This is a genomic window from Pseudoalteromonas citrea, assembly GCF_000238375.3.
GTDB classification, from domain to species: domain Bacteria; phylum Pseudomonadota; class Gammaproteobacteria; order Enterobacterales; family Alteromonadaceae; genus Pseudoalteromonas; species Pseudoalteromonas citrea.
In genome coordinates, this window is the sequence record NZ_AHBZ03000016.1 from 115,344 (window position 1) to 173,014 (window position 57,671).

Below are 57,671 nucleotides of genomic sequence, written 5' to 3' on the forward strand. Positions count from 1 at the left end.
AGTGAATGACGATGCTTTGAGCTTGATGGAATGCGCATCAACACATGCCAAGTATGAGCAAGTTAATCCGTTTTGCTTTGAGCCTCCAATTGCCCCCCATATTGCAGCAAAACGGGTGGGTGTTGAAGTAACGGTAGAACAATTGCAGCATCATTATCATGCATTGGCTGAACTAGGCGCTGAGTTTACGTTAGTTGAAGGTGCGGGTGGTTGGGCGCTGCCCATTAACGACACTCAATATATGTATGATTGGGTTCAGACGGAGCAATTGCCCGTTATATTGGTCGTGGGGATGAAATTAGGCTGTTTAAATCATGCCTTCTTAACGATGCAAGTACTAAAAATGCAAGGGATTAAATGTGTTGGGTGGGTGGCCAATCAAATTGATAAAGACATGGCAGAGTTTGATGAGAACTTAGCGTCGCTCAGACGACGTATTGATGCGCCATTACTCGCTGTGGCACCATACACCGAAGACACGCCAAAACTGCAAATTCACGCAGCGTTAACTGATTTGTTCGGTATTAAACTGTAAAAATATAAAAAGCCAAAGTGTTCCGTTTACTTTGGCTTTGCTTGCTACATGTCGGAGATAGGCTTACAGCTAATTAATTACATCCTTTTTGTACTGTTTGAGTCGTTACACGTACAGCAAAATCATTGTAGTCACTGTCATTTTCATCTTCCCAGTATTGTACATTGCCGCTTTGTCTCATATTGGTCGTCAGCTGATTACTATTTCCTTTAATAGCTAATACATAGGTGATAGAACTTGATTGCAATACATCGTAACTACCACTGGCACCATATTCGTCAAGTAACTTCACATAGCTGCCATTAACTTTAACACCCCAATCATTATCATGAAGTGAGCTCTCAGAGACAAATTGATAGTTAATTCGAGTGTAGTTCTGTGGAGTACAGGCTTCATCATCATTTATAATCGTACCGCCTGCGCTACTCTGACCCGTAACGCCCGTTTGTGCTGTCGCATTAACGGTGAGTGTTTTGTCTGCGCTATGTACATCATTATCGATGGTTTGAATGGTGACTGTCGCGTTTGTTTGACCCGCAGGAATGGTTACCGAGCTCGTAGTTAGCGTGTAATCATTGGGCGACGTTGTGCCATCTGTAACCGATAAAGCCACCGTGATATCTTCATTAAACGTCGCACTGATGGTCGCACTGTATGTGAGTGTACCCCCTTCAACAACCGAGTCTGTCACTGGTTGTAACGAGAATGTCGGCTTTGGCACTGTGCCACATTGTACGTTGGTGTAACAGGCAACGGGTTGGTTGGTATTGGTTGCTAAATCGTTTAACCTAACAGGCACGGTTGCGACAAGGCATGTCGAGCCTGTGCTGGGCTCTAACACGTACAGCTGTGATTTATTAGCGTGGCCGTGGTCGTTAATTAGAGTACGGCTGATCATCACATCGCCGGCTTGATTCAGGGTTGCGCCTGTCACTGAAGTTAGCCCATGGCTAGAAAGCAGGCTCAAAGAATAGTTACTGCGATTTATTTCATAGGTTGAACTAGAAGTTACTAGCAGCAACTTGGAGTCTTTGATAACCAAATCGCCACGATACTTCCCTGATGCACTCAGTGAGGCAAGTTCTGTCGCTTCTCCAGTCTGTTTATCAATTTGATATAATTTGCTATAGCTATTGGCGAGTAAAACATCATTTTGGCTATCATAAACCATCCCAATGACTGATTTTGTTGTTCCCACGGTGGTATGACTTTGACTGGTAAAGTCATAATAAGCGAGTTTGGTTGTTCTATACTTTTTACCTTTAATTGGTAAATGCGCTAGTTCATCAGCACTGATAGCAAGCCCACTGATATCGACTTCATATTCTATGGGGCGGGGTGAGGCCACATAGTACATTCGATTACTTGAGCTGTCGAAGGCTAAAGCGCTAGAACTAAATTTAGCAACAGAGTTGGCTTGTGCAGTTTGAGCTTCTTCATTTAAGCTAAATAATAAGCCTAAATCGCCACGACCAGCATTAATGCCATAGAGCTCACCCTGACATTCGTTTGCATACCCAGAGGTAGAAATACCAATCGCGATCAATGAAAGTACAGGTAAGGTTAGTGAAGTTTTTAGCATGGTGTAATACCTAAGGTAGTTCATCCTGAACAGCTAATACAACACAAAGTAATGTCACATCCGTTCCGTATAGCAGATGTGATTTCTTAATCCTTTGAGGCGAGTGCTTCCGTTATTGACTTTGTAATCTTTGGCTATTATCTACACTAAAAAACATTTTATCAACATTTATTTGGTACTAAAGGGTTGGTTTTTGTGGCGGGTTACTCTTTGTTGTGCATTTTTAGGTAGTTAGGAAGTAGCTCTTCAACGATTTTTTTTGCCGTAATGGTATAACGCACACCATTAAACATAACTGATGTCTGTTCGTCGATCCCCGTGATCCCCGTTAATGTCCAACCTTCGCCTTTCTCAGGGCAAAACACTTTTGTGGTAGGTTGGATCACTTTAAATTCTTCAGGCATTTGGTTTCCTATATAGACTGACTTTGCGCGGTTAGTTTATACTAATTTTAAAAATTTCCAATCTGTACAGTACAAAATGGACCTTGAATCAACGCGTTTATTACTACGGCCAATTTCATATCGCGATACAGATGTGCTGATGACGGTTCTGAATGACCCTCTTGTTGCACAATATAATGACTATGGAATGTGTTTATCCCGAGATGAAATTAAAGCCTTGATCCAGTGGGACTTAGAGCAAATGTATCGCGGTGTTGGAATGCGTTACGCGATGTTACTTAAGCCATGTAATACGTTTGTAGGTACGCTTGGCATCTACGACCATGATACATTAAATAACACATGTCATATTGGCTTTGAGCTGTCCAGTATGTACTGGGGAAGGGGGCTTATGTATGAAGCATTAGACTGTCTTGTGCAAAACATGCGGTACGGCAACACTCTATTTCATGGCAACTTGGTTATATCAGCCAAGGTGGCACGCAATAATACCCGGTGTGCGCAGCTACTGAAGCGTCTTCAGTTTCATCTTATTGATTCAAAAACTGCAGATAAGTCAGAGCACCATCATTATCAATTAACACTAACGTGCAACAATCTAACGTTCGCGTAGGCCCTTTCTTTATTTTTGAATTAAATGTAATTTGTTACTCAGTACACGGACCATCTCATCAGCTGTTTGTACTTCGTTACAGAGGCCTTGCAACAACGTCATAAAATAACAATCCATCATGATATTTGCTTGCGCTGCATCATATTGCGTCTCTGAATAAAGAGTCAGTTTAAACGCATCCAATTGATCCAAAAAGTAAGCTTGTTGCCAAAGAATGCAGACAACCAGTTCTTTACTAAACTCTCGATTTTCTAAGTAAAAAGCATATAGGTGCTTGGCGTAGTGGCGCAGCTTTAATCTTGGCGTATGGTGTGTATCGGACAAAGCCGCGTTTTTAATGACGTCTTCAATTTTTCGGTACATAGCCACTTTAAGTATTTCTGCTTTCGATGGAAAGTGACTAAAAACGGTGCCTGTTGCAACGCCTGCACGTTGTGAAATTTGCCGTGTTGTGGTCTCGTTGTAACCATACTCATTAAACAAACTCCAGCTAGCATCAAGAATAGCCAAATAAGTTTTTTCTCTTTTATTCATAAAATTACCCATATATGCCTGCGAATATACTAGCACTATTTTTTGTACAAGCACATATTTCACTTGATTGTGAGCGCGCTCATTTAATATAATGAGCGCGCTCAATTTATAAGGAAGTGTTATGTATAAAATATTAGGTTATTTATTGTTTTTACCCTTTATAGGCTTTTATTCATTTGTACTCGGGCCCGTTTTAAAACTTGTATTGCTACCAGGTGGCATGTTGCTGTTTTTCGTTATATTGGGACCTAAATCGTTCATGGAGCATCTAAGAGCGGCTTACCCTCAACTTAAAAATACAGATAAAGGGGATAAAGCAATAACTTCTTCCTGAACTTTCGTAGTTTTACGCGCGGGTTTAGTTTAAAATCAGGCTCTGATGAAATATAAATTCAGATAAATCTGAGGAGCCTGTTATTTTAAGCGCAGCTAACGTCACCATGCAGTTTGGTGCAAAACCATTATTCGAAAATATCTCTGTAAAATTTGGAGATGGCAACCGCTATGGCCTGATCGGCGCTAACGGTTGTGGCAAGTCTACGTTAATGAAGATCCTTGGTGGCGAACTTGAAGCCAGCGCTGGTAACGTGAGTGTGTCACCTAACACCCGTCTAGCTAAATTAAACCAGGATCAGTTTGCGTACGAAGAATATTCTGTTGTTGACACCGTTATTATGGGTCATAAGGAACTTTGGAGCGTAAAAGCGGAACGTGATCGTATTTACTCATTGCCAGAAATGAGTGAAGAAGATGGTATGAAAGTCGCTGACCTTGAAACTGAATTTGCTGAAATGGATGGCTACTCTGCCGATGCAAAAGCCGGTGAATTATTACTCGGTGTTGGTATTCCTACAGAGCAGCACTATGGATTGATGTCTGAGGTGGCGCCAGGTTTTAAATTACGAGTGCTGTTAGCGCAGGTGTTGTTTGCCGATCCTGACATTATGTTACTTGATGAACCAACCAACAACTTGGATATCTACACAATCAAGTGGCTAGAAGATATTCTGAATCAGCGTGATTGCACCATGCTAATTATTTCTCACGATCGTCATTTCTTAAACTCAGTCTGTACACATATGGCAGATATTGACTACGGTGAGCTGCGTGTTTATCCGGGTAATTATGATGAGTATATGTTTGCGGCAACGCAGGCTCGCGAAAAGTTACTCAGTGAAAATGCCAAGAAGAAAGCACAAATTGCTGAGCTGCAACAGTTTGTATCGCGTTTCTCTGCTAATGCTTCTAAAGCAAAGCAAGCAACATCGCGTGCTAAACAGATTGATAAAATTCAACTTGATGATGTAAAAGCGTCGTCTCGTCAATCTCCATTTATTCGTTTTGAGCAGTCAAAGCAATTATTCAGAAATGCGCTTGAACTTAATAAAGTCGGCCAAGGTTATGATGAAATATTATTCTCGGGCCTAGAAGGTTTAGTAGAAGTCGGCGAGCGCATTGCCATTATTGGTGAGAACGGTGTAGGTAAATCAACGTTATTACATTCTTTAGCAGGTCGATTAGACCTTAAAGAAGGTGATTTTAAATGGTCTGAAAACTCAAACATTGGTTATTACGCTCAGGATCATGCTGACGAGTTTGATAAAGATATTACGGTTTTTGAGTGGATGGAACAATGGCAACAAGAAGGCGACGATGAGCAAGTTATTCGTAGCTACTTAGGCCGTATGTTGTTCTCTCAAAATGATATTAAAAAATCAGTAAAAGTGCTCTCTGGTGGTGAACAAGGTCGAATGCTGTTTGGTAAGCTAATGATGTTTAAACACAACATGCTACTAATGGATGAGCCGACTAACCACATGGATATGGAGTCTATCGAAGCGCTTAACTTAGCCCTAGAGCAGTATGAAGGCACATTGTTCTTCGTGTCTCACGACAGACAGTTTGTATCATCGCTCGCGACGCGTATTTGGGAAATCAAAGACGGGAAAGTGATCGACTTTAGAGGCAGCTACGAAGAGTACCTTGCTTCACAAGAGCAAGCATAACTAAAATAACCGCGCTTTTGAGCGCGGTTTTTGGTTGGGTCGCGGTTAATTTTATTGCTTTTTATACGACGTACCATATTTCATAAAGCAGTAATAACAATGGTATTAGCCTTATAGTTAGGTATAATACCGCGCAAAAATTAGCATGGTTTTGAATACCCCAAAGTACATTCAAAACTGTGATTTATATCGTATCGTTCAATTTACTACTACCGAGGATTTACTATGACGGTTGGCATTATTATGGGTTCAAAATCAGATTGGCCTACCATGCAACATGCAGCAGATATGTTAGATAAGTTTGGCATTGAGTATGAAACAAAAGTTGTTTCAGCGCACCGTACTCCTCAACTTTTGGCTGATTACGCATCAACCGCAGCAGAACGTGGCATTAAAGTTATTATTGCCGGTGCTGGTGGTGCTGCGCATCTTCCTGGTATGGCTGCTGCTTTTACGAGCCTGCCAGTATTGGGTGTACCAGTTAAATCAAAAACCTTAAACGGTGTTGATTCATTGCTGTCAATTTGCCAAATGCCAAAAGGTGTTGCTGTAGGAACATTGGCTATAGGTGATGCTGGTGCTGCAAATGCTGGGTTACTCGCTGCACAAATACTGGGCTGTCAGCAACCAGAAATATTTGACAAGGTTGAAGCGTTCCGTAAAGCGCAAACGGAAACTATTCTAGCTAACCCAAATCCAGCTGAATAATATGAATATTTTAGTTTTAGGGTCAGGGCAATTAGCGCGCATGATGAGTTTATCGGCGACAAATTTAGATTTACATGTGTTGGCGTATGATGTGGCGAGTCAACATATAGTAAACCCGGTTACAGGCCAAGTACATGAACAAACTTTAGCGCAAGCAATAGCAGCAAGTTGTGCAATTACTGCTGAGTTTGAGCATATACCTGCTGATGTGCTTGAATTATGTTCGCGCAGTGGTAAGTTTTATCCGGGTGCTGAAGCCATCGCAACTGGGGGTGACAGAGGCAAAGAAAAAGCGCTACTAGATAATGCGTCAGTGCACTGTGCACCTTATAAGCTGATCACGCAGAAGCAACACTTTTTGGATGCGATTGAGCAGTTAGCGTTACCTATGGTTGTTAAAACATGTCAAGCAGGGTACGACGGGAAAGGTCAATGGCGAGTAAAGTCATTGGACGATGTTGACACTATTTGGGCTGAAATGGCAGAGTTTTTAGCCGCAGGAAGTGAATTAACACCGCACTCTATTATTGCTGAAAAGATGATCCCGTTTGACCGTGAGGTATCGATAATCGGTGTTAGAGATAGAGCGGGTAACTGCAAGATATATCCGCTTACAGAGAATCAGCACACCAATGGGGTATTAACACTGTCGATTGCAGGCAAAGAAAAAGGGGCTATTCAAGCGCAAGCTGAAGACGCTTTCAACGCGATTGCAACGGGTCTTGATTATGTTGGTGTATTGGCCATTGAGTTCTTTGATGTGCAAGGCGAGTTGCTGGTCAATGAAATTGCACCTCGCGTGCATAACTCAGGACATTGGACTCAGCAAGGTTGTCATACTAGCCAGTTTGAAAATCATATGCGCGCCATTGCAGGTATGCCATTGGGTTCGACACAGCTACTAAGGCCAACAGCCATGATCAATGTGTTAGGTCAGTCTAATATACCGCACTCAGTATTATCAATTAGTGACACAACCAGTCATTGGTATGGCAAAGAAGCCAAAGCGGGGCGCAAAATGGGTCATATTAATGTCTCAGCAAACTCGTTACATGGCCTTGGTGAAAAGCTAGGAGAGCTAGCAGATATTTTACCAGAAGAAAGCTATCCAGGCGTACTCGCCACAGGGCAGCAGCTCATTCTAAATTAAATGCTACAGCCGGATTTAATATCCGGCTTTTTTGTGCTTAAAAATAGAGTTTCAAATTATGGTGCCATTACATACAGCTGGTTTCTTCCTCCTGTTTCTTTTGTCTTTTACTCCCCTTGTTGGTCCTGCTTTAGCGCTATTTATGGGGATCGCTTTTACGTGGTTTTTTGGTAACCCGATGGTGGTATTGACATCAAAAACCAGTAAGTGGATGTTAAAAGTAGCGGTGATTGGGCTGGGCTTCAACGTCAATATTTATGATGTGCTGGAAGTGGGTCGAAGCTCAATCGTGCTAACGATTGTCAGTATTACCGCCATTATCGGCTTGGGAGAGATCCTCACACAATTGTTCAGGTTGAATAAAAATACCGGTGTGTTGATTTCATTTGGTACTGCGATTTGCGGTGGCAGTGCTATTGCTGCGATGGCACCGGTAATAAAAGCGAAAGAACATGAAATAGCAGTGGCATTGACGGTGGTATTTTTATTGAATGCGATAGGGCTGATGACTTTTCCCAGTATTGGAATGTACTTAGGACTATCGGATCAGCAGTTTGCTGTATGGGCTGCGTTGGCAATCCACGATACGAGCAGTGTAGTTGCTGCTGCTGCGACATTTAGCCCTTTAGCTGTTGGCATTGCTACCACCATAAAATTAACGCGTGCAATGTGGATCATACCGTATACCGCTTTGGCTGGTGTTTTTTGGAAAAGTGAAGAGAAGGCAAGCATTCCGCTGTTTATCGTTGGCTTTTTAATGGCTGCACTGTGTAATACCTGGTTTGAGCAAGGCAATTTTGTGTGGCAAACCCTGTATGCTGGTGCAAAACATGTGTTAGTTGCAACCTTGTTTTTAATTGGAGCGGGTGTTTCAAGAAAAATTTTAGTTGAAACTGGCTGGCGGCCTTTTGCTATGGCTATGATTTTGTGGATCATAGTAAGTAGTACACTGCTACTGCTGATAAAAGATGGTTACATTTCGTAATATATTTTAAATTATATGGAACTCTTTTTAAGGTTGTACGGTCTTATTTTATGAGGCGTGGATAGGCCTCACTTCATATTCGTTGTTTGGCAACGAATATGTGAGCGCAGAGAGTATTTGGCCAGTATCCCATACTGGCCTTTTTTTCGTCTTAAAACTCGGCGGTTAGTCTAAAATAAGTCGAAATATTGCAATGAATTTGCTTAAATAAGGTAATTTTCATAACAATAGAAGCGCAATGATCAAACAATCTCTTATCTCAGCCGCTATCGCATCAAGTTTATTTTTAACGGGTTGTCAAACAACGCATACTTCAACAGCTCAGGCTAAAGAACAAATTACACCTGCGTCTGTTGTTGCAACACCAGTCGATTTTGGTGGAGAACAAATAACATTAGAGCAAGCAATGGCTCACCCTGATTGGCTTGGCCGTAAACCGCAAAACGAGTTTTGGGCTGCTGATAGCAAAACCGTTGTGTTTAATCAAAAGCAGGCTGGTAGTGATTTAAAAGACACATTTATTGTTGCAAATAACACAGCACCAACGAAAGTGTTGCTCTCAAAATTGCACTCTGTTGGTGCCAAAAATGCAGTGTATTCTGCCGATGGCCAATTTCAAGTTTACACGTTCAAAGGCAATGTGTTTGCTAAAACGATAAGCAGTGGCGACATTAAACAGTTAACATTTTCGTCAGAAAGTGCATTTCAATTACAATTTTTAAACTCGGGTGATATTGCTTACCGAGTTGGAAATACTTTTTATACTGTGAATGTTCGTACCGGTCAGTCAAAAGAATTAACCAAACTTCATTTATCTGATGCGCCAAAAGGCTTAGCGGCCCCAAGTGGCTTTATTGCCGAAGAGCAGCATAAGCTGATTGAATATGTTGCTTTAACGCATAAAAATAGCTTAGACCGTGAACAACGTACTAAGGCCATTAAGGAGCAGAATACCACAATAGCAAATAGCCATTTTTACCTTGGTAAAGGCAAAGCGTTAGTTTCTGTTAGCTTGTCTCCAGCAGGGGATAAACTGATTGCGGTAGTGACTGATAAAGCTCGCTGGAATGCCGAAACCGATATTATGCCAAACTATGTGAGTCAAAACGGTGATATCGACCCTGTACAAGCTCGCCGTCGTGTAGCACAAGCAAAAGCGGTTAATTCGGATGTTGTGTTGCTTGATTTAGCCACTAAAGCGCAAACCAGTCTAAGCTATGAGACTTTGCCGGGTTATGATGAAGATGTTCTGGCTGATGTTAAAAAAGAGAATGCAGAAGCAGTAGGTAAAACTTATACATCAGAGAAGTCGCCGCGTGCAATCAACTTAATACGAGATTGGGGCTGGAGCCAAAGTGCCATTCAATGGAATAGCACAGGCTCTGAAGTGGCCGTTATGCTAGAAGCATGGGATAACAAAGACCGTTGGTTAGCAACGGTAGATTTTGAACAGCAAGAATTTGTGTCACAGCACCGTTTACATGATGAAGCGTGGGTAAACTATGTTTACAACGATTTTGGTTGGTTAAATAATACAAATACCTTGTATTATTTATCTGAAGAATCAGGATATAGCCATATATACACCAAATCACTCGATGGGCGTGCAAAGCAGCTTACATCAGGTAATTACGTTGTATCGAACTTAACGCTTAGCAAAGACAACAGCGCTATTTACTACAAAGCAAATGTTGAGCACCCTGGTTTATACGAGATCTATAGAGTCGACCCAAAGACGGGTAAGACAGAAACGCTGACCGATTTAAACGGCATGACAGATTATAGTTTAAGCCCAGATGAAACTAAGCTATTACTGAATCATTCAAAAATAATGATGCCAAATGAGTTGTACGTCGCTGATGCAAAGCCTGGGTCTACCGCAACACGTCTAACAAATACAGTATCAGACACGTTTTTAAATAAAAAACTGATTGCACCAAAGATAGTCGCAGTGCCTTCAAGTCATACTGATCAGCCTGTTTATGCCAAAGTATACTATCCGGCAGATTATGTTGAAGGTGAGGTTGGTAAAAAGCGTAAAGCCGTGATTTTCAATCACGGTGCTGGTTACTTGCAAAATTCACACATGGGTTGGTCTGTTTATTTTCGTGAGTTTATGTTCCATTCCTTGTTAGCCAGTGAAGGCTATGTGGTAATGGATATGGATTATCGGGCTTCAAAAGGTTATGGCCGAGATTGGCGAACTGCTATTTACCGTCAAATGGGTAAACCTGAAGTTGAGGATTTAGCGGATGGTGTGAAGTGGATGGCTGAATACGCCAATGTAGACACCAATGCGGTGGGTACATATGGTGGCTCTTATGGCGGCTTTATGACGTTTATGGCACTGTTTACCCAACCAGATTTATTCCAAGCGGGTGCTGCACTTCGACCGGTAACTGACTGGGCATATTACAATACAGGATACACGTCGAACATATTGAATCACCCAGATGTTGACCCAATTGCTTATCGTAGAAGCTCGCCAATTTATCATGCGCAAGGGTTGAAAAATGATTTATTAATCAATGCGCCGATGATTGATGACAACGTGTTTTTCCAAGATGTTGTGCGTTTAGTGCAACGATTAATTGAATTGGAAAAAGAAGACTTTGAAACGGCTATTTATCCAGTTGAACCGCACGGTTTTGTTCAGCCTTCAAGCTGGTTAGATGAATATCGCCGTATTTATAAGTTATTCCAAGAAAACTTATAAACGGTAATTTAAATAGTAAAACGCCAACGTATTGTTGGCGTTTTTTTACTCTAAGCTTTTTTACCCGTAAAAAGGTGACTTTTTGATAGGTGATAAAGCAAATTTAGACTTAATACTAGCCCGCCAATTGCACCGATCAAATGTGCTTCAATAGCGACGCGTGAGTCAATTAGATTACCCACATCAACACTTGGCCCTTGCCATTGCTCCCAACCAAGTTTGACCCAGATACCCAAAAATAATAGCCACCCTGTGCGCATGCCTACCGTGATGTCTTTTACTGCGCCCCATACGATCACTCCATGTAGCAGGCCGCTCAAGCCTGTGTATATATTAATACTGGGGCAAAATAACCATATTCCAGCACCAGTCCAACTCGCGAGGAAGAGTGTGTGTATTGTGTAAGCTTTTGCAGTGCGGTGCTCTGCATGTAACAGCCATATAAATACAATACCCAGTATATTGAGTCCAAGATGAGTCCAATTAGCATGTACAAACTGACTAGTCACAATTCGCCACCACTGGTGTTGTTCAACCAGCGCACGGTTAAACTCAAGGAATGTATTACTGTTAACCGCCATGAGTAAAGTACTGAGCAATATTAAACACAGGGGCGGTAAAATATATTTTCGGTTTATTGGTAAGTCAAACATAATAATTTGGTTATAAGCATCTTTATTTTTTGCATATTGTGCCTCTTTACTTTTATTATGCCAATGCTAAGAACAACACAAAAGTGAATAACATGATTAAGCCTCAGCCATTACTCGTCGCACTTACCACAAGTTTGCTGATTTCCGGGTGTAACATAAACGAAAAAGAACAAAGAGAAACGCGTGAACCTGAAGCTGCAACCGGGCTACAAAAAAAGCAGCAAGTGATAGCGAATGACTATATGGTTGTTGCTGCTAACCCCTACGCGAGTGAAGCCGGAAAAACAATGTTAGCAAAGGGGGGGAATGCGATAGATGCTGCAATAGCCACACAATTGGTATTGACCTTGGTTGAACCTCAGTCATCAGGTATTGGCGGTGGTGCTTTTTTGATGTACTTCGATGGTGAAACACAAAACTTACTGACGTATGATGGCAGAGAAACCGCCCCCTCTGGCGCTGATCATACGTTGTTTTTAGACGATACAGGTAAACCTGTTAGATGGATAGAGGCGGTTGTTGGTGGTCGCTCGGTGGGTGTCCCTGGTATTTTGCATGCCTTCAGTCGTGCACATAAAGCGCATGGTAAGTTAGACTGGCAAACTTTGTTTGCCCCCGCAATTGCTTTAGCAGAAAAGGGCTTTATTGTATCGCCGCGGTTAAATATGCTGCTTGAAAAGAACTTCAATCCGGGTTTGTCACAGCTCTCACCTGCAAAGGAATACTTTTACCCGAATGGCAAAGCACTCACAGTTGGGACTGTGAAAAAGAATCCTGAATTAGCAGAGCTGTATAAGCAAGTTGCGCGTCATGGTATTCGAGCGTTTTACCAAGGTGAGCATGCAAAACGTATAGTAAATGCGGTGCAAACATCTGCGATTGCTCCGGGGACGTTAACTGAGTCTGATTTAGCTAACTATACCAGTAAAACGCGAGATGCAATTTGCACTGAATATCATCAATATAAAGTGTGCTCGATGGCTCCGCCAAGTAGTGGCGGTGTGGCAGTATTACAAATCTTGAAGTTGTTAGAGGGCAAGAAACTATCTCAATATTCAGCGAATGATGCATATGCACTGCATTTGTTTACGCAAGCTTCGCGGTTAGCGTTTGCGGACAGAAATCATTATATTGCCGATCCTGACTTTGTGAGCGTACCAACCAGCGCATTGCTTAACGCAGATTACTTGGCTGAACGCGCTAAACTTATTTCAGATGAGGATAACCATCATGTACCAGTAGGCCTGCCACTTGGGAAGCTTGCTTATGCCAAAGATGATGGTTTTGAATTACCTTCAACAACGCATGTGTCTGTTGTTGACGCTCAAGGTAACGCTGTCTCTATGACCAGCTCCATCGAAATGGGGTTTGGTTCTACAGTGATGGTTGACGGGTACCTATTAAATAATCAGTTAACTGACTTTTCATTAAGCCCAAAGAAAAACGGAAAATGGATGGCGAACCGCGTTGAGGCGAACAAACGACCAAGAAGTTCGATGTCTCCGGTGATGGTCTTTAATGCCGACGGTTCGCTGAAACTTGTGGTTGGATCACCTGGCGGAAGCCGGATCATTAATTATGTGGCACACACGGTGATTGGCGTATTAGATTGGGGGTTAACCCCACAGCAAGCAGTAAGTTTGCCAAAAATTACCAACCGTAATCGTTACACCACGTTAGAAAAGGGTACAAATCTGGCGTCGATAAAAGCGACTTTTGAAAAGCGTGGGCATAAAGTTCAAGTAAGAGATTTAAATTCTGGGTTGCATGTCATTGAATTGAATAACGGCGAACTACTCGGTGGCGCAGATCCTCGTAGAGAGGGGGTTGCGCTGGGTGAAAGTAACGAATAGTCATAGGTTTGCACAATAAACTACGTTATAATAATTGGCTCTGTAAGGCATTTAACAGTGTATTTACAGAGTCGATTGTATTGGTCTGATGTGAACGAATTTCATTGAAATTTAGCCACTTTCAGCAATAATGAACTCTTAGCCTTTTAAAATGTGTCTAGCTTGCAAATATGACTAAAAAAACAGATCCAAATTATCTATATATTCCTTTTTCTGGCCCTAACCTTCTTGAAACGCCATTGTTAAACAAAGGCAGTGCATTTAGCCAAAATGAGCGAGAGAATTTTAATTTAACCGGACTTGTGCCTCCGCGCTTTGAAACAATCGAAGAACAAGTTGAACGTTGTTATCAGCAGTATTCAAGCTTTAATGACAATTTAAACAAGCATATTTACTTGCGTGCAATTCAAGACAATAACGAAACGTTATATTACCGTTTGGTGCGCGATCATTTAGAAGAAATGATGCCGATTATCTACACCCCAACGGTGGGTGATGCATGTGAGAAGTTTTCTGATATCTACCGTAGCTCACGTGGTCTATTTATTTCATATGAAGACCGTTATCAAATCGATGACATTTTGCGCAATGCCACCAAAGGTAAAGTAAAGGTTATTGTTGTCACTGACGGCGAGCGTATTCTTGGACTTGGCGATCAGGGCATTGGTGGTATGGGGATCCCTATTGGTAAACTGTCGCTATACACTGCGTGTGGTGGTATTAGCCCAGCTTATACATTACCCGTCATGCTCGATGTAGGTACAAATAACGAGAAGTTACTTAACGACCCTATGTATATGGGCGCGCGTCACAAACGAATTGGTCAAGAGGAATATGACGAGTTCTTAGGTTTGTTTATTGAGGCCGTGAAACGTCGTTGGCCAAGTGTGTTATTGCAATTTGAAGATTTTGCACAGCCTAATGCAATGCCACTGCTTAAACGTTACAGAGATGAAATCTGTAGCTTTAACGATGATATTCAAGGTACAGCGTCTGTGACGGTGGGTTCATTGTTAGCGGCATGTCGTGTTAAAGGTGCCAAGCTGTCAGAACAAAAAGTGGTCTTTGTTGGTGCAGGGTCTGCTGGCTGTGGAATTGCAGAGCAGATCATTAGCCAAATGGTTGCGGAAGGGGCATCGAGTGAACAGGCTCGAAGCCAAATTTATATGGTTGATCGATTTGGCCTACTAAGCGAAGGTATGGGCGAATTACGCGACTTCCAAGCGGCGCTAGTTCAGTCAAAAGAGGCGTTGAGTGATTGGAGTTACAGTGGTGACTTTGCATCATTACTTGATGTTATGCACTGTGCAAAGCCTGATATTCTAATTGGTGTGTCGGGTCAACCTGGCTTATTCACTGAGCAAGTGATCCGTGCGATGCATACCGGGTGCGAGCGACCAATTATATTTCCATTGAGTAACCCTTCACGTCAAGTAGAAGCGCATCCAAAAGATGTGATCGAATGGACGCAAGGTAACGCAATTGTTGCTACGGGTAGCCCATTTGAACCGGTTGAGTTTGAAGGCAATACATACCCAATTCCACAATGTAACAACAGTTATATTTTCCCTGGCATAGGGCTTGGCGTTATCGCTGCTAAAGCAACACGTATTACTGATAATATGTTAATGGTATCGAGTAAAACGCTGGCAGAGTCTTCACCATTGGCTAATACAGGAAAAGGCAGTTTATTACCTGCGTTGGTTGATATTGAAGCGCTTAGCAAACGTATTGCTTTTGCCGTTGCAAAATCTGCGATGGAAGAAGGCGTTGCGCTTGAAATGGATGATGACGCTATTTGGGCAGCAATAGATAGAAACTATTGGTTACCCAAGTATAGAAACTACAAACGCTGTAGTATTTAAAAAACTATATTAAGCCAGCATTTGCTGGCTTTTTTGTGTTCAAAATGTTCTATACTGAATAGGTCTAGGCTAAGGAAATAAGCTTTTTACTCACCCAACTGGAGGTAAGAATGCTGAAAACCTGTTTGCTATTATTGACACTTGTTTCGTCAGTAGTGGCTGCAAAACCGTTAGAAATTCAAATTGCATCTGATTATAACCCCAGCTTATCAGAAGAGCCTGCCGACTTAGCGACGATCCTTTTACTCAAAGTACGTAGTCAGTTAAAGGGGCGCTTAAGTTTAAACTTTATCCCTGCAAGTCGCTTAAGAGAGTGGAGGGAGCTAGAAACATACCCTAACATATGCCTATATAACAAAGTTAAAACCCCTGAGCGAGAGGCTATGGCAGTATTTGTTGAATACCCATTAATGGCTTTTCCTGCCAACAGGCTAATTCTAAGGGGGCAGCAGTTACCTTCTAATGTGTCTCTTAAAGATGTGATTGTTTCTAAAGGTTTGAGGATTGGAGTGACAAAGGGTCGCTCATATGGAAAGGTTATTGATGACTTTATCGAGAAGTATGCTGAAAGTCTCAAGATAGGGGAAGGCGCAAATAGTGCGTTTCGATTACGTGAGATGCTGGTGCAGGGGAAATTAGATGGCATCATTGAATATACTTCTGTGTTTTTAAATCATCACCTCAAACCAGAACAGCGTGAAGGGGTAACGTTTCATAAAATAGACGATGCAAAGGCGACCATATTTGGCTATATCGCGTGTGCAAACTCAACACAGGGGCGTAAGGCGGTGAGTTTGTTCGAGCTGGCTTTAGAAAATAAACAGCTACAAAAAAATATAATTGATGCTCACAAGGATTTGTTTTTTGAGCAAGAAATTGCTTTCATAGAACAAGGTTTGAGTGAAGCATATAACATTCAGCCATGATTAAGGGCAATGTGCTTCAATAGGTAACGGAATCAAATTAAAGGATCAGCACCGTGAAAATACGTTCAGTTTTATTAACCGCAGCACTGCTTAGTGCGCAAAGCTTTGCCAGTTCACTCCCGTCAGAGCCACATTTGTACGTGCAGGGCAATGCTCATATGCAAGTCCAGCCTGATCGTGCAGTGATTAGAGTGGCGATTACTGAAAAGAGTAAGTCATTATCAGAGGCAAAAAAGCGTCTTGATGATATTATGGCAAATGCCATATCGATTGCAAAAAACCACAAAATTAAATCAGATAACATCCATGCAGAGCAATTAAATGTATATCGACAAACTCGGTATAATCGTACGACCAATCAGGATGAATTTGAGGGATTTCGAGTAAGTCGTTCGCTAACATTAAAGCTTGAGCAAATAGAAAGTTACCCTGTTTTGCTGCAAAAACTCGTGGATGCAGGCATTAATGAATTCAACAATACGCAATTTGAAGTGAGTAACAAAAGTGCATTGATGAAAAGTTTGAATAAAGTTGCGATCAAAGATGCCAAGCTGGCTGCCAAAGAGTTGGCGTCTGATTTTGATGTGAAACTAGATGGGCTATATTCTGTCTCATTTTCTCCCATGGAAACCCCTCGAGCCCCTTACGCTCGCGCTGAATCAATGAAAGTTATGAGTAGTGATTCCGGTAGCGTTGAAAACGCATACAATACCGGGGCATTAACACTTAAGGCTCATGTTTACGCAGTCTATACGATTAGTAATTAATGAGGTTGAAGTAATTAAGTTATTTAGGCTGAGTTCCTTTATGCAATAAACTTGTTTATATTGGTTACTTCGTAATTAAAAGGAGTAGCCAATGATAACGGGCTTATATGGGTCGCTATTAGCGTTATTTTATATAAAGTTAAGTTTTGAAATTATTACCGTCCGCAAGCGTGAAAAGATAGGCTTGGGTGATGGGGGAAATAGCCAACTCACCAAGGCAATTCGAGCCCATGCTAATTTTATAGAATATACTCCTTTCGCTGTTCTGTTGCTGTTCATTTTAGAGACGCAAAATTTTAATGACATCGCAATTCACATCGCTGGTCTGAGCTTTTTTTTAGCGCGGGGGATCCACTGGCAAGCACTTAAAAGAGAAAACTTACGACTTAGAGTTATAGGCATGGCATTAACCTTTTTGGTATTATTAGTCTTGAGTATTGCCAATATAGTGTTGTATCTAATTAAATGAGCAAAGTTTTTATTGTTGGTCTGCCTAGAACAGGCACGACGAGTGTTTGCGTTGCATGTCTAAGTTTGGGCTATAAAACAGCCCACACGGCATATACTCGCAATACCTTTCGTGAAGCGCAAGTCATTGCAGATACGCCTATTTTTAATGATTACAAGCAGCTATCTGTTTTATACCCTGATGCGAAATATATTTATTTAGACAGAGAACTTTCGTTGTGGCTACCTTCTATTGCTCAGTTGCTAACGCGTATGTCGAGTAACTTATTCAGTGAAAAAGGCGGGTTCAACGATACCATTAAACGCTGTTACTTAGAGACATTCTCTGGGTTGACCGCAGATAATACTGATGACTATGCATTTTTAACTCAGTGCTATGAAGCGCATAAACATACAGCGTTAGATTTTTTTAAAGCGCAGAGATTGTCACACTTAGTACTCAATTTAACAAAGCCAGATGCCATGCAACAGCTTGCCGCATTTTTGGGTGTAAATAGCGGGGCTAAAATGCCATTTTTAAATAAAAAAGGCAAGGTAACAGCATGGAATGCCATTCGAGATCCACTTAAAATAGCCTCAACCCGTCAAGGTAAAGTAGACAAAGATGAATTGCTTTTAGTTAACGTTTAGTCTTTGCCATCGCTTTTATGTGCGCTAAAATGCACGCAAATTTTTAGAAGTGCTTTTTATTAGGTACATTGAGTAAGAGAAGTAAGCATGTTTGAATTGAAATATCACACGCCATTTGAATGGACGCATAAGGTACTCGAAGACTTTGGCACGTTCTTACAAGATCACGCAGCAGCTGAAAAAAAAGCCTCAGGCATGGCTATGTCTATGCTGAGTCATTACCCAGATAGAATTAAGCTGGTTAAAGCGATGGCTGATTTGGCGATTGAAGAAATGATCCACTTTAAGCAAGTGCTCAAACTACTTAATGAACGAGACATTATTTTAGGTAACGATCAGAAAGATCCTTACATCAAAAAAATCCGTGCCATCTTTAGAAATGGTAAAGATGAGTTTTTGATTGACCGTTTACTCGTGGCAGCCGTAATTGAAGCCAGAGGACACGAGCGCTTTTCTTTAGTCGCAGAGGCACTTCCTGCGGGTAAAGAGAAAGACTTTTATGTTGCGATTGCGAAATCAGAAGAAAAGCATAAGAACTTATTTGTTGAGTTAGCTTATGAGTACTTCGATAAAGCGCTTATTGATGAACGTTTAGAAGAAATTTTAATTGCTGAAGCTGAAATTTGCGAGAGTATCCCATTTACAGCTGCGCTGCATTAAGCGACTAATATACTTAATAAAAAAGCCAAACAACTGTTTGGCTTTTTTATTGTCTTAAGGTTTAAGCCGTCAATTAAAAAGTCATAGAGACTTTGGCGTAAACAAAGCGCCCATCGGTGTTATAGGCAGAAAATGCTGAATAAGGGAATATCTGATTAAAGTTACTGAACCCGATATTACCCACAGTGTCTTGTGGATACTGATCAAACACATTGTTTGCCCCAATGGCTAAGCGCCACTGTTCATTCACACGATAGGCAACATCTAAGTCAGTGATCCATTTTGCTGCGAGCACTTCGTCATTATCAATATTACTAGATGGGTCTTGAACCTCTCCATAGCGGGTTGCCTTGAGTGTGGTAGTCCACTGTTCAAAGCGCCAGGTTGCGACAAGGTTCCATTTATCTTTTGGTGTTGCGTCTTTAAAGCGAGCAATTTCGCGTCGTGCAAAATATTGATAATCTTCACCTAACGCCGACAGCTCAGTTGGGTTCGCTTTTACATTTGTCACGTCTGTGTCATTGAAGTTGACTGCTGCGCTTAAATTAAGTGTACCAAGTGTTTCTAGGTCAAAGCCATAGGTTGCGACGATATCGACACCTTTAGTACTAGAGTCGATAGCATTAGTGAAGTAGCGCACGCGTTGAACGTTATTTTCACCCGCAGTTTTGAGTATTTGTGCAACCGCTGGGCCGCTGAGGTTTTCTGATAGGACGATGCGGTCATCAATATCAATTTGGTAGGCGTCTAACGTCAAGCTGAAGTTATTATATTCATAGACAAAACCAGCTGTAATATTAACCGACTCTTCCGCTTCAAGTGGCTTAGCACCGAGTGCTTTTGCAGCAGCAGTATCAACAGGGAATAAACCCACTTCATTAGGTTGGCCGTCTTCGAATACCGTCGCAATCGACTTATATGATGTTTGGGCGAGAGAAGGGGCTCTAAATCCAGTGCTAAGCGCGCCTCTAAATGAAAGGTTCTCACTAAATACATAGCGGCTAGCAAGTTTACCTGTGAGTGTTGAACCAAAATCACTGTAGTCTTCAAAGCGGGTGGCGAATACCAAGTTCCAGTTCTCGCTTAGGTATGTATCAAACTCGGCGAACAATGCAATGTTATTTCTGGTCTCATCAACCGCACTAGCGGGAGAAAAGCCAGCTAGAACTTGCGCACCACCGGCTGCGACAGGCACACCTTGCGAGTCTAGTACTGTTAGGTATGAGGCTTGTTCACCAGCTTTGATTTTATAGTTTTCTTTTCGGTATTCAGCACCTATTGTGAAAAATACGTCATCATATAAACCAAAATCAAAATCAGTCTTAGCTTGGGCATTCACTAACCACTGCCCATATATCAATGAGCCGTTATCGAATTGAGTCGGGCTTTGTATGCCCATAGAGGTGTTGATACTATTGACGACTGAAAAAGCAAAGTCATTTTGGCCATAATTGGTACTTACGTCATAATCCCAGTTATTATGCGTACCTGATAGACCAAGGGCAAACGAATAGTCTGTTACATCCGATTCAATTTGCGGTAAAAATCCATCGGGATAAACGTCACTCACATTACGACTGTCTTTTGGGCGCCTAAAAAATCCGCCAGAATTCCCTTCACGTTGTGAATAACTGCCAAATGAGTATAGAGATAAATCATCGTCTAACGTGTAACCTGCGTTATAAAACAGAGCGTAGTCTTTGAGATCTGGTTTACCAAAACGGTGATTGTAGCGTTGGGCATCAAATTCACGCGGGTCTAATGTACCGTTCTCGTCTCGCGAGTATTGTTCACGCTGGTCGATACCAGAGCGATTGGTGGCGTTTTTGTCTCGTAGTTCACCAGAGAGGTTGATAAACCCTTGCTCAAAGAGTGACAAACCTATGTTTGCGCTTACGGTGGTTGTCTCACCATCTTTAACGCGTCGATCATTCCCTTTGTTAAATGCCAGATTACCCTGTTCATCACTATAGGTTTCAAGCAGTTGTGCTGCGCCCGCCATTTGTGTGTCGTTTTGACCGTAAGTCAGTGCAACACTGCCGCCTTGCTCAGCATCTTTTAGTATAATGTTTATTACGCCAGCAATGGCATCAGAACCGTATTGTGCAGCAGCCCCATCACGGAGTACTTCAATGCGTTTGATTGCTGCTGTTGGGATGGTATTTAAATCTACGGCAGAAGAACCTCGGCCAACAGTCCCGTTTAGGTTAAGTAGGGCACCCGCGTGACGACGCTTACCGTTAATAAGCACTAATGTGTGATCTGGCGCTAAGCCACGTAAAACAGCCGGTCTTGCATGGTCAGTTCCGTCAGCCAGTTGCGAGTTAGGAAAGTTAAAACTAGGGATCAAGGTGGTAAGCACTTGGCTCAATTCCATTTGTCCTGAACTTTGCATTTCGTCAATACCAATAATATCAACAGGGACAGTACTTTCAGAAATACTACGTAAGCTTCTTCGAGTACCCGTCACTTCGATTACTTCAGTCGTTACTTGTGCTTGTTGGTCTGCCGACTGCGCTACCGCAGTAAATGAAGAGAATGCCACACCAATTGATGTAGCTAATAAGGTCAGTTTGGACATGGTCTTTCCTTGATTTAGTAAATGGGAAAAACTATTCATAGATTTATGAAAAGTCGTAATAATATAAAAGGGGCTGGATGGTAATATTATCGTATTAGTAAGCGAAATGACATTTTGTTATAAGGTATAACCGTAATTATTATTTCATGAATGGCTTACAAATAGCGTACTTATAGCATGCATCTTGTTTACGAGGTTGTACCTGAAACGTGTGTTTCGGGCTTAATTAATGTATTACTTAACAGTTAAATAGACGCTATAAAATAGTAAAAGGAATTATTAGTTATGCGTTTTTTCAAAGTAAAGTGCTGCCCACATTGTGAAAAGCCGTTTAGGTTATTAACAAGGTTGTATATTAATTGCCGACCTAGTCGTGTTTGCCGTACGTGCGGTGGTGAGTTTACCTTCGCATTTAGTAAAAAATGCCCTAGTTTATCGCGTGGCAATTGCATTTGCGCTATTTTTTCAAACCTTGCTCACAATAAGCGAGGTACAAGTTTGGGCTTAATGGCAGTCTGCGCCTTTTGTTGTAGCTATGTATTAGGCAAATATGAGCGCTATTAACCACTATTAACCACTATCGGCGTTATAACGCTCAGCCTTTTATGCGCCTTCTTTGATTGAAATGCTATCGAGCGAGTCATGAGTCTGAACCTTCGGCTCTTCGTCAGGTAACCTTTTCAGTTTTGGTTCGGCTAAACAGCCTTTTTCTTTTTCAATCCAGTAAACGGTATTTTCAATAAGAGATATAGAACCAGATACCACGAGGCTTGCAGCACTCACTAGTCCTGCACTGGCTAGCGCTGCACCACAACTAAAATCACTGCCACAAGAGCCAAATGCGATCAGGTTTGAAGATTCGAGCGTACTCTTTTTCGCATAGACTTGGCACCGTTCATCATAATAAGTAACGTCTTTAGGGACGAAAATACAGCCACTCAGGGCTATGCTCACAGTGAAACATCCAATTAAGTTTTTCATATATATCCTTTTTTAGGACATAAGTGTAACGGTAAATTTAAAGCGTGTTTGTAAAAAAGTGTCATAGATTGAAATTGACGTTGCTGATTTTCTAGAATAGAACCATTCAATACTTTTATAAAAGGCCCATCAAATTGTGGGCCTATTCAGGGGGGGATGGGTTATTTACGAAGCGAGATTGACTTGGCTTCGATGTCAATTTTGCCTTGCTTAAACAAACCACCAATCGCCTTTTTGAAATTAGCTTTACTGGTCGAGAAAGTTTTTCTGATAAGTTCAGGATCTGATTTATCACCCAGTGGTAAAAAGCCGCCTTTAGCTGTGAGTTCAGCTAAAATTTGTTCACTTAATCCCGTCACTTTCGCCATACCCGGTTTCTCAAGTACTACGTCGATTTTACCATCTTCGCGCACGACTTTAACAAAGCCTTTTAATTTTTGGCCAATAAACATACGCTTAAATATAGTATTAAAAAATACCACCCCTAAGTGTTGTTCATTGATGATGACTTTATAGCCAATGTCAGTTTTTGATGCGACGATTAAGTCAACTTCTTGTAATGGAGCGTACTCAGCATCGGTTTTATTGACAAACTTATTAATGTTACTCGACGCACATAAACGCTGGCTTGCGTTATCAAGGTATAGCTTCACTAAGTAGCTATGACCATCGCGCATCTTAGGTTTTTGTTCGTTAAATGGTGCAAGAATATCTTTGCTAACACCCAAATCAAGAAATGCGCCAAAGCTATTGATTTCTTTTACGCGTAACAAAGCAAACTCGCCGACTTGCGCAATGGGAGTTTGTGTTGTGCCAGTCATATGACCTTGCGAGTCTTGGAAGATAAAGACCTGGATACTGTCACCTAATTCAAGGTGAGACTCAACTTCGGCTTTTGGTAAAAATACTTCGCCTAACTCACGGCCGTCTAGGTATGCGCCCTCGGCACATAATTCATTGATCATTAAATTTTGAATGCTACCTAGCATGGTTATTCCTCAGTTGGCTTTGGTTTACGACGTAGTGGTGCGTGCCCATCAACATCAAATGGCGCAGGGATTGCTTTTTTAGGTTTTGTTGGTTTTCTTCTCACTGGTTTCTTAGTTGCTTTTGCTTGGATTGGCTTCTTTTCAACCGGTGCTTTCGCTTTAGGCTTTGGTGGCCTGAAACCTTTAAACTTAGCCTCTAATCCGCTGATACTTTCAAATGATAGTGCATCGTTTAAGTAGTTTTTAATGGCAACAAAGCTGTTCCAGTCTTTTGGACCAACCAAAGAAATTGCAGTGCCTTTAAACCCAGCTCGACCAGTACGACCTATACGGTGTACATACTCTTCGGCTTGCTTTGGTAAATCGAAATTAATAACGTGTGTCACACTTAATAAATCAAGCCCTCTAGAGGCGACGTCTGTCGTAACCAGTACTTTAAACAAGCCGCGGCTAAATGTGTCCATAATATCTAGGCGTTTATTTTGCGCAAGGTCCCCAGCAAGGGCAACGGCTTTTATTCCTAACGTGTTCAGCTGCTCACTGATTCGAACTGTATCATTACGTGTAGCGGTGAAGATAATACACTGTCCAACATTGTCTTGTGTCACAAAGTGCTTTAATAACGCATCTTTGTGGTCAAGGTGATCGGCAAAATAAAGCGTTTGCTTAATATCGCCATGTTGTTGATGCGCATCACTTAGAATAATTTTCTTTGGTGAGCGAAGTAAATTACGAGACGTGACTTCTACTTGTGCATGGTCAAGCGTTGCAGAGAAAAGCAGCGTCTGGCGCAAGCGGTGATTTGCTTGTTCATTAATTAAGTTCAGCTGAGGGGCAAAGCCTAAATCAAGCATACGGTCCGCTTCATCAAATACCAGCAACTCTAACCCTGATAGCTGTAATGAACGTTGCTCTAGGTGGTCTGCAATTCTACCTGGTGAACCAATCACGATTTGTGGATCTTTTCTCAGCGCTTTTACTTGATCATTAAAGTTTTCACCACCAAGTACTTTAACCACTGAAATACTGGTTCCGGCAACGAGCAAACGACACTGTGAGAACACTTGTGTGGCTAACTCTCGTGTTGGGGCAATAATGAGTACACGCGGGTCACGTTTACTCAATGCGCGTTGTTTCATCACTCTATGAATTGCGGGGAGTAAAAACGCCAATGTTTTTCCTGAGCCGGTCTTAGACTGAGCAAACACATCATGGCCCGCAATGGCGGTCGGTACTGCCTGACTTTGGATCTCGGTAGGTGAAGTGATCCCTTGGTGTGCAAGTTGTGCTTCTAGTCGGGTGTCTATGCCCAGTTCAGTAAAGTGCAAAGCGTTTTTCTCCAAAACAAATTTTTTATGACAGGCCATTATAGCAAAGCTAAGCCATTCACTAATAGTAAAAAGCGCATTGTTAGCAAGGTTTTTGCAATTAAAGTAAAAATCCGTACAATACGCGCTCTAGCGCCGGATTTACGTTCCGGTTTAATGAACTGGTTGGCCGAGAATAAGCCAATTTAGTGTAACTAAAGCTGAATATAGGAATATCTATGTCTAAAGCATATGTGGTGTGTGCACTGTATAAATTCGTGTCGTTGCCTAATTTTGAACAGATCCGTCAACCTTTACACGACGTGATGGAGCAAAATGAAGTACGCGGTACTTTGTTACTCGCATTAGAAGGTATTAATGGAACCGTTGCAGGTAAACGTGAAGGGATTGATGCAGTACTTGCATGGTTAGAAGCGCAACCCGGCCTGAATAATATTGTTTCTAAAGAATCGTTCGATGACACCTGTCCATTTTACCGCACTAAGGTAAAACTGAAAAAAGAAATTGTGACGATGGGAGTCGAGGGAATCGATCCACTAGAAGTTGTGGGAAGTTATGTGAAGCCAAATGATTGGAATGCGCTCATTTCAGATCCTGAGGTTGTTGTGGTTGATACTCGAAACGACTATGAAATTGAAATTGGTACGTTTAAACATGCAATAGATCCTAAGACCAAAACATTCCGCGAATTTCCTGAGTGGGCTGAGAAAAACCTCGACCCAGCAAAGCATAAAAAAGTTGCTATGTTCTGTACCGGTGGGATCCGCTGTGAAAAATCAACAGCGTACATGAAGGAACAAGGGTTTGATGAGGTTTACCATTTAGAAGGTGGCATTCTTAAATACCTAGAAGAAGTGCCAAAAGAAGAAACTCTGTGGGAAGGCGAGTGTTTTGTTTTTGATAATCGTGTTGCGGTTGACCATGATTTAGAAAAGGGCTCATATGAACAGTGCCACGCTTGTCGTATGCCTATTACAGAAGCAGAGATGCAGCTAGAACAATATATGGAAGGGGTGTCTTGTCATCATTGCCATGACAGCCTTACTGAAGAGCAAAGAGCACGCTTTGCTGAACGTCAAAAACAAATTCAACTAGCTCAGTTGCGCGGAGAAGGCCATATCGGCCATGAAGCGCAAGAAGTGTTGCGTCAACGCAAAGAGCAGAAACAGGCACAAAAAGACGCGCAGCGTAACAAGAAGTCAGCCTAGTATATTGAATAACATAAAGAAAAGCCTCAGCATTGTCTGAGGCTTTTTTGCATCAAATATAATGCTCGATAGGCTTTGTGTATGTTTATTATGAATATTAACTCAATGGTTGTTTTGTAGCCGATTTTTTTGATAGTCTATATTGGTCCGAAAAACAATAATAGAAGTTAGATTATGGGCAATTTATTTTTAAAAGAGCGAGAAAGCTGGTGGACGTGGGTCATTTGGGGCTTAATAGGCTCGATTGTGAGCACGTATATATTTTCAAGTACTGCTGAAGTTAAATTTGCATTGGCTGCGTCTGGTCTTTTAGTCACTGTGCTAGCATGGTGGATGAACTACAGCCGTCGTTTTGAATTTTATAGGGCGTTAAAAGTGCTGTTATTTGTAGGCGGTGTTTCATTATTGCCTATTGCACTCAATGTTGCATTGCCCTCCAAAGAATTAGCAACAGTGAGTTTCAATTTTATATTAGTGTTATTGGGTTTAATTGGCTTATGTATTTGCGGGGCTTGGTTTGCACGTAGACCAAAGCAATATTATTAAAAAGTTGCCCAAAAATAATTATTTTGCTTTACAGCGGAACTAAAAACCACTAATATCCGCGCCAACAACGGAGAGATGGCTGAGTGGTCGAAAGCACCGGTCTTGAAAACCGGCAAGGGTTTGTAGCCCTTCTAGGGTTCAAATCCCTATCTCTCCGCCACCTCATTCTAAAAACCGCCTTTCGGCGGTTTTTTTCGTTTGGAGAGCGTATGTCTACTGAAATCATAAAACATTGTGCGTTATGGATTGTGTTTAGTTTTTTCTATTTAAGCGGCCTTGAAATGGCACTTGTGCTTGCGATTGATGGTCAGCCTGAGCCAACGCTTACTTCAACACTCGGTTATACCTTCTTATTTAACTTACTTGTAGGCCATTTGATCAGTAAATATGAAAAATTGTCTCCTGTGTTTAGTGCAATAGTGATCAGTTTGTGTGGCATTGTCGGGTTTGGATACATCTTTTCAGACACCCTAACAGGTTACAGTCAAGAACTGTTAGCCGGTTTGGTTGTATGTTTACCCATCGCTACCTATTTAGTGTTGCAAATCAAGCAATGGCAAGCTCAGAAGCTAGGTTAATCGCTTTTAAACTCGATAATGGCTATGTTACACTGCGCGGGTCTTTTAATAGAAACAAAAAGTGAAATTTAGAATGTCAGATTTATTTAATACAGATGCTGAAAAAGCAAGCTACGGTATTGGTTTACAAATGGGTGAGCAACTTAAAGCAAACCCTTTTGAAGGTTTAAACTTGCACTCAGTATTTGAAGGCATGAAAGATGCGTATGCAGGTGAAGCAATGCGTGTTGAGATCCCTGAGATCCAAGCTGCATTTGAAAAAATTAACACTGAAATTCAAGCTCGTCGTGAAGAAGAGTCTAAAGTATTAGCGGCTGAAGGCATTGCATTCTTAGAAGAAAATGCAAAGCGTACAGAAATTACAGTAACTGAATCTGGTTTACAGTATGAAGTTGTTGCTACAGGTGAAGGCGATAAGCCGTCTGCAGAATCAAAAGTACGTGTTCATTACCACGGTACTCTGATCAACGGTACTGTATTCGATAGCTCATACGATCGTGGTGAGCCGGCTGAATTCCCAGTAAACGGCGTTATCGCTGGTTGGACTGAAGCACTACAACTTATGCCAGCTGGTTCAAAGTGGCGTTTATACATTCCACATGAACTTGCTTACGGCGAGCGTGGCGCTGGTGCATCAATCGCACCTTTCTCTACGTTAGTATTTGACGTTGAGCTACTTGAAATTCTTTAATTAACACGCAGGTGTTAATAGTAAAAATACCCAGCGATGCTGGGTATTTTTTTGCCTGAAAACGATGGTGCGAACTAGGGAGTAGACTTGGTGCAGCAGCTTTAGCATATTGGATCACGTTGTTTGATCTTATACCACTTAATCAAACCGTAGAGACACGACCCAAGCAAGCCACTATATAAGCAAAAGAGATGGAGGCTCTTTAAACTAATTACGTCAAGCAACCCATTATAGCTGCTAAATGGATAAAATGGTGCCATGTCATAGTGCATAATGCTGTCTAAGAAAACGTGACTTATACTGCCAATAAATGCGCTTGTAAACGCAACCCGCCACCTGATGATACTCACAGTAGAATGATGAATTGGCTTAGTGACTTTAAAGGCAAATTCAGATAAATATTTTCCTGTAATCGCACTGATCATTGCGATAAAAATCGCACCAAGATAGGTGTGAGTTATACCATGCAGCTGGCCCTCTCCTGTAAGTAACACATAAAGAGGCTGTAAATCGATGACTATTTGTGTCCACCCAAAGACCATAAGACTAAAGTGGCCAGCTAAAATGGGTTTAACTAAGAGGGCAGGTCCCATATGTATTGGTGTAAAAGGCATAGTGTATTTCCTTATATTTAAAGCCAGATAACTGCTTCATATTTGTCTAATTAACATGAACCTAGTATGAAATATGTGTCAAAAATACGATATCAACTAGACTGTGATTGATTTACACTAAAAAGGAAATGAACATGAAATTAAATAAAAAGATATATAAGAACTTAACGGACAAAAAAAGAGCGATTGATCCTAAGCAGACTCCAAATATAGCAGGGGGAGGGTTCACCTCTGAGTGGTTTAAGGAATTGAGCCGCCAATTCTGTCGTCAGCCGTAAGTATAATAGGACAGTGTGATTAATGTGTGCTAATCACACTTTTTGATGCATTTACTGCGTATTTAATAGACGAAAGGAAATAATGAATAACACACTTATTATTGCTATTAGCGGAGCCTCTGGCGCAGGAAAGACCACCATAGTTAAGCGTTTAGCTACGCATTTTAATACCTCCTACGTTTGTTTTGATGACTTTATAGGGGCTGATACGTACCCTACTGATATGAAAGAGTGGCTTGTACAGGGCGCTGATCTGTCGTTAGTTCAAAGCCCTGGGTTTACTCAGCGACTAGCGCAGCTAAAGTTAACTAGCAGCAATCGATTTATTTTTATTGAAGAACCCTTTGGCAGAGTGCGTAACTCGATGTCCCACTTAATTGACTATGTCATTCTGTTAGACTTACCGATGGAGCTTTGTTTAGCGCGCATAATTCAAAGGCACGTACATCGAACCAAATCTGATGAAGTCAACTCACTGCTTTCGTATTTGGTTAAATATGAAGATCATTTACGAGACGTTTATATATCAGCAGTAAACCAAGCGAGGCAAAGTGCTGATTTAACCATTAATGAAGTATTGCCAGTAGAAGCCACAACCCAACTTATTAAAACATGGCTTGCCACGAAAACTGATCAGGCTGTTTGCGCAGAGCCTGTGGTCTAACGCCATACTCGTTTTATTAACAGATGACTGAACCAAGTAAGCTAAATAGCTAATTTGGCCGCAGTTTAAACTCTTTTTCGCGTTATTCTCACAAAACAGTGTGGTGATATTTGTTTGTGTCTCTCATTGATTTTACAAAGAAATCGCTAACACTTCCTGACAGTGCTCAACACTCTTTAACAATGCTTCACTACTTTCATTCCTATCGGTCTTGTAAGCTAATTAAGTTGAATAAATATACAACAAGGTCAGGGATATGACGCTATTGTAGCAATTTGGCCGTATTACCAAAGTGCCGTATGACATCGATGTGCATATCCTGATAGCCACAATCAGATATATAAGGAATATATGATGAAAAACGTCGAACTATCGTATCAACAATTGAATGATCATGCTAAAACGCGCTTAAATAAGCCATTATTCGACTCGATAAGTGAAGTCACCGATATTGTTATTGTGGGGGCTGGGCTATCAGGTCTTGCGGCGGCAAAGCAGCTTAGTGACGGCAACGAATATCAATTTAAAGTGTATGAAGCAAAGAGCAGGGTCGGTGGTCGGACAATTAATCAAGCATTGAAAGACAATAGGGGAAATGAGCATATTGTCGATGGCGGGGCACAGTGGATTGGGCCAACGCATGTGGCAATGCATGATTTAATAAAAGAGTTAAGGCTTAACACATTTTTGACGCCACAGGTTGGAGAGAGTTTACAGTTTGACGCACCTGAACCGCCGTTACAGCAAGAATTAAACGTATTAAGGGCACAACTTAATCAACTCGCTGCGCATTTACCAATGCGCGCTCCATGGTTAGCCCGTTCTGCTAAGCAGTGGGATGAAATCACTGCATTGCAGTGGATGCAACGCGCGCAGTTTTCACCCGAAGCAATACAAGAGCTTGATTATTCTGTGCAAACATTTTTGGCTGCGTCTATTAGCGAGATCTCTTTTTTCTATTTATTATTTTATATTCGCAGTGCCGGTAGCATTGAGCAACTCGAAGACCTTAATAACGGCGCGCAAGACAGTTTGATCAAGGAGGGGGCTCAATCCATTTCAATTGAGCTACGAAAGAGGATTAATGCACAGCTAAATTTTGATGCCGTCGTCAGTGTTGATGATTATGAGACATTTACACTGGTTACATTACAAAGTGGGCAAGTGACACTTTGTCAGAAAGTTATATTTGCTATGATGCCAAGCTTATTGAAAAATATCCGCTTCTCCCCGGCTTTATCAACAGAGAAGCTAGCACTTATTGATAATTGGAATACCAGTGTTGGTAGTATCAAAGCACATATATTGTTTAACAGACCGTTTTGGCGTGAACAGGGGTTAAGCGGTATTTCATTTTTACCTAATGAGGCGTTTAGCAGCACATTCGATTGCACTCGAACCAACAGCGTTGCTGGGGCTTTAACCGTGTTTGTTAATGGCAGTGCAGAAATGCGTGCGCTCACCGTAACTGAACGTCGCGAGCGAATATTATCGCAACTTAGCCAGCTTTTTGGCCCATTAGCGCTAGAGGCAATAGACTATGTTGAAATGGATTGGATGAATGAGCCTTTTCAGCAGGGGTGCGAGTCGCCGTTAAACGTCAATGTTTTATCTAACTTTGGGAAAGTGCTTAGAACCCCGCATGGCAATGTTTATTTTTGCGGTACTGAAACCGCTGAAGTGTGGTCTGGTTACATGGAAGGGGCCGTTACCGCAGGCTACCGTGCCGCTGGTGAAGTTGAAATGGCATTAAATGAGTCTCGTATAATTTAATTCCTTTTTAGCGCGTCCTTATTCGATGAGGACGCCATACCTTAAAAGTCCCTAATGGTGTTGCTGTGTGACTCCTTTGTTGCAGGAACATCTAAAGCGATTCTGCTGACATTACTTGTCAGTACTTCCGTGTATTCTGCCTCTTCTATTGAGAAGGGAGATGAATGATGAAAATGAATTATTGTGTGCTTGGTACAAATAACATGGCTGCGGCCATTGCTTTTTATAATACACTTTTTCATAAAACCGCATTTAAGCATGTTCTAACCACTGAACGAATGGCGTTTTGGCAAGGTGATGATGAAGATGCAGCATTTGCAATTGCGATACCATTTAATACTGAAGAGGCGACTTATGGTAATGGCACTATGATTGGTTTTAGTGTGGGATCTAATGAAGAAGTGATCAGGATGCATAAAACGGCGATTGAATTAGGGGGAATGTGTGAAGGAGTACCAAGTCAGCGAGGGCCTCGTTTTTCCGCCTATGTGAGAGATTTAGATAATAACAAGCTGGTATTTGGTGATTAACAAAGTATGAGTTCATATTCAGGAGTTTAAATACAGACTCCTGTAACGGTTTTAACTTATTGATTCCGCTGGGCTCCGGTTCGATATGTAAACGACGTAATTGTGTGGAACGCTCGTACCTGTGTTTGATATAGTAAGGTAAGGGATTACACATCATATAATTAAACCTATACTCAGAAGGAGCGATAATGGATACTTATCTACTGTATATAGTGGTTGCAATAGCCACCATCTCACTGCCTGGTCCAGCGGTCATGTTGACAATAAATAATGCCATTCAAAGAGGGTTTTGGAAGGCTATCAGTGGCATTTTTGGCGTTGCGATAGGGATCTTCTGCATTGCATTACTATCTGCGACGGGAATCGGTGTGATTTTAGAGCAATCCAGAGTGGCGTTTACACTTGTTAAGTTCATCGGTGCAGCGTATTTGATTTATTTAGGTATTAAGATGCTGCGAGCGAAACCGAGTGCCAATACCTTGTTGAACATGAGAGGCACGACGTATGGAAAGTGCTTTTTTGAAGGCTTTCTAGTTTCTACGTCAAATCCAAAAGCAATCATATTCTTTGTTTCAATTCTTCCTCAGTTTATCGCAAGTAATGAAAGTTATATTGCACAGCTTATTACACTTGCATTGACTTTTGGGGTGTTAGTTGTGTTGATCCATTGTGTATATACTTTACTGGCAGTGACAGCTAAGTCGAGATTTATGTCTCGAGGCAAAAGTTCTTGGTTAAATAAAGTCAGTGGGGGTGTGTTTGTTAGCTTTGGAATAGGGCTCGCTGCGACAAGTCGCTAACGCTTGTTCTTTGAAATAGCGAGTGATTAATTGTATCACTCGCCAAGATATCTACATTAACCAATATAACCCATACCCAACACCAAGCGCTGGAATAGCGGAGTAACAGGTGGCTAAAATTGCTGCTTTTGGGGCCAGCGCAATAGCAGGGAAGAGGGCATCTCCATCATTTGATATCGCATTACCTGCGAGAGCACTAAAAGGAATGATCCCCTGAATATATAGTGTGGTAACGACGATTTGTGGCCCACAACCCGGTAACAGGCCGATAAGCACTGCGATCAGAGGGGCAAATACGGCAAACTCACTGAACCACTGTTTTAAATCAAGCCCAAATAGTGTCACAGCAAGCTCATAGAGCATGAAGCTAGCAACAACCCACGCTGTTACAAAATGCGTATCTTGTAATACGCGGGTAAACTTTGATGGTGGCTCAAACTCTTCATCTTCCCCTGCAATTTGTTTATAGGTTTTGCCTTTAGATGAGAGGGCCCAAATGAGTACGGCAAATATTGCCATTGCGGCACCAATGAGGGTAATAGCGTGCTCAAATTCACCCAAGTCAACATTAAACGCAATTAGGAAAGCGATAATTATGCTCGGTAGTAGAGCAACCTTCCATACTTTGGTACTTGCAACAACCATGGTACCTGGCTGGGCACATTCATGCGGCTGTATGTGTTGTTTATTTGGTTGGCAAAAGTCTTGTTTATGTATTGCACTGACTATAAGCCCACTGATGATCCCAACAGCAACACCAATACCCATGATCAAAAGACCCTCTAGTGGCTTTTTGGCCAGTAATAAAAATGCGGCATCTCCCATTGTCGCAGTAAGAACCGCAACAACAGATGCAAAGCTGGCTTGGCGTTTAGTAAACTGCGTAACAACAATAATTGCGCCACCACAGCCAGGAAGCGCCCCTAAAATTGCAGCAAATACAATCTCTAAAGCTGGAGACTTAGCTTTTAAATAACTTAATTCTAGCTGAGGTAATTTATCGACAAGGTAATAATAAATAAACAAGGTGCCAGCAACAAATACAGTAACTTGAAAAAAAGCATCTGCTAATGTGGGCAGGGTGATCGCCCTTATTGGTTCATAAGCCAGCGCTAACGCCAAAAAAAACGGCAACAATAAACGCTTGTTCGTTAATTGTGTGCTTAGTAAATATACTAAGCGGGAAGGGAAATTGGCAGATTGAGAGAGCATAAAGTGCAACCGGTTAATAAACTCAGTTGCACTTTAGGGTTTTTCTAAATGAAAAGCAATATCATTTGCATTTAATTTCTCTTAAACTCAGACGTTGCTTTCCATTGTGGCCATGCATCTTGTTGCGAGATGTCGTATCCAACTTGATAGAATAGTTGCAGATCTTGCACTGCCCCTGTTAAATCCCATTCATCACGGTAGCGGTCACATGGCTGGTGGTAACAGCCAGTAAGTACAAGGCTCATACGCTTACGGTAGTTAGCTGTAGCGTCATCAATCGCTTGGGTGCCACCTCCTGCATACATGGCTGGTACACCCATATTGGCAAACGCAAAATGATCAGAGCGGTAGTAGCCACCTGATGCAGGTTTAGGATCACCAGATACAACACGACCTTGCGCTTTAGCAGCAACGGTTAACATGTCATCAAGACTTGACTTGCCAATACCCACAACACTGATATCTTTTACTCGACCAAGTAGGTTTAAACTATCCATATTAATGTTAGCAACCGTTTGTTTTGCCGGGATCACAGGGTTTGCTGCATAATATTTTGAACCAAGCAGACCTTGTTCTTCGGCTGTAACAGCTAAGAAGGTCATTGAACGATCTGGACGAGTTGGCAGTTTCGCAAACGCTTCGGCTACTTCAATCATACCGCCTGTACCCGTTGCATTATCGTGTGCACCATTATAGATCTGATCACCTTTGCGGTTCTTATCAGTACCTAAATGGTCCCAGTGTGCGGAATAGATAATATGCTCATCAGGTTTTTTACTACCAGGCAATGTCGCAATGAAGTTATAAGAGGTCGATGTTTTGATTTTACTTTTAACAGTGACTGATGCGGTTAAATCGCCCATATCGACGTGGTAGCTGCCTTTTGCCGCATTAGCTTTAACGGTAGAAAATTTTAGGCCTGCTCGCTCAAATAATTCTTTAGCGACATCGACTGTTACCCAACCTTCAACGGCTACGCGGTCCATGTTTTTATTGGCTTTTTGAAAACCAAATTGCTCACCACTCCATGAGTTTTCAACTACACTCCACGGGTAAGAGGCTGGTGCAGTTTCGTGGATGATAATGGCACCCGCAGCACCTTGACGGCTTGCTTCTTCATACTTGTAAGTCCAGCGGCCATAATACGTCATGGCTTCACCGGTAAACATGTTTGGATCTTTGGTCGCAAAGCCTGGGTCGTTCACCAACATAACTACAGTTTTACCTGTAACATCAATACCTTCATAGTCATTCCAATTATACTCTGGGGCATTAACGCCATAGCCTACGAATACTAATTCAGAATTATTAATCGATTCAAGTGGACTGATCCGGCTGGTACCCATCACCATTTCTTTTTTATATAGGTACTCTTTACCACCAATATCTAGGGTCATTTTAGAGTCTGCTTCAATAGACACTAAGTCAACTTCTTGTAAAAAGCTATCGCCATTACCTGGTTCATAACCGAGTGATTTGAAGTGCTTAGTCAAATAAGCAAGGGTGAGTTCTTCACCTTTTGATGACGGAGCACGGCCCCCGAATTCATCAGATGCGAGCGTTTTAATATGCTCTGCTAGCTGTTCTTTATTGATGCTGTTATAAGCAGACTGCACGTCTTCTATTGTATTAGTTGTTGTCATACAACCACTTAGCACAGCTATGGTAAGCGCGCTTAGAGTCATTTTAAGTTTCATAAAGCTTCTTTTGTTATAAATATTAAAGTCTCTTTATTATAAACATAATTGGGCTGTTTTTTCGAGTAACTGCGATAGTTCGCAGCGGAGTGATTGGAGCCACAGCTCACTTCAGGTAAACTAATGAAAATATTTTAAAATGTTTACAGAATGAAGAAATTTACCCCCCCTGAGCAGTTTCAACCTTCTCTTTTAGCCAGTGGTGCATTTGCGCATTTAAATCATTTGTTTAAATTAAACACGCATAATGATTGGCCTGACTTTGCATGGCTGAATCGTTTAAATAACATAAAAAACAATCAAGGGTTGGCGGTAAAATTTGAGCCTGATCCAGTGTTTCAGGATGAGGAGCGGTATTACGAGCAGATAATATATGAAACCGGTCGGATCCCTACCAGAGAGCAGAACTGGCATGACTTATTTGGCGCGATGATCTGGTGTTTGTTTCCTAAAACAAAAGCATTATTGAATAAGCGCCACATAGACGAAATTAATCAACATGGCTTAAAGCAACGTAGTAAACATCGCAACGCATTAACCTTATTTGATGAATGTGGGGTGGTGTTAGCAATAACGGATGACACTGTGCAAGCGCAATTAAGAGCGCATAAATGGCAATCTGTTTTTGTTGAGCGTCGCACGCAGTGGGGTGAACACATCCATCCCTTTATTTTTGGTCATGCCAATTATGAAATGTTAACACAGCCGTTTATAGGATTAACAGGAAAAGTACTGTGTATCAAAGTAGAGGCCAGCTTTGTAGCACTTTCTTTGCAAGACCAATATGCGGTGATAGATGACTTGCTGTGTGAACAGATAATCGAGCAAGGGGTGCTTAATGACAATAAGCAGATGTCACCGTTGCCTTTATTAGGCGTGCCAAATTGGTACGATGACAATAAAAATCCCCAGTTTTATGATAATACGGATTACTTTCGAGTAAAAAGGGTATCAAAAAAGGAAGTATGATGATCACAGTCAATACGCTTGCAAAGCGTTTCAAGCTAAATAAAGAGCATAACAAACGTAAACAACAAAAAGATGTACGTGAGCATGATGGCTATTTCCATTCAGTTACGGATGTGAGCTTTCAGTGTGGGGCTGGAGAAGTATTAGGATTACTTGGGCCAAATGGTGCTGGGAAAACCACCACACTGCGTATGCTATCAACAGCGCTGACACCTGATCGTGGTGAGATAATCATTGATGGAATAGATATTATCAAACACCCCTTACAAGGCCGTAAAGCGATAGGTTTTCTGTCTGGTACAACTGGCCTATATGGGCGCTTGACGGCGCGCGAGAACATTGAATATTTCGGGAAGTTGCATGGCCTTAAAGGCAATGCGCTTAAGCAAAAATGCGAAGCGCTATTTACGATGCTTGATATGACAGCGTTTCTTGATAAGCGCGCTGAGCATTTGTCCACTGGCATGAAGCAAAAAACCAATATTGCCAGAGCGGTAGTACATAGCCCAAAGGTAGTGGTGCTAGATGAACCAACTACAGGGCTTGATATTATGACAACGCAAACAGTGATTGGCTTTATTCGAGGATTAAAAAAGCAAGGAACGCCAGTGATATTTTCTACCCACCACCTTGATGAAGTCGCCTTGTTGTGTGACAAACTTGCTGTGATAGATAACGGAGTAAGTTGCTTTGACGGTACGGTTGATGAATTTAAATTACGGGGTGAAAGTAATGAACTAAACCAAGCATTCCTTAATTTATTGGGTGAACGTCATCATGTTTGAAGTATTTAAAAAGGAAGTTCTCGAGCTATTAAGAGACCGAAAGACGCTGTTTTTCATTATCGCATTACCTATGCTGGTGTTTCCTATCATTGTTGCACTGGTTGCGTTTTTGACATCTCAAGCTGGCTTAAAAGCAGAGCAACAAGTGCATACCTATTACATCGTAAACGATGAGTATGCTGAAGCGTTTTCTGAGCAGGTTTTTTACCATAAAAGCTTTAAAAAATATCAAGGGGATCTGAAGCTTGATTCAGTAAACTCGCTATCTGAAGCTGTTAAACGTGGTCAAATTGATGTGGGAATATTCATAGACAGTGACCCCCATGAGGCGATAAAAACAGGTAAGCAGAGTCAGTGGAAAGTGGTGTTCAACGATGCCAAAGCGATTAACTTTACCTTTAATCGAATTCATGAATTAGCCAACACCTCATCACAAGCGGTACGCTCAAGCGAGTTACTCGAACTAGGCGTCGAGCCTGAACGTCAGCATGCACTGTTAAAACCAATTGTCGTTAGTAAGGTTGATACAGCTGATAAACGAGAAAATTACGGTGAAAAGCTAGGGGCATTCATCCCTTATTTATTATTACCTTTGGTATTAATGGGGGCAAGTTATCCGGCAATCGATTTGGGGGCCGGTGAAAAAGAGCGAGGTACACTCGAGACCTTATTACTTACCCCAATTAGTCGCTCGGAGTTAGTGTTAGGAAAGTTTTTGACGGTATTAGCCAGCTCAATAGCGTGTACGCTAATAACGGTTGCCAGTTTGGCCATCTGGGTTAGTATTGCGACCCGATTTATCAGTATTGACGTCATAACAACCGCATTTTCCAGTGTGACAAGTTGGGACTTTTTGTTGATATTTGCTTTATTGCTACCCGTTGCTGCGATGCTATCTTCATTAGTATTGGCTATTTCTATTTATGCACGCAGTTTTAAAGAAGCGCAAAACTATATGGCACCTTTGAGTATGGGAATTTTTGTTCCTATCGTGATTTCACTATTACCCAATATGGAATTGGATACAACGACCGCATTGATCCCAATCACAAACGTCGCATTGGCCATAAAAGAGATAATAAAAGGCACGGTAGACTATGGGTCTATTGGTCTTATTTTTATTGCGTCAGCCGCCTTAGCAGCTTTGCTCCTGATATGTTGTGTTAGGTGGTTTAACAAAGAAACGGTATTGTTTAGATGAAAATATAGATCAAACCCATTATTAATCAGTGGTTTATTTTTGAGCGCGTTCAATTTTTTTAGGTGAGCGCGCTCATTTGTATTTAAGCTGCTTGACTTGCTTTATTTTCTGGTGGCTTTGCGAGCTCTACAGTATGTAGCACATGTTGAATATCAGACCAATGCAATAGCTCTATTCTGCCGTCTTTATTTTCTACCAACGCAGTACAGTTTTCTATCCAGTCGCCATCATTACAATACACAATGCCATCACATACTTTGAGTGCAGGTTGATGAATATGGCCACAGATGATCCCATCGACGCCTTGCTTTTTTGCTTCATGAACTGCAGCTGCTTCAAATGCGGCGATGGCTTCTCTTGCTTTATGTACACGGTTTTTAATCCATGACGCTAACGACCAATAGTGACCGCCGTAAATCCGCCTGATACGGTTAGTCCAACGGTTTAAGAATAAGAGAAAATCGTATCCCGCATCACCTGCAATACTTATCAGTTTGTTGTAGCGGGTTGCTGAATCAAAATCGTCGCCGTGAACTAGCAAAAAGCGTTTGCCCGCAGAGGTAGTGTGAATAAATGTTCTATGTACTTCGACATTAAACAAAGAGCGACCAACATAGTGACGAAATGTTTCATCATGATTACCAGGAATATATATTACTCTAGTACCGGACTCAGCTTTAGCCTGAATGCATTCAAGTACTTTATAATGACTTGGCTCCCAATAAAATTGGCGCTTCATAGACCACAGGTCAACGATGTCTCCAACTAAATACAGCACATCACAATCGGTTCGATTTAGAAAGTCGAGTAAGTAATCCGCTTTACAGTCTTTATAGCCAAGGTGGAGATCTGATATCCAAATACTTGGGTAATATGTCGTTTTCATTAGCCTTTATCTCTAGCGTAATAAGACTCAGCTTAGTTTTTGATAGTGACAGTAAAGCGACGACAATAAGAAGAGATTGTGACAAGGCGCCGTTGTAAAAGAGGAAGTGGGGGTTGGTAAAATTAAAAGTGGCGAACTAAATCACCACTTTTAATGTATTTTGTTTATTTAAACCAAATCTTAGTTAGCATTAATTGCATTACAGATCTCTGTAACAGCTTGGTCAATGTCTAACATCAGTTTTTCACCAGTACGGCGATTCTTTAACTCAACTTGGTTATTATCTAGGTTACGTTCACCAATAACCAATGTATAAGGTACACCGAGCAGTTCCATGTCATTGAACATAACACCTGGACGTTCTTTACGGTCGTCAAACAATACATCGATCCCTGCTGCCTTAAACTGGTTATATAAGTTATCAGCAATCTCTGGAATACGATGCGACTTATGCATGTTCATCGGTACGATGGCAAGTGTGAATGGAGCAAGGGCGGTTGGCCACTTTATGCCGTAGTCATCATTGTTTTGTTCAATGGCAGCTGCAACAATACGAGATACGCCAATACCGTAACACCCCATGGTAAGCATTTGGTTTTTGCCACTTTCACCGAGTACGCCAGCATTCATACTTTCTGAGTATTTTGTACCAAGTTGGAAAATATGACCAACTTCAACACCGCGTTTAATTTGTAGTACGCCTTTACCGCAAGGGCTTAGATCGCCTTCTACAACGTTACGAATGTCGGCTGTAGTGAAGTCTGCGACATCACGGCCCCAATTAATGCCGCTGTAGTGTTCACCATCACTGTTAGCGCCGGCGACAAAGTCAGCCATAACCGCTGCACTGTGGTCAACAATAATAGGCATATTTAGACCTACAGGGCCTAATGAACCCGGCAGCGCGCCGATTGCAGCAACAATGTCTGCTTCTTTTGCCATTTCAAGTGGTGAATGGACTAGTTCGAGTGTTTGTGCTTTAAGTTCATTTAGTTCATGGTCGCCACGAACCACGAGCGCAACTAAGCCGCGTTGTTCATTTTCGTCAGCAGCACCATATACAATTAAAGTTTTAACCCCACGATGTGGTTTAACACCATGTTTGGCTTTCAATTGCTCTATTGTCTTTGCTTCTGGCGTTGCGAAGGTGTTCAGTGCTTTTGATGCTTCAGGACGTACATCTGTCGGTGCCAATGCTGCTGCTTTTTCAATGTTGGCGGCATAGTCACTGCCGTCACTAAATGCAATTGCATCTTCGCCAGATTCGGCTAACACGTGGAATTCATGTGACACACTGCCGCCAATAGAGCCGGTATCAGCAATTACTGGGCGGTAATCTAGTCCTAAGCGCTCAAAAATATTGCAATATGCTTGGTGCATACGTTCGTATGTTGCAGATAAACATTCTTCACTCAAATGAAAAGAGTAGGCGTCTTTCATTGTGAATTCACGCGCACGCATTACACCAAAACGAGGTCGAACTTCGTCACGTACTTTTGTTTGTACTTGATATAAAGTGATCGGCAGCTGTTTGTAGCTATTGATTTCTTTGCGAACAAAGTCGGTGATCACTTCTTCGTGCGTAGGACCTAACGCGAAAGGACGGTTGTTTCTGTCTGAGATGCGTAATAATTCTGGACCAAACTGATCCCAGCGACCTGATTCTTGCCATAGGTCAGCAGGTTGGATCACCGGCATTAGCATTTCAATTGCACCGGCTTTATCCATTTCTTCACGCACGACTTTTTCAACATTGCGTAAAACCTTAAGACCAGATGGCAGCCAAGTGTAAAGGCCTGAAGCCAATTTGCGGATCATACCCGCTCTAAGCATAAGCTGATGGCTGATAATTTCAGCATCTGACGGCGTCTCTTTAAGAGTCGCTAAAATATATTGACTAGTACGCATGGTTGTTCCGTTCGTAATGTAGTTATTTTTCGTAGTAATTCCGCGTAGTTTAACAGTGCTAGCGGTGCAGACAAGTAATTATTCTAACCAGTTATTGTTTGCTTATCTCTATCACTTGATTATGGCTTTCGTCGACTTGCCAGCGGATATTAAAATCAAACAGTGTCATGCCATAAAATTGCGTTTCTTGCTTTTGCTTTTTGTAAGCGGGGCGAGGGTCTTGCTTCAACACATTAGTGATAAAGTCACGTAATTCTGGGTGGGTAGTTTGCGCAGCAATAAACTCCTCGGCTTGTTCACTAAAGCTTACCGTCATGTGTGTTTCTGGGCGAGTATCAGCAAAGCCTGCACTGGCATCAGTCATGGCGTCTGAGTAGGGTAAATAAGGCTTTATGTCGACGATAGGGGTGCCATCCAGCAAATCGATACCCGATAATAATAAAGCTAACTGTCCATTTTTATATTCTATGCCTTCTAGTTTAACGGCACTCATACCAATGCCATTAGGCCTAAACGTTGCGCGGGTGGCAAATACCCCTTTTTTTTCATTGCCACCAAGGCGAGGCGGGCGCACCAATGCGGAATAGCCTTTGTCAGCTGTTTCATGGAAGCGAAATAAAAGCCAAAGGTGCGTAAATTCATCGATACCACGGACAAATTCTTCTCGATTAAAGTTTGGGCAAAAGAGTAATTTTGCTTTCGCTTGTGGCACTAACCTTGGTTGACGAGGTATGGCAAACTTTTGTTTATAAGGGGATGAAATATGGCCAATAGGCTCGATTTGGTAACTATCCACGGGATCTCTTGTCTGGTCGAACAACTGTTAACGTATGGTGACTATTGTACGTGGGAATAAAAAATTAACCAATGTGAAATAGGCTGTAATGGCGTGTAATATCATTATATTCAATTGAAGGATAATCTAACGCTCAGATAAAACATATAGTTAGGACGTATACCTTTTGCCATGGGAGTAACTAAAAATAACGGATCTCAAATACCCAAGCCATGTATTAATGGCACGCCACCTATACTAGATAGTTATATAGAACTTGTTGGCGGTAGGGCTTGCGGATTGCGGCACCATTGGTCTGAGCAAAATACGATATCAGCTCAACTAAACAAGCAAAGTACTGCTTGCCTCGATACAGATGATGATTGTGAGGATGAATTTGTTCAGCTTTTATTTACCTGTTGTGAATCAAGCCTTAAACATTATCGCCCATCAATTAGACATGAATTCTTTACCTATGTCTTACAAAATAAATCAGTTTTAAGGTCGTTGTATACTTATTTACGGTGTAATGATGTATCTGCTGAACACTATGAGACCATTTTAGAAAACGCTAAGTTGATGCTACAGAAAAATATTGTTCAGCCGAGTTCTGCGCTTACTTTGTATTTAAGGTCTATGATAAACCACGCAATTTATGGGTTAGCTCGCGAAGCGCTCTCGTCAGCGTATGAAGAAGAGCACTTATAATATGATAATGTATACGTTTCTGTATTAAGTCATTTCAAGACGTTCAGTAATTTTAACAACTAAGGTTTTAGCTTCAATAAATTCAAAGTCATTAATCAGTTCTTCTAGTGCAGCTGAATCATCAGTAGACATAAAGTTTAATTCAGTGAGTTCATTGACCGTTTCTATAGCTTCTACATCGTTGGCATCAACAAGCTCGGCCAGTAAATTCAGTTTCTCTTTAATGGTTTGCTTGTCGAGTGTACAGGCTTCAGTTGCTGGTTTTTTTGGGTCTTCAATCGTACGTTTACTCAAGTGCTGCGCAATATCCCTTAAATACGCAATGATGTCGTGAATTTCATCGGTACTCACTTCATCTCCATTGTTTATTGCAGTTTCAAACTTATCGCCTGCGTCAGCTAAGCGGGTAGCACACAAGTTGGCAGCAGACCCTTTAAGCGAGTGGGCGATACGTGACGCATGTTCCGTATCACCAATGATAAGTGCTTGCTCTAAATTTATCATTTCTTCAATCTGATTATTGATGAATTTAGTAAGTATATTCCAATAGGCTTTCTCGTTACCGCCTATACGTTTGATGCCTTCTTTGTAAGAAATTGCTTCTAAGTAACTTACACTCACTGTTTGTTCAGGTGCATTATCAACGACTTCCACTACTTCACTGGCAGGCCCTTGATTGGCTTCTGCTGCATTAGAAGGTTCTTTAACTAATGATTGCGTAATTTCGGGCGCTTGTGGTTGCTCTAATGCTGAATGTATCGTATTGATCATAGTATTGAAGTTAATCGGTTTTGCAATATGGCCATTCATGCCAGCATCGGTGCATTTATCAACATCTTCTTGCATGGCATTGGCAGTCATGGCAATAATTGGTAATGCTGTGAATGACTTGCTTTTACGAATTTCTCGAGTTGCTGTCAGACCGTCCATCACCGGCATTTGCATATCCATTAAAACTAAATCAAAGTCTTGTTCTTTTACCATGTTGACAGCTTCCAATCCATGGTTTGCTATCGTAATATTCAAATTGACAGACTGGAGCATTTCGTAGGCGACTTCTTGATTGGTAATGTTGTCTTCAACTAACAATACTCGTTGTTGAGCGAAGCCGGTGCTTTCGATATCTGACACGGGGGCTGCTTCATGGTCGGAAGGCCGTTGTAAGCCGTAGCACTCCATAATGCTGTCGAGTAAGATAGATGCATTAACAGGTTTTATAATTAAGCCGTCAAGTAAATCACTGATCTCTTTATTCATACCGACCTCTTTACCGTAGGCAGTAACCAGTATCATTTTTGGCTGTTCAGGCAGGTTCATGTTGCGAATGTGTTTAATGGTATCGATGCCATTCATACCAGGCATATTCCAATCCATAAAGATTAAATCGTATTTAGCGACTTCTAATTCATTAATGGCTTCTCTTCCGCTGCTTACACTATTAACGGCTAAGCCCATCGTTTTTAGCAGGTTATTCATGATTGCACGCGCGCTGTTGTTGTCATCGACGACCAAAGCTTGCTTCTCTTTTAGGTTTGCTTCTGGGCATAAGAAATTGCGAATTTTGGCTTCTTGCAACCCACACTTTACAGTAAAGAAGAATTCAGAGCCTTTACCCACTTCGCTATTAACGCCTATCTTACCACCCATAAGTTCTACTAAGTTCTTCGATATGCTCAAGCCTAGCCCAGTACCCCCATACTTTCTGGTAATTGAGCCATCGGCTTGGGAAAATGCCTCGAATAATTTAGCTTGTTGTTCTTTCGATAAGCCAATACCGCTGTCTTTCACGCTAAATCGTAAAGTTACATTATCGCTGTTTTGTTCAAGTGTTTTAACCCCAACAACAATTTCACCTGTCTCGGTAAATTTAATGGCATTACCGCATAGATTAATCAATATTTGACTCAACCTAAGTGGATCACCAATCAGGCTGATTGGCACGTCAGGTGACACATCTAATAATAACTCTAAGTTTTTCTCTTGTGCTTTTACGGCATTGACTGTTGCCACATTGTCGGTGACTTCATCCAGTAAAAAGTTGACTGATTCTACCGTCATTTTCCCAGACTCAATTTTTGAAAAGTCTAAAATATCATTGATGATCCCCAGCAGGTTTTTGGCTGCTTGGTCAATTTTGGTTACGTACCCTAGTTGCTGATTATCTAGGTCGGTTTTAAGCGCGAGGTGACTCATGCCGATAATCGCATTCATTGGCGTGCGGATCTCATGGCTCATATTTGCCAAAAACTCTCCTTTTGCGGTACTCATTTGGTCGGCTTGTTCTTTCGCTATAATGAGCTGTTGTTCCATTTCTTTGCGTTCGGTCACATCTAATATCAAGCCAACAATACCGGCGACCGCACCATCTGCATTACAGAAAGTGGCTTCATAAACAACCACATCTCGAGGTTGCCCTTCAACGTTTATAAGCGTCATCTCGTAGTTGTGGCTGCCAGGATCAGATAAAAGGCTTTGCTCTGACTCAACAAACTGCTGTGCAATATCTTGATTAAAGATATCGTTTGGCGCAGCACCTATGACATCAGCGTCAAATGTCCCTATAAACTCATGGAAGATAGAATTTACACCTAAATACTCACCCTCGCGATTTCGGTAATACATAGGGTTAGGTATAGCGTCTAAAATTTTACGGTTGAGTTCAAGTTGCTCCAATACCTTCTTCTCGGTATTGCGTTGTAACTCTATGTTTTGGGTAAGCTGTAGGCTAATAGCCAAGTCTTGAATAACAGACTCAACCCACTCAAAGTCTTTGCTGGAAACAGGTTTTAAGCTGCCAAGTTCTAATAAGCCCACACATTCATTACTGACTATTAAAGGAAAGTAGTAAAGCTCCGATAAATAGAGGTTCTCGCCATTTAATTCGATTGAGTATTGAGACTCTAGTAAAGACATTGAATAGGTTTGTTTGCTACTCAATACATGAAAGTGAATTGAATCGTAGTTGTCATATGATTTTGGTGACTTTTTACAATAGCCGGTTCCTGCGACACGAGAAAGCTTATCATCGTTAAAGACATATAGTCCCAGTAAAGGTACTGATAACCTCTGGCCAATAAATTGCATTAGTTCTTCACCGAGCTCTTTTGCCGAGTTTTTCCCTCGTAGTGCTAAACCAAAGTCTTTCATAATTGTATTGAACTGCAATTGCTTAGATATATTATGCAGAAGGGTGTTCATTGCTCTAGAAAACTTACGAAGTTCACCTTGTGTTTGTGTATCAAGGCGAAAGTCATAATTGTCATCAGCGACATGAGACACTACCTTTTCTTGCATATTTGACACTGGCTTGATATACATTTTCCACAGCAAGTAAAATGACATCGCTATACTGATGATAAGCACAACGCTCATTAATTTTTGAATTTTATGTGCGTACATTAGTGCTTCAGCGTTGGTTGTAATTTGAGCTTTTAGCTTATTAGACATATGCCAGTGAGCGTCATCGATTGCGCCCATAATTTTCGCTTTTTCTACAAAGTACTGATCACTGTATAAAATTCGCTGCGCAGCTGCTAAGTCAGGTTCAACAGCTTCTGTCCAGTTACCAAACTTGTCTTGAGAGATGCCCTTGATGGCATTAAATGCTATCTGTTCCATTGTTACTAATGCATCAGACGTAGATAGCGCTAATTTCATCTGGCTGAGTTCATAGTCATCAATTCCCGTTTTTTCAAAGCGCTCAATTATTGAAGGGCCCTCAAAGTCATTTTTAATATCAGGTAATGAGGTAAACGGAGAAGCTAAAACATCCCAATAACTGTAGGTCAGCTCGCTTGGTAACTCAGCTTTGCCTTGCCTTACTGCTAATACGTACTTAAATAATTCGTACCACCGTTCGTTGCCTGTTAAAGCATAGGCGCGTGCGAAATTGGTGAGTTGATCTGAGCTTTGCTTCAGCTCTTGCGAAAGTTCACTGAGCTTTAACAATTGAGCACTGTCTTGTTGCTCCAGTATTTCTTTTTCTTCCATGTAGTGCGCAATGTATTGAATTGCGATACTTATACTAAACATCACTGAGAAGATAGACATAAATAAAGTACGTACACTAAGCATATAAATTAACCTAACTATATTTGGCACGATCTGAAGAATAGACCTAATATGAGTGTATTGGCTAGTAATAAGCGAACAAAGTAGGCTCAATAATGTCAGATAAGTACACTGTGCTAGTAGTTGATGACGCGAAGGAAAATTTGGCGGTCATGTCACAACTATTAAAGGATGAATACCGGGTGGTTGTCGCCAAAAGTGGTGAGCAAGCATTGCAGTTACTTAACACACAAAAAATTGATATTGTTTTACTCGATGTTGTAATGCCGGGAATGGATGGTTACCAAGTTATTGCGCATATTAAGTCGCAAGATAGCCTGAAAGATTTACCCGTTATTTTCTTGACCGGAAAAGATAGTGTTGAAGATGAAGAGAAAGGTTTTGAACTTGGTGCTTGCGACTACATTAATAAACCAATAAGCCCACCTATTGTTAAAGCCAGAGTCAGAACGCACATTCAAAACAAGCAGACGCGCGATTTTTTACAAGATCAGAATACTTTCTTAGAAAAAGAGATTATTAGTCGAACGGAAGAAATGTCGCGGCTGCAAGACGCAACGATCACCGCAATGGCGAGCCTCGCTGAAACCAGAGACCAAGAAACTGGCAATCATATCCGGCGTACGCAACTCTATGTAAAGCTGCTAGCCGATAAATTACAAACACATGAGAAATACAAAGATAGGCTTAATATTAAGTTGATAGATATTTTTTATAAGTCAGCACCACTTCATGACATTGGTAAAGTGGGGATCCCTGACAACATTTTGTTAAAACCCGGCAAGCTTGAAGTCGATGAATTTGAAGTAATGAAGCAGCATACAGATTTTGGCTTTAAAGCCATAGAAGATGCAGAGTCCGAAATGGGGGCCGATGATACCTTTTTAAAAGTGGCAAAAGAAATTGCGCATTACCACCATGAAAAGTGGGATGGCAGTGGCTACCCGGATGGTCTAAAAGGGGAAGAAATCCCTTTGAGTGCAAGGTTAATGGCTATCGCTGATGTATATGATGCGCTGATAAGTAAACGGGTATACAAAGATGCCATGTCGCACGAACAAGCAATGAAAATCATTTCTGAAGGTCGGGGGTCACACTTTGACCCAGACATGATCGATGTGTTTTTTGAGATAGAGCATGAGTTTTATGATGTGGCGCAGAAATACACCGATGGTTAATAGGTAAAACTTATAACTTATTTCTTTCTTATACCATTACTGGATAGGCGTAATAAACTGCTATTAAACCTGTCTTAGTGAGGTTTGGAGGCCTTATTATATGATAATAGCGCTCCATAATTACTTAAAATGTTTATGCTGCGGAACGATTATTTACGGTGCTTCGGGCTGTTATTCTAAATCGTCTAAACGTTATATGTACAGGCTAGAAAATAGCGTGAAACACAGAATAAGTGGCTTACACCGTCAAGTAGGCAGCCTCCTGAATATAATTTTCCAATTGTTATATGTGTGTTTAGCAGTATCAATTACTTACCGGTGGTATATTACAGGTAATTGATACTGCCTTGTTTTTATAAGCTTAACTCTCTTTATCTAAGTCTTTGTCAGTGTAATCCCAAAGCACCTTATTATGTTTATCTATACGCCACTGGTTAAAGTAAGTATCAAATAAAGGCGCCCAGTCGCCGAGTTCGATGCCGTACTCTGCAATGAACGCATTAAAATTATCTTTATGATAGGGCGTCATCGGCATTAAGTAGGTTTCAAAAAGGTACTCATCATAACCGGGTCTGCATGACAACAAGCCTTCCATAATGATTCGGTCATGTTCGTCAGTGAGTTTATTTGCATAGCCCTCACAGGCATGAATAAAGGCTGTTTTATTCTCTGTGGTAAAACAAAGTTGGTGTTGCTCTGCGTATTGGTAGAATTTATCAATAGTAAGCGGGGTTTGGTTGGCTACATTAAACATCGTGTTACGTTTGTTTTTATCAGCCATGCCAAACACAATACTTTGTGCGGCTTTATCAACGGGAATAATGTCAAGCATGTAGGACATGTCCTGGGCACGAACAGGCACACTGAGCATCATACGTAAAATACGATGGAATATATCATCGGTATTGCCTATGCCTGTGGTTGATGACCCTGAAATTTCCGAGAATCGATAAATGGTATATGGCACACCGTATTCGGAGGCTTGGCGTATATTCTCTTCTTGCACCCATTTTGATTGCCCATAACCACTACAAATTAATGACGCATCATCGGTGTTAATAAAATCCTCTATTGGATTGACCGAAAAATGCGAGTTTTTAACCTGTGTGCTAGCGGTTGTGCTTGACACAAAGTGCATCATTTTAAGTGTATGGCTGGTTGCCATCGTTAGGAGTTCATTAGTGCCAGCGACTGATTTTTTAAATGCAAAGTACGGCTGAATATGGTTTACATACGATGCGGTGTGAATGATATGCTCGACTTCAGCACATAGCTTTAGCCAATTCTTTTTTGATAAGCCCAGTTGTGGATGTTCCATATCGCCTAAAACAGGCACAATGCGGCGCATATCAATCTTTAATTGATAATTAGCCGCGGCATCTTGTATTCTTTTTTGTGCTTTTTTCAGTGAGGGGGCACGCACTAAGCAATATACTTTCGCCTGTGTGGTATCCATTAGCTGACTTAAAATATGACAGCCAAGAAACCCGGTTGCGCCAGTTAACAATGCAACCTTAACATCGCCATCATAGGCGTGACTAAGCCCTGAAGGAGGCTCTGACAGTGTGAACCCTGCGTCTAAAATAAAGTCAGGCAGTTGTTTTGGTTTTTCTGGTAAGTGGTGTTGGGGCGTTTGTACTAAGAGATCAGTGTTACTTTGCTGCTCAGCGAGTAATTCAATTTCTGTGATCAATGCTTGAATGGTATTCATATTTTTAAAAGCATCGGCTTGAATATCCATGCTCAGTTGCGTTTTTAACTGTTGGAAAGTTTTTAATAGCGAGATTGAATCAAATCCATAATCATACAAATCACATTCCAGATCTAACTCGTTAGGTTTAACCCCAATGACATTACCCACAATGTTGATCACCACCTCCGCTATACTGTGTTGCGAGGATGGCGATAGGATTTCGCTATTAGTTATGGCCCCAATGGATTGCTTGTGCGCTCGCTTTAGATGACTGAGAGTATTATGATAAATTTTATCGCTGTTGTGACAGGACATAACACATAACGTACTTTGGGCAGACGCTAATAGCGACGGTAGAGCTGCGAACGCATTTTCCATACGAATAAGAGAGTATCCCTTTTTGATAGCAAACTCATTTTCAATGCTTTTTACCGGATTGTTCGAGTGCCAATAGCCCCAGTTAATAGCGAGGGTTTTACCGTGACGGTGGCCTTGCTCTACTGCCGTGTCTCGAGCACTCGCAAAGGCATTTTGAAAGCCATTACCGTACGAATACGATAAGTGGTTTAGCGAGCCAAATACCGCCATTGAAGAAAACATCACAAAAAAGTCTAAAGGCGTATTGTAGAATACGCGGTCAAGAACTTGTGAGCCGTCTACTTTGACTGACAATGCTTGTTCAAAATCTTGCCAAGTATTTTCATGTTCAGAGAACGCGGTGCCCAAATGAAATATACCATTGAGTGATTGGCTTTGTGACTGCAGCTTCAATGCATCGATGTCACGCTTAACTTGCGTCATATCATCTTCATTAGAAACGTCACATGGAAAATAATGTATTTTTCCAGGTAATGCACTTAATTTTGCTATAGCCGCTTTATTATGCTCGGCAGAGGATCGCCCGAGTAAAATGAGGGTGGCATTATATTGGGTTAATAGCTGTTCACTTAGTTGTTGACCGAGCTCGCCTAAAGCGCCAGCAATGAGATACACGCCATGGTGTTTAAATTGTATAGGCTCATTAGAAGAAGCGCTATTACGTTCACATTTTGACAAGCTGGTTTTCTCGATTTGCGCGCCAAATCGTGTACCTTGTAAGTATTTTACATGGTTATACTGATGTGCTTCGCCATTGGCTAACTTTAGTGCACAACCTTCTTGTAATAATTGAGTTTGCCATGTCTTTGGCGTATTTTTTTCGCTCGAAGCAGCACTGTTTATAAATTCAACCGTTGTCCACTGATGTAGTGTGTTTCTTAACGAGTAGCTCCTCAGTAATGCTGTAATATCATGGCGAGAAACTGAGTCATTATCACTAAAAGTGGCATAAAACAGTTGTATCGCGTCTTTATCAAATGCTTCTATGGCTTTTATGAACTGATACAGCGGTGCTATTTGTGCTGTTGCATCACTTAACGCTGAACAATCTAACTGCTGTGAGCTAACATTTGGCACTGGTACGCTGTCAGCGATGAAAAATACAATGTCAGGCCGGTTATCTGAGGTGAAAATGTGGCCCTTATTGTCGTTGTTGAAATCTGAAAACAATACGCTGTTTACGGAGTCGCGCATACTAGAGGGCAGTGTATCAAGCAAGGCATATTGTGACTTTCTCTCATGAGATACAATTAACACACGCTTATCTAACAGCGGTGCTAAGTCAGAGGGTGATGCTAATTCAGAGTTGACTAAGGGCGCCGAGACCCAGTTATTCTCTAATACTAACCAAGGTGTTTTCTCATTTTTTAACGTACTGTTTTCTTCGTCATTAGGGCAACGTGCTTTTTCAAGTATTGTTTTGGCTAAACCTTGCTCCAAATGCGTGGCATCGATAAATGAGGTTGTTGGCAAATGCATTTTATGCACAACCGAAGAGGTATCGCTATTAAACGTGTTCCAGCATACATCTTTTGAGTCCAACCAAAACTTGGCAAGCGCTGGCAAGTTGTTTGATAGCTTTAGGCTTTGTACATCATCATTACTGAGTGTTGCCTTGTTGGCTTTATTAACGGTGGAGGCTTTAAAGCGACCAGAGCATATTTCTTGTTCCGCATTCGCCAGTGAGCTTATTAACTCAGCCATGGAAGATACCACCCATGCTGCACGGTATTTTTGATGTGTACGGCCCACTTGCAGTGTATATGCCAATCGTGCCAGTTGGTGCGGTGTATCAAGATCTGAGTTTGTTGGATCAGACAAAAATGATTTAAGCTCAATGATTTGTGCTTGTAGCTGTGTGTCTGTATTTGCCGATAGCAAAACAATAGATGCGTCGCCCGTAGTGCATAGTTTAATGGGGTCAACCGCCTTATTGTGCCTGTTACTCGAGGGGGAGTTTAAATCATTACAAGGGTCATCAGTGTGGTGCTCTTCAAGTACGAGGTGTGCGTTAACGCCACTTATCCCAAACGAGCTTACTGCCGCTCGGCGTTGCTGTTGTGACTGCCAGTCCGTCAGTGTTGTTTGCACCGTAAAAGGCGTGTCATCGAGCGACAAGTATGGGTTAAGCGCCTTCACATGCAGTGATGGTGCTAATGTTTTATGCTTAAATTGCAGCAGCACTTTAATGACGCCTGCGATGCCAGCGGCGATTTCTAAGTGACCGACATTACTTTTAACAGAGCCAAGTGCGCACCTTTTTTCCCCTGAGGGGTCATTATTTGCAGCCGCATAAGCCTGTTTTAACGCGTCGATTTCAACCGGATCACCTAAAGATGTGCCTGTACCATGACATTCGATATAGCTAATAGATGAAGGGTCAATCTCAGCGTTTTGCCATGCCTTAGTAAGCAAGCGCGACTGTGCGTTGGCATTAGGCACTGTAAAACCATGAGATTTACCACCGTGGTTTACCGCAGATCCTAAAATGGTACCGTAAATACAGTCATTGTCTTGTTGGCAAGCCGAGCGCTTCTTAAGAAACAGCATACCAATCCCTTCGCCACGGACAATGCCATCAGCATCATCGGAGAATGGTCTACATCTACCAGTGGGTGACAAAGCACCTATGTCGTGCATAGCTAATGAGGCATGTGGCGTGTCGATAATGTTTACTCCACCTACTATGGCTTGATCGCAATCTCCTTGTTCTATGGCTTGAACTGCTTTGTGTATTGCTACTAATGAAGAGGAGCATGTAGTGTCAACGCCTTCACTTGGGCCATGTAAATCAAGGAAATAACTCATTCGATTTGGCGCAAAAGCAGAAGAGGTAAGCATGCCATCGTGATAATTTGATTGGCAGCCAATAAAAATACCGGTATTTGATCCTGCTAAAGCGGTGGGATCATATCCCGCATCTTCAATGCATTTCCATACATGCATCATTAACATGCTTTCTTGTCGACCAATACGGTTACTTTCGGCTGGCGCAATGTTAAAAAATAAAGGATCAAAATGCTCCGTTTTATCTAGTTGGCCTAACCAATTTACTTCATCAGGCAATGGTTCTGGGCATGGGTTACTTTCTTGTGGCCAGACATAGGGCGTTACACTGTCTTTACCTTGACTGAGGTTGTGCCAAAAAGCATGGGGGTTTTTAGCCTGTGGAAACTCACAACTCATACCAATAATTGCAATTGGGTCTTTTGATACAGCTTGTGCGCTTTGGTTCTCAGGGTCTGGTTGTAATGATTGAGTGCTTTTTTGTGTATCGTTTACATCGTTGTTTAGCGCAATAAGCTGCGTTTCATAGGTCTCTATTATGTGCACTTTAATACTATTGAGTGTGGAATGGGTAAATAACACGCTCGGGGATATATCAAGCTGATATTGTTTGTTTACTTGGTTAATAAACGAGATAAATACAATCGAGTCAGCACCTAAATCCCCTAAGTCACTGTCTAAATCAATACTGTCAGGGTCAGTGCCTAACAGTGACGCTGTGCTCGTTAGCAAAAACTCTTCGAGGTGCGTGTGTAGGTGTGCTTTGCTTTGAAAGCGCGACGATGAAGCAAGGTGCTGTTGGGTATTATCTTGTGAGATTTGCGCCTTATAATCTACCAATGTTTGTACTTGATGTAAGCTGTGTTTAAAGGCTGCAATACCGATTTTCGTTGGCATGGGGGTGATACCCAATTGTGTTAATTGCGTCGCAAATTGTGGGTTTATCTTCATCCCGCCGTGTTGCCAATACGGCCAGTCAATACTACAACTTTTACCGCTACGTAGCCCTTTACTGACCAATGTGTCGCGGTAATGCATATAACTATCTAAAAACGCGTTTGCGGTAGCGTAATCGACTTGGCTGATAGCGCCATTAACACCACTTAACCCTGAAAAACAAACCAAAAAGTCTAGAGGAATATCTTGAGTCGCCTCATCAAGAGCAATAACCCCTTTCACTTTTGGAGCAAGAACTTTTGAAAATGTTGATTTGTCTTTTTTAGTAAGCAGCGTGTCGTTTAATACCCCTGCGGCATGAATAACACCTGTTAACGTGTCGAATTCAGTAATGATGTCTCTGATGAGCAGAATAACCGCCATTTTCTTCGAAACATCGACTTGAACGTACTTAAGTGTTGTATTCGCGCAAGCAAGCTTGGTTAACTGTGCTTGCACATCAGGGTGTTCTAGTGGCTTGCGACCTGTGGCTATCACAGTTTTATGCTGTTCTATACGGTTGAGATCAGCAATAAAATGGGCACCAATACCACCAAGGCCTCCGGTGATCAAATACACGCCGCCTGGTTGCCATGACATGTTGTCACAGGGTTGAGTGAGTTCATGTTGATGGGTATCAAGGGGTTTATAAGCAAGTATCTGCCTATTGTTGTCTATGTAGCGTATAACTGCTTCATTATGATGCTTATCGTTCATTAAACGCGTTGTAAGCGTGTCACTGTTAGTCGTGTTGTCGAACAAAACGACTTGCGTTTTAAGTGACGGGGTTTCTAAACTCGCGGTTTTCAGCAAGCTGTGAAAACAAAAGTACGCATTGGCTTGGCTCGGCTCATTATTTGCGCCATAGGTGTCATTGAGTACCAGTTGAAGTGATATAGGCTGTTTTAGTGTAATCAACTGTTTAATGATGTCGACCAGCTGGTAACCATAATCTTCAATCTTGTGTTCAATACCGTAGTGGTTTGAGAAGAGCGAATAGCTTGTCGCATTAGGCAGTGAGACCTCCGGTACATCACAAAATATTACATGATGCTGTGCCTGAGTGTGAGCCTGAGATTGAGTAATTGAGACCTGATTAAGCGACTTATCGACCCAATGTGGGACTTCAATGGTTAATTGTGGCGGGTTAGTCTCTTGTGTCGTTTTACATGACGGTGAGAACGTTGGCTTGGTCAACTCTGCAGTTATCGCAGCTGAAGCTGCTTTCGTCCCGCCCGAATTTTCCATTCCCCATAAACTGTATTGTTTTAAGTCAAACGGATAGGTAGGTAAACTAAGCTTTGTAATGGAGGACGCATTATTAAAGTCACTATCTTGGTATAAAAAGTCCCAATTGATAAAGCCTGTGTCAATCCATCGTTGTAAAATTTCATGATACTGCTGGTTGCTTAAACAGGTTGCCAAATAAGTTTGCTGCTGTACGGGGGAGGCTGTCGACTCGGCTGTGGCAGGTACCGCCTCTTTGGTAAGTTGTTTACATAAAGAGGCTGCGCTGGCTAAATAGACTTGCAGTTCGGTGCAAAGTTGCGAGAGTGAGCTTACTACAAAGCCTGTACGATGAGCCATTGTTGTGCGGCCTGTTTGCAGCGTGTAAGCGATATTTTTTAACTGCGATTTTTCATATTGATTCACGCTAAGATGTTCTAACAATAACTGCACTTGTAGCGTCAGGACGTCGGCACTTTGTGCCGATAGCACCACAATGTAGAGGCCTTCAGGGGAGGTCGATTGTGGGAAAGAGGCTTTTTCATGTACATCATCGCTCATATTTAGCGGCGTATATTCTTCTAAAATGGCGTGCGCGTTAGTACCACCAATGCCAAATGAGCTTACAGCTGCGCGCCTTGGTAGGTGCTCGCTACTCCAAGCTTGTTGTTTATCAACCACATAAAATGGTGAATCTGCTAAGTTAATATGCGGATTGGGCGTTGTATAATGCAACGACGCAGGGAGCTGCTTATAATACAACGACAATGATGTTTTGATTAGACCCGTTAGGCCAGCCAGTGTATCAGTATGGCCTAGGTTTGATTTAACAGCCCCTAATCCGCAAAACTGCTTTTTGTTCGTGTGCTTTTGGTAAACTTGTTGCAATGCCGCAAACTCAATCGGGTCGCCCAAGGCAGTGCCTGTGCCATGTGCTTCTACGTAGCTAATGGTCTCTGGGTGAATATTGGCACTTTCAAGCGTTTGCTCAATCACGCTCATTTGGCCAGTGTTGCCTGGTGCAAAAAAGCCGGCTTTATCTTTACCATCGTTATTGACTTTTATGCCTCTGATCACGCTATAAATATGATCAGCATCGTCAACAGCTTCATTGGCGCGCTTGAGTACGATCAGTGAAACCCCATTACCTCCAATCATGCCATCGGCGTTTTCATCAAACACTTTACAGCGGGCGTCTTTGGCAAAGTTCATGCCTTTTTCATAGTGATACCCAGTTTCGCGCTGCGGATATAAACAAGCAGCGCCGACAATGGCGTAGTCTATTTCTTTGGCTTTTAATGCTGTACATGCCAAAGCTATTGCCGACATAGACGACGAGCAATTAGAGTGGACAAATAAACTCGGGCCAGTGAAGCCTAAATGGTAAGAAATAGTGGTAGGCAAGGTACCTGGTTGATTGAGCGTTGATGAAACATAATCTTGGGCATTTAAAATAAATTGACCATCTTTGATTTTGTCGTGCAAATTCAAATTTGGCGTATCGGTGTTTGAGGCAGAAATATAAACACCTGTTTTAGGAATTTGTTCACAGCGGTAGCCTGCATCTTCAATGGCTTTCCAAGCATGTAGTAATAGTTGGCGTTGAGAATAACTCATAGTTTTGGCGTTTTTGTCTGAAATATTGAAAAACGCCGGATCAAACATATCTTGGCCATCAACCCAGGAGTCTAGCCATGTCACGGGTTTGTGTTCATCTGCATAAGCTATGCGTTTAAGTAAATCTTTACCTTGTATTAAGTTTTGCCAAAACTCATGATGATTAGCAGACATAGAATATTGGCAAGACATCCCAATGATTGCCACACTCTCATGATAGTACTCTGGATAGCGTGAAGCAGTATGCGCGCTATCTTGAATAAGTGTTGGCTGCGCTGCAGAGATACCGTGATCTGGTGATGCATTATTTTGCTGGGTTGTATGGCTATCAGCAGGTTGGTTTGCTAGGTGTTCGGCCATAGCACGAATAGTACTGTATTGAAAAATTTGGGTAATTGAAAACTCAATATTTAATACAGACAAAAACTTAGCAGACAATACGTTAGCTAAAAGAGAGTTACCACCGGCCTCAAAAAAGGGTTCGTCTAATCCGACATGTTCTATCTCAAGTGTTTGTAACCATAATTTAGTGATGGAGGCTTGTAATTGACTGACTGACAACAAAGGGAGAGTTGTACGCAGTATGGCGCTGTCTTGATGAGTGACCGCGGCATTGGCATGGTCGCTCTTTGTGCGAAAAGTCTGTTGCTCAAGTGCTTTTTTATCGAGTTTTCCATTGGCTGTCAGGGGAAGTTTTTCGATAAAGATAAAAAATGACGGGACCATGTATTCAGGCAGCAGAGCCAGTAAATCTGTTCGTAATGTTTCAATAGAGACTGAGGTTTTAGTCACTACGTAAGCCGTCAGTACATCTCCTTGGTGCTTATTCTGAACGATAACAGCGGCGTCATTGACATAGCTAAGTGTGAGTAATGCATGATGTACTTCGCCTAATTCAATTCTATGGCCTCTGATCTGTACTTGATTATCGGTTCTGCCAATATATTCAAGACGGCCGTCAGATGCGCGTTTTGCTAAATCTCCTGTACGATATAAACGACGTTGCACGCCGCTTTCATCGATATGA

At 41.7% G+C, this 57,671-nt stretch carries 45 protein-coding genes and 1 tRNA gene (2 of these 46 cut by a window edge); 30 read left to right on the forward strand and 16 right to left on the reverse strand.

The genetic code is table 11. From position 1 onward, the window contains the following. Positions 1–535: the 3' portion of a dethiobiotin synthase gene (gene bioD, locus PCIT_RS10775; RefSeq protein WP_010362960.1), read on the forward strand. The gene continues 149 nt to the left of window position 1, outside the view; 535 of the gene's 684 nt are visible here — the last part of the coding sequence; the start codon falls outside the window, past its left edge; its stop codon occupies positions 533–535. Positions 536–608: 73 nt separating this feature from the next. On the opposite strand, the gene PCIT_RS10780 is transcribed toward bioD, so the two are convergent. Together PCIT_RS10780 and PCIT_RS10785 are read right to left on the reverse strand one after the other, a co-directional pair. Beyond that, the gene (locus PCIT_RS10780; RefSeq protein WP_010362959.1) at positions 609–2,117 is read right to left on the reverse strand and encodes a Calx-beta domain-containing protein; all 1,509 of its coding nucleotides are present in this window, start codon (positions 2,115–2,117) and stop codon (positions 609–611) included. Between the two features lie 203 nt (positions 2,118–2,320). Then, positions 2,321–2,521 carry a hypothetical protein gene (locus PCIT_RS10785; RefSeq protein ID WP_010362958.1) on the reverse strand — a complete coding sequence of 67 codons (201 nt, stop codon included), beginning with the start codon at positions 2,519–2,521 and terminating at the stop codon, positions 2,321–2,323. A gap of 76 nt (positions 2,522–2,597) precedes the next feature. On the opposite strand from PCIT_RS10785, the gene PCIT_RS10790 reads away from it, so the two are divergent. Further along, positions 2,598–3,134 carry a GNAT family N-acetyltransferase gene (locus PCIT_RS10790; protein WP_010362957.1) on the forward strand — a complete coding sequence of 179 codons (537 nt, stop codon included), beginning with the start codon at positions 2,598–2,600 and terminating at the stop codon, positions 3,132–3,134. A 9-nt stretch (positions 3,135–3,143) separates the two neighbouring features. Here PCIT_RS10790 and PCIT_RS10795 read toward each other — a convergent pair whose 3' ends face one another. Further along, entirely contained in the window at positions 3,144–3,668 is a 525-nt protein-coding gene (locus PCIT_RS10795; RefSeq protein ID WP_021032313.1) for a TetR/AcrR family transcriptional regulator, read from the reverse strand. A gap of 121 nt (positions 3,669–3,789) precedes the next feature. Here PCIT_RS10795 and PCIT_RS10800 point away from each other — a divergent pair, with 121 nt between their 5' ends. From PCIT_RS10800 to PCIT_RS10825, 6 genes are all read left to right on the forward strand, one after another. Beyond that, positions 3,790–4,002, forward strand: a complete 213-nt coding sequence (locus PCIT_RS10800) for a hypothetical protein (protein WP_010362955.1) — start codon at positions 3,790–3,792, stop codon at positions 4,000–4,002. A gap of 82 nt (positions 4,003–4,084) precedes the next feature. Beyond that, the gene (locus PCIT_RS10805) at positions 4,085–5,674 is read left to right on the forward strand and encodes an ABC-F family ATPase (RefSeq protein ID WP_084622669.1); all 1,590 of its coding nucleotides are present in this window, start codon (positions 4,085–4,087) and stop codon (positions 5,672–5,674) included. A 225-nt stretch (positions 5,675–5,899) separates the two neighbouring features. After that, positions 5,900–6,382, forward strand: a complete 483-nt coding sequence (gene purE / locus PCIT_RS10810; protein WP_010362953.1) for a 5-(carboxyamino)imidazole ribonucleotide mutase — start codon at positions 5,900–5,902, stop codon at positions 6,380–6,382. 1 nt (position 6,383) lies between these two features. Then, on the forward strand, positions 6,384–7,532 hold the full coding sequence (locus PCIT_RS10815; RefSeq protein ID WP_010362952.1) for a 5-(carboxyamino)imidazole ribonucleotide synthase: 1,149 nt from the start codon (positions 6,384–6,386) through the stop codon (positions 7,530–7,532). Positions 7,533–7,590: 58 nt separating this feature from the next. Continuing rightward, positions 7,591–8,517, forward strand: coding sequence for a YeiH family protein (locus PCIT_RS10820; RefSeq protein ID WP_010362951.1), 927 nt, complete (start codon positions 7,591–7,593; stop codon positions 8,515–8,517). A gap of 238 nt (positions 8,518–8,755) precedes the next feature. Further along, entirely contained in the window at positions 8,756–11,233 is a 2,478-nt protein-coding gene (locus tag PCIT_RS10825) for a S9 family peptidase (protein ID WP_010362950.1), read from the forward strand. Positions 11,234–11,283: 50 nt separating this feature from the next. Here PCIT_RS10825 and rrtA read toward each other — a convergent pair whose 3' ends face one another. Next, positions 11,284–11,886: a rhombosortase gene (rrtA, locus tag PCIT_RS10830; protein WP_010362949.1), complete on the reverse strand. Its 603-nt coding sequence runs from the start codon at positions 11,884–11,886 to the stop codon at positions 11,284–11,286. Between the two features lie 92 nt (positions 11,887–11,978). On the opposite strand from rrtA, the gene ggt reads away from it, so the two are divergent. From ggt to PCIT_RS10865, 7 genes are all read left to right on the forward strand, one after another. Next, positions 11,979–13,739: a gamma-glutamyltransferase gene (gene ggt, locus PCIT_RS10835; RefSeq protein ID WP_010362948.1), complete on the forward strand. Its 1,761-nt coding sequence runs from the start codon at positions 11,979–11,981 to the stop codon at positions 13,737–13,739. A 170-nt stretch (positions 13,740–13,909) separates the two neighbouring features. Next, positions 13,910–15,604, forward strand: coding sequence for an NAD-dependent malic enzyme (locus PCIT_RS10840; protein ID WP_010362947.1), 1,695 nt, complete (start codon positions 13,910–13,912; stop codon positions 15,602–15,604). A 110-nt stretch (positions 15,605–15,714) separates the two neighbouring features. Further along, complete coding sequence (locus tag PCIT_RS10845; RefSeq protein WP_010362946.1) at positions 15,715–16,530, forward strand: ABC transporter substrate-binding protein; 816 nt, start codon at positions 15,715–15,717, stop codon at positions 16,528–16,530. 53 nt (positions 16,531–16,583) lie between these two features. Beyond that, a complete protein-coding gene (locus tag PCIT_RS10850; protein ID WP_010362945.1) occupies positions 16,584–17,297 on the forward strand; it encodes an SIMPL domain-containing protein in 714 nt (237 codons plus the stop codon). A gap of 91 nt (positions 17,298–17,388) precedes the next feature. Beyond that, positions 17,389–17,766: an MAPEG family protein gene (locus PCIT_RS10855; protein WP_010362944.1), complete on the forward strand. Its 378-nt coding sequence runs from the start codon at positions 17,389–17,391 to the stop codon at positions 17,764–17,766. Continuing rightward, entirely contained in the window at positions 17,763–18,395 is a 633-nt protein-coding gene (locus tag PCIT_RS10860) for a sulfotransferase family protein (protein WP_010362942.1), read from the forward strand. The genes PCIT_RS10855 and PCIT_RS10860 overlap by 4 nt, the downstream gene beginning before the upstream one ends. An 87-nt stretch (positions 18,396–18,482) precedes the next feature. Further along, complete coding sequence (locus PCIT_RS10865; protein ID WP_010362940.1) at positions 18,483–19,055, forward strand: MiaE family protein; 573 nt, start codon at positions 18,483–18,485, stop codon at positions 19,053–19,055. Between the two features lie 73 nt (positions 19,056–19,128). Here PCIT_RS10865 and PCIT_RS10870 read toward each other — a convergent pair whose 3' ends face one another. The 4 genes from PCIT_RS10870 to PCIT_RS10885 all read right to left on the reverse strand — a co-directional run bounded on the left by PCIT_RS10870 (position 19,129) and on the right by PCIT_RS10885 (position 24,934). Next, positions 19,129–21,636: a TonB-dependent receptor plug domain-containing protein gene (locus tag PCIT_RS10870; RefSeq protein ID WP_010362938.1), complete on the reverse strand. Its 2,508-nt coding sequence runs from the start codon at positions 21,634–21,636 to the stop codon at positions 19,129–19,131. 603 nt (positions 21,637–22,239) lie between these two features. Then, on the reverse strand, positions 22,240–22,617 hold the full coding sequence (locus PCIT_RS10875; RefSeq protein ID WP_010362937.1) for a hypothetical protein: 378 nt from the start codon (positions 22,615–22,617) through the stop codon (positions 22,240–22,242). Positions 22,618–22,778: 161 nt separating this feature from the next. Then, positions 22,779–23,612 carry a CvfB family protein gene (locus PCIT_RS10880; protein ID WP_040697828.1) on the reverse strand — a complete coding sequence of 278 codons (834 nt, stop codon included), beginning with the start codon at positions 23,610–23,612 and terminating at the stop codon, positions 22,779–22,781. Next, entirely contained in the window at positions 23,609–24,934 is a 1,326-nt protein-coding gene (locus tag PCIT_RS10885; protein WP_040697855.1) for a DEAD/DEAH box helicase, read from the reverse strand. Before PCIT_RS10885 ends, PCIT_RS10880 begins: the two co-directional genes overlap by 4 nt. A 218-nt stretch (positions 24,935–25,152) precedes the next feature. Here PCIT_RS10885 and trhO point away from each other — a divergent pair, with 218 nt between their 5' ends. From trhO to PCIT_RS10910, 5 genes are all read left to right on the forward strand, one after another. Further along, a complete protein-coding gene (gene trhO, locus PCIT_RS10890) occupies positions 25,153–26,142 on the forward strand; it encodes an oxygen-dependent tRNA uridine(34) hydroxylase TrhO (RefSeq protein WP_010362934.1) in 990 nt (329 codons plus the stop codon). Between the two features lie 174 nt (positions 26,143–26,316). Continuing rightward, positions 26,317–26,688, forward strand: coding sequence for a hypothetical protein (locus PCIT_RS10895; protein WP_010362933.1), 372 nt, complete (start codon positions 26,317–26,319; stop codon positions 26,686–26,688). A 69-nt stretch (positions 26,689–26,757) separates the two neighbouring features. Next, positions 26,758–26,848 (forward strand) — tRNA-Ser (locus tag PCIT_RS10900). A gap of 49 nt (positions 26,849–26,897) precedes the next feature. Beyond that, positions 26,898–27,266: a hypothetical protein gene (locus PCIT_RS10905; RefSeq protein ID WP_010362932.1), complete on the forward strand. Its 369-nt coding sequence runs from the start codon at positions 26,898–26,900 to the stop codon at positions 27,264–27,266. 73 nt (positions 27,267–27,339) lie between these two features. Beyond that, positions 27,340–27,957 (forward strand): BamJ family beta-barrel-assembly machinery protein, encoded by a 618-nt coding sequence (locus tag PCIT_RS10910; protein WP_010362931.1) that lies wholly within the window; start codon positions 27,340–27,342, stop codon positions 27,955–27,957. Between the two features lie 101 nt (positions 27,958–28,058). Here the strand turns inward: PCIT_RS10910 and PCIT_RS10915 are convergent, their stop codons facing one another. Then, positions 28,059–28,571 carry a metal-dependent hydrolase gene (locus PCIT_RS10915; protein WP_010362930.1) on the reverse strand — a complete coding sequence of 171 codons (513 nt, stop codon included), beginning with the start codon at positions 28,569–28,571 and terminating at the stop codon, positions 28,059–28,061. 134 nt (positions 28,572–28,705) lie between these two features. Here PCIT_RS10915 and PCIT_RS10920 point away from each other — a divergent pair, with 134 nt between their 5' ends. The 5 genes from PCIT_RS10920 to PCIT_RS10940 all read left to right on the forward strand — a co-directional run bounded on the left by PCIT_RS10920 (position 28,706) and on the right by PCIT_RS10940 (position 32,616). After that, positions 28,706–28,849 carry a hypothetical protein gene (locus PCIT_RS10920; protein ID WP_157592853.1) on the forward strand — a complete coding sequence of 48 codons (144 nt, stop codon included), beginning with the start codon at positions 28,706–28,708 and terminating at the stop codon, positions 28,847–28,849. A gap of 82 nt (positions 28,850–28,931) precedes the next feature. Further along, positions 28,932–29,513, forward strand: a complete 582-nt coding sequence (locus PCIT_RS10925; protein WP_010362928.1) for a nucleoside/nucleotide kinase family protein — start codon at positions 28,932–28,934, stop codon at positions 29,511–29,513. A 351-nt stretch (positions 29,514–29,864) separates the two neighbouring features. Beyond that, the gene (locus PCIT_RS10930) at positions 29,865–31,286 is read left to right on the forward strand and encodes a flavin monoamine oxidase family protein (protein ID WP_238348017.1); all 1,422 of its coding nucleotides are present in this window, start codon (positions 29,865–29,867) and stop codon (positions 31,284–31,286) included. Between the two features lie 164 nt (positions 31,287–31,450). Then, a complete protein-coding gene (locus tag PCIT_RS10935) occupies positions 31,451–31,816 on the forward strand; it encodes a VOC family protein (protein ID WP_238348018.1) in 366 nt (121 codons plus the stop codon). Between the two features lie 188 nt (positions 31,817–32,004). Continuing rightward, complete coding sequence (locus PCIT_RS10940) at positions 32,005–32,616, forward strand: LysE family translocator (RefSeq protein ID WP_010362925.1); 612 nt, start codon at positions 32,005–32,007, stop codon at positions 32,614–32,616. Between the two features lie 51 nt (positions 32,617–32,667). Here the strand turns inward: PCIT_RS10940 and PCIT_RS10945 are convergent, their stop codons facing one another. Further along, the gene (locus PCIT_RS10945; RefSeq protein WP_010362924.1) at positions 32,668–33,828 is read right to left on the reverse strand and encodes a putative manganese transporter; all 1,161 of its coding nucleotides are present in this window, start codon (positions 33,826–33,828) and stop codon (positions 32,668–32,670) included. A gap of 71 nt (positions 33,829–33,899) precedes the next feature. Next, complete coding sequence (locus PCIT_RS10950; protein WP_010362923.1) at positions 33,900–35,525, reverse strand: M28 family metallopeptidase; 1,626 nt, start codon at positions 35,523–35,525, stop codon at positions 33,900–33,902. A gap of 150 nt (positions 35,526–35,675) precedes the next feature. Here PCIT_RS10950 and PCIT_RS10955 point away from each other — a divergent pair, with 150 nt between their 5' ends. The 3 genes from PCIT_RS10955 to PCIT_RS10965 are packed head-to-tail and all read left to right on the forward strand — an operon-like array spanning position 35,676 to position 38,480. Then, complete coding sequence (locus PCIT_RS10955; protein ID WP_010362922.1) at positions 35,676–36,494, forward strand: DUF3025 domain-containing protein; 819 nt, start codon at positions 35,676–35,678, stop codon at positions 36,492–36,494. Further along, positions 36,494–37,279, forward strand: coding sequence for an ABC transporter ATP-binding protein (locus PCIT_RS10960; protein ID WP_010362921.1), 786 nt, complete (start codon positions 36,494–36,496; stop codon positions 37,277–37,279). The genes PCIT_RS10955 and PCIT_RS10960 overlap by 1 nt, the downstream gene beginning before the upstream one ends. Next, a complete protein-coding gene (locus PCIT_RS10965) occupies positions 37,272–38,480 on the forward strand; it encodes an ABC transporter permease (RefSeq protein WP_010362920.1) in 1,209 nt (402 codons plus the stop codon). Before PCIT_RS10960 ends, PCIT_RS10965 begins: the two co-directional genes overlap by 8 nt. 82 nt (positions 38,481–38,562) lie before the next feature. Here PCIT_RS10965 and PCIT_RS10970 read toward each other — a convergent pair whose 3' ends face one another. The 3 genes from PCIT_RS10970 to tsaA form a co-directional block, all read right to left on the reverse strand. Then, positions 38,563–39,366: a UDP-2,3-diacylglucosamine diphosphatase gene (locus PCIT_RS10970; RefSeq protein ID WP_010362919.1), complete on the reverse strand. Its 804-nt coding sequence runs from the start codon at positions 39,364–39,366 to the stop codon at positions 38,563–38,565. A 180-nt stretch (positions 39,367–39,546) separates the two neighbouring features. After that, on the reverse strand, positions 39,547–41,274 hold the full coding sequence (locus tag PCIT_RS10975; protein WP_010362918.1) for a proline--tRNA ligase: 1,728 nt from the start codon (positions 41,272–41,274) through the stop codon (positions 39,547–39,549). 91 nt (positions 41,275–41,365) lie between these two features. Further along, positions 41,366–42,070 carry a tRNA (N6-threonylcarbamoyladenosine(37)-N6)-methyltransferase TrmO gene (tsaA, locus tag PCIT_RS10980; protein ID WP_010362917.1) on the reverse strand — a complete coding sequence of 235 codons (705 nt, stop codon included), beginning with the start codon at positions 42,068–42,070 and terminating at the stop codon, positions 41,366–41,368. 171 nt (positions 42,071–42,241) lie between these two features. Here tsaA and PCIT_RS10985 point away from each other — a divergent pair, with 171 nt between their 5' ends. After that, the gene (locus PCIT_RS10985) at positions 42,242–42,757 is read left to right on the forward strand and encodes a hypothetical protein (RefSeq protein ID WP_010362916.1); all 516 of its coding nucleotides are present in this window, start codon (positions 42,242–42,244) and stop codon (positions 42,755–42,757) included. Positions 42,758–42,781: 24 nt separating this feature from the next. Here PCIT_RS10985 and PCIT_RS10990 read toward each other — a convergent pair whose 3' ends face one another. Beyond that, the gene (locus PCIT_RS10990) at positions 42,782–46,831 is read right to left on the reverse strand and encodes a hybrid sensor histidine kinase/response regulator (RefSeq protein ID WP_010362915.1); all 4,050 of its coding nucleotides are present in this window, start codon (positions 46,829–46,831) and stop codon (positions 42,782–42,784) included. Positions 46,832–46,923: 92 nt separating this feature from the next. Here PCIT_RS10990 and PCIT_RS10995 point away from each other — a divergent pair, with 92 nt between their 5' ends. Further along, complete coding sequence (locus tag PCIT_RS10995; protein ID WP_010362914.1) at positions 46,924–48,006, forward strand: response regulator; 1,083 nt, start codon at positions 46,924–46,926, stop codon at positions 48,004–48,006. A 361-nt stretch (positions 48,007–48,367) separates the two neighbouring features. On the opposite strand, the gene PCIT_RS11000 is transcribed toward PCIT_RS10995, so the two are convergent. Beyond that, on the reverse strand, positions 48,368–57,671 hold the end of the coding sequence (locus PCIT_RS11000) for a non-ribosomal peptide synthetase (protein WP_010362913.1). Its footprint extends 12,092 nt past the window's final position; the window shows 9,304 of its 21,396 coding nt (coding positions 12,093–21,396); its start codon lies off the right edge, out of view — the gene reads right to left on this strand; its stop codon occupies positions 48,368–48,370.

Coding starts and splice junctions, on each gene's coding strand:
- PCIT_RS10780 (WP_010362959.1), bottom strand. CDS start 2,117: ATGCTAAAAACTTCACTAACCTTACCTGTACTTTCATTGATCGCGATT.
- PCIT_RS10785 (WP_010362958.1), bottom strand. CDS start 2,521: ATGCCTGAAGAATTTAAAGTGATCCAACCTACCACAAAAGTGTTTTGC.
- PCIT_RS10790 (WP_010362957.1), top strand. CDS start 2,598: ATGGACCTTGAATCAACGCGTTTATTACTACGGCCAATTTCATATCGC.
- PCIT_RS10795 (WP_021032313.1), bottom strand. CDS start 3,668: ATGAATAAAAGAGAAAAAACTTATTTGGCTATTCTTGATGCTAGCTGG.
- PCIT_RS10800 (WP_010362955.1), top strand. CDS start 3,790: ATGTATAAAATATTAGGTTATTTATTGTTTTTACCCTTTATAGGCTTT.
- purE (WP_010362953.1), top strand. CDS start 5,900: ATGACGGTTGGCATTATTATGGGTTCAAAATCAGATTGGCCTACCATG.
- PCIT_RS10815 (WP_010362952.1), top strand. CDS start 6,384: ATGAATATTTTAGTTTTAGGGTCAGGGCAATTAGCGCGCATGATGAGT.
- PCIT_RS10820 (WP_010362951.1), top strand. CDS start 7,591: ATGGTGCCATTACATACAGCTGGTTTCTTCCTCCTGTTTCTTTTGTCT.
- PCIT_RS10825 (WP_010362950.1), top strand. CDS start 8,756: ATGATCAAACAATCTCTTATCTCAGCCGCTATCGCATCAAGTTTATTT.
- rrtA (WP_010362949.1), bottom strand. CDS start 11,886: ATGTTTGACTTACCAATAAACCGAAAATATATTTTACCGCCCCTGTGT.
- ggt (WP_010362948.1), top strand. CDS start 11,979: ATGATTAAGCCTCAGCCATTACTCGTCGCACTTACCACAAGTTTGCTG.
- PCIT_RS10840 (WP_010362947.1), top strand. CDS start 13,910: ATGACTAAAAAAACAGATCCAAATTATCTATATATTCCTTTTTCTGGC.
- PCIT_RS10845 (WP_010362946.1), top strand. CDS start 15,715: ATGCTGAAAACCTGTTTGCTATTATTGACACTTGTTTCGTCAGTAGTG.
- PCIT_RS10855 (WP_010362944.1), top strand. CDS start 17,389: ATGATAACGGGCTTATATGGGTCGCTATTAGCGTTATTTTATATAAAG.
- PCIT_RS10860 (WP_010362942.1), top strand. CDS start 17,763: ATGAGCAAAGTTTTTATTGTTGGTCTGCCTAGAACAGGCACGACGAGT.
- PCIT_RS10865 (WP_010362940.1), top strand. CDS start 18,483: ATGTTTGAATTGAAATATCACACGCCATTTGAATGGACGCATAAGGTA.
- PCIT_RS10870 (WP_010362938.1), bottom strand. CDS start 21,636: ATGTCCAAACTGACCTTATTAGCTACATCAATTGGTGTGGCATTCTCT.
- PCIT_RS10875 (WP_010362937.1), bottom strand. CDS start 22,617: ATGAAAAACTTAATTGGATGTTTCACTGTGAGCATAGCCCTGAGTGGC.
- trhO (WP_010362934.1), top strand. CDS start 25,153: ATGTCTAAAGCATATGTGGTGTGTGCACTGTATAAATTCGTGTCGTTG.
- PCIT_RS10895 (WP_010362933.1), top strand. CDS start 26,317: ATGGGCAATTTATTTTTAAAAGAGCGAGAAAGCTGGTGGACGTGGGTC.
- PCIT_RS10905 (WP_010362932.1), top strand. CDS start 26,898: ATGTCTACTGAAATCATAAAACATTGTGCGTTATGGATTGTGTTTAGT.
- PCIT_RS10910 (WP_010362931.1), top strand. CDS start 27,340: ATGTCAGATTTATTTAATACAGATGCTGAAAAAGCAAGCTACGGTATT.
- PCIT_RS10915 (WP_010362930.1), bottom strand. CDS start 28,571: ATGCCTTTTACACCAATACATATGGGACCTGCCCTCTTAGTTAAACCC.
- PCIT_RS10920 (WP_157592853.1), top strand. CDS start 28,706: ATGAAATTAAATAAAAAGATATATAAGAACTTAACGGACAAAAAAAGA.
- PCIT_RS10925 (WP_010362928.1), top strand. CDS start 28,932: ATGAATAACACACTTATTATTGCTATTAGCGGAGCCTCTGGCGCAGGA.
- PCIT_RS10930 (WP_238348017.1), top strand. CDS start 29,865: ATGATGAAAAACGTCGAACTATCGTATCAACAATTGAATGATCATGCT.
- PCIT_RS10935 (WP_238348018.1), top strand. CDS start 31,451: ATGATGAAAATGAATTATTGTGTGCTTGGTACAAATAACATGGCTGCG.
- PCIT_RS10940 (WP_010362925.1), top strand. CDS start 32,005: ATGGATACTTATCTACTGTATATAGTGGTTGCAATAGCCACCATCTCA.
- PCIT_RS10945 (WP_010362924.1), bottom strand. CDS start 33,828: ATGCTCTCTCAATCTGCCAATTTCCCTTCCCGCTTAGTATATTTACTA.
- PCIT_RS10950 (WP_010362923.1), bottom strand. CDS start 35,525: ATGAAACTTAAAATGACTCTAAGCGCGCTTACCATAGCTGTGCTAAGT.
- PCIT_RS10955 (WP_010362922.1), top strand. CDS start 35,676: ATGAAGAAATTTACCCCCCCTGAGCAGTTTCAACCTTCTCTTTTAGCC.
- PCIT_RS10960 (WP_010362921.1), top strand. CDS start 36,494: ATGATCACAGTCAATACGCTTGCAAAGCGTTTCAAGCTAAATAAAGAG.
- PCIT_RS10965 (WP_010362920.1), top strand. CDS start 37,272: ATGTTTGAAGTATTTAAAAAGGAAGTTCTCGAGCTATTAAGAGACCGA.
- PCIT_RS10970 (WP_010362919.1), bottom strand. CDS start 39,366: ATGAAAACGACATATTACCCAAGTATTTGGATATCAGATCTCCACCTT.
- PCIT_RS10975 (WP_010362918.1), bottom strand. CDS start 41,274: ATGCGTACTAGTCAATATATTTTAGCGACTCTTAAAGAGACGCCGTCA.
- PCIT_RS10985 (WP_010362916.1), top strand. CDS start 42,242: ATGGGAGTAACTAAAAATAACGGATCTCAAATACCCAAGCCATGTATT.
- PCIT_RS10990 (WP_010362915.1), bottom strand. CDS start 46,831: ATGCTTAGTGTACGTACTTTATTTATGTCTATCTTCTCAGTGATGTTT.
- PCIT_RS10995 (WP_010362914.1), top strand. CDS start 46,924: ATGTCAGATAAGTACACTGTGCTAGTAGTTGATGACGCGAAGGAAAAT.